The following is a 55,534-nucleotide window of genomic DNA, read 5'->3' as shown; positions in this document are numbered from 1 at the left end:
TGGACGGCCGCTGGTCCAGCGCGGCGGCCAGCATCGAGCGCCAGCCGGTGACCCGGGTCCAGGCCAGGTCGGTGTCGCCCGGGGTGTAGCTCTGCGCGCGCTGGGCGAGCTGGCCGACCGGGGACTCGGCGGTGACGGCGTCGGTGATCCGGCGCTGGGCGATCGAGCCCAGCGGGTCCTGCGCCGGGTGGTGCGGAGCGTTGTCCGGCCACCAGACCACGGTCGGGGCGTCCGGCAGCAGCAGCGGCAGGACCACCGACTGGGCGTGCGCGGCGAGTTCGCCGTGCATCCGCAGGACGACCGTCTCGCCGGAGCCGGCGTCGGAGCCGACCAGGATCTCGGCGTCCAGCCGGGTCTCGGCGCGGGCCCGGGGCGAGCGCCCGGCGCGCTTGATCACCGCGAGGGTGCGCATCGGGTGCTCGCGGGAGGCGTCGTTGGCGGCCTTGAGGGCGTCGTAGGCGCTGCCCTCGTCGGTCACGATCACCAGGGTGAGCACCATGCCGGCGGCGCCCGAGCCGCGGGCCCGGCGCGCCTCCATCAGGGCGGCGTTGATCTTGCTGGACGTCGTGTTGGTGAGGTCGATCTTCATGGCCGGCGCCAGCTCCTGCCGTCTCGTGCGAGCATCTCGTCCGCCTCGACGGGACCCCAGGTCCCCGCCGCGTACTGGGCGGGCTTGCCGTGGGTGTCCCAGTACTTCTCGATCGGGTCGAGGATCTGCCAGGAGAGCTCGACCTCCTGGTGGCGCGGGAACAGGTTGGCGTCGCCGAGCAGCACGTCGAGGATGAGCCGCTCGTACGCCTCCGGGCTGGACTCGGTGAAGGACTCGCCGTAGGCGAAGTCCATCGTGACGTCCCGCACCTCGAAGGAGGTGCCCGGCACCTTGGAGCCGAACCGCACCGTCACGCCCTCGTCCGGCTGGACCCGGATGACCAGGGCGTTCTGCCCCAGCTCCTCGGTCGCGTAGGAGTCGAAGGGCAGGTACGGGGCGCGCTGGAAGACGACCGCGATCTCGGTCACCCGGCGGCCCAGGCGCTTGCCGGTCCGCAGGTAGAACGGGACGCCCGCCCAGCGGCGGTTGTTGATCTCCAGCTTGATGGCCGCGTAGGTGTCGGTCTTGGAGTCGGGGTCGATGCCGTCCTCGTCCAGGTAGCCGACGACCTCCTCGCCGCCCTGCCAGCCGGCCGCGTACTGGCCGCGCACGGTGTGCCGGCCGAGGTCGGCCGGGAGCTTGACGGCGCTGAGCACCTTGAGCTTCTCGGCCACCAGCGCCTTCGGGTGGAAGGAGGCGGGCTCCTCGATGGCGGTGAGCGCCATCAGCTGGAGCAGGTGGTTCTGGATCACGTCACGGGCGGAGCCGATGCCGTCGTAGTAGCCGGCCCGGCCGCCGATGCCGATGTCCTCGGCCATGGTGATCTGCACGTGGTCGACGTACGACCGGTTCCAGATCGGCTCGAACATCTGGTTGGCGAAGCGCAGCGCCAGGATGTTCTGGACCGTCTCCTTGCCCAGGTAGTGGTCGATCCGGAAGACCTCGTCCCGGGGGAAGACCTCGTGGACGACCTTGTTGAGCTCCTGCGCGCTCTCCAGGTCGTGGCCGAAGGGCTTCTCGATGACCGCGCGGCGCCAGGAGCCCTGCGGCGGGTCGGCCAGGCCGTGCTTCTTGAGCTGCTGGACGACCGTGGGGAAGAACTTCGGCGGGACGGACAGGTAGAAGGCGAAGTTGCCGCCGGTGCCCTGGGCCTTGTCCAGCTCCTCGATGGTCTCGCGCAGCTTGTCGAAGGCCTCGTCGTCGTCGAAGGTTCCGTGGACGAACCGCATGCCCTTGGCGAGCTGCTGCCAGACCTCCTCCCGGAACGGGGTGCGGGCGTGGTCCCGGACGGCGTCGTGGACCTCCTTGGCGAAGTCCTCGTCGTCCCACTCGCGGCGGGCGAAGCCGACGAGGGAGAAGCCCGGCGGAAGCAGACCGCGGTTGGCCAGGTCGTAGATGGCCGGCATCAGCTTCTTGCGGGACAGGTCGCCGGTGACCCCGAAGATGACCAGACCGGACGGCCCCGCGATGCGCGGGAGCCGTCGGTCGGAGGGGTCACGAAGCGGGTTGACGGGGGCGGGCGGGAGGTCGTCCGCGTCCGATTCCGGAGTCAACTCGGGGAAATCAGTGCTCACTTGATGGGCTCCGCTTTCGTGCGCTGGCTGTGAGCAGGGGTCACTTCTCGTCGGCGAAGGAGGCGAGCGAGGCGGTGACGGTGTCGAGCAGCTCGTTCCAGGACTGCTCGAACTTCTCGACGCCCTCGTCCTCCAGGAGCTGGACGACGTCGTCGTAGTCCACGCCGGCGGCGGCGATCGCGTCCAGCACGGCCTTGGCGTCGGCGTAGTTGGGGACGATCGTGTTGCCGGTGACCACGCCGTGGTCGCCGGTGGCCTCCAGGGTGGCCTCGGGCATCGTGTTGACGGTGCCGGGGGCGACCAGCTCGGTGACGTACAGGGTGTCCGGCAGGGCCGGGTCCTTGACGCCGGTGGAGGCCCACAGCGGGCGCTGCGGCTTGGCGCCGGCGGCATCCAGGGCGGCCCAGCGGGCGCTGCCGGCGGTCTTGCCGTCGACGCTGCCGAAGACCTCCTCGTACGCCTGGTAGGCGAGGCGGGCGTTGGCCAGCGCGGCCTTGGAGCGCAGGTCCTTCGCCTCGCCGCCGATCTTGTCCAGGCGCTTGTCGATCTCGGTGTCCACGCGGGAGACGAAGAAGGAGGCGACCGACTCGATCTGGGAGAGGTCCAGGCCCTTGGCCTTGGCGGTCTCCAGGCCGGTCAGGTAGGCGTCGATGACGGCCTTGTAGCGCTCCAGCGAGAAGATCAGCGTGACGTTGACGCTGATGCCCTTGCCGATGACCTCGGCGATCGCGGGCAGGCCGGCCTTGGTGGCGGGGATCTTGATGAAGACGTTCGGGCGGTCGACCAGCCACCACAGCTGCTTGGCCTCGGCCACGGTGGTGGCGGTCTCGTGCGCCAGGCGCGGGTCGACCTCGATGGAGACCCGGCCGTCGCGGCCGTTGGAGGCGTCGTAGACCGGGCGCAGCACGTCGGCCGCGTCGCGCACGTCCGAGGTGGTGATCATGCGGATCGCCTCGTCGGTGGTGACCTTGCGGACGGCGAGGTCGCGCAGCTGGCCGTCGTAGGAGTCGTCGCCGGAGCCGGCGATGGCCTTCTGGAAGATGGTCGGGTTGGTGGTCACGCCCACCACGTGCTTGTTCTGCACCAGTTCGGCCAGGTTGCCGGAGTTCAGCCGCTTGCGGCTGAGGTCGTCCAGCCAGATCGCAACGCCTTCGTCGCTGAGGCGCTTCAGTGCGTCAGTCATGGTGCTTCAGTCCCTTGTTCTTGCTTCGTGGGGTGGTCGGGAGGGGCCGCGTGCCCGCGTGCGGGCGGGCACGCGGCCCGGGGGCCGCTAGCGGTTGACGGCCTCGAGGGAGCGCAGGGCGTTGTGGGCCTCGGCCACCACGCGCTCGGTGGTGATGCCGAACTCCTCGAACAGCACCTTGTAGTCGGCGGAGGCGCCGAAGTGCTCCAGCGAGACGATCCGGCCGTGGTCGCCGACCAGCTCGCGCCAGCCCTGGGCGATGCCGGCCTCGACCGAGACACGGGCCTTGACCGACGGCGGCAGCACGCTGTCGCGGTAGGCCTGGTCCTGCTCCTGGAACCACTCGAAGGACGGCAGCGAGACCACCCGGGTGGCGATGCCCTCGGCCTCCAGCGCCTCGCGGGCCTGGACGGCCAGCTGGACCTCGGAGCCGGTGCCGAGCAGGATCACCTGCGGGTCGCCGGTGGAGGCCTCGGCCAGGATGTAGCCGCCCTTCGCGGTGCCCTCGGCGGAGCCGAAGACCTCGCGGTCGAAGGTCGGGACGCCCTGGCGGGTCAGCGCCAGGCCGACCGGGCCGGGGTGGCTGGTGTGGCGCTCGACGATGGTGCGCCAGGCGACGGCGGTCTCGTTGGCGTCGGCCGGGCGGACCATGGCCAGGCCCGGGATGGCGCGCAGCGAGGCCATGTGCTCGACCGGCTGGTGGGTCGGGCCGTCCTCGCCGAGGCCGATCGAGTCGTGCGTCCAGACGTAGGTGACCGGCAGCTTCATCAGCGCGGCCAGGCGGACGGCCGGGCGCATGTAGTCGGCGAAGACCAGGAAGGTGCCGCCGTAGACCCGGGTCTTCCCGTGCAGGGCGATGCCGTTCATGGTCGAGCCCATGGCGTGCTCGCGGATGCCGAAGTGGATCGTCCGGCCGTACGGGCTCGCCGACTTCAGCGGGTTGCCCTCGGGCAGGAAGGAGCTGTCCTCGTCGATGGTGGTGAGGTTGGACTCGGCGAGGTCGGCCGAGCCGCCCCACAGCTCCGGGATCACCGCGCCGATCGCCTTGAGGGTGTCGCCGGAGGCCTTGCGGGTGGCGACGTCCTTGCCGGCCGGGAAGGACGGGACGGCCTTCTTCCAGCCCTCGGGCAGCTCGCCGGCCTCGATGCGGTCGAACTCGGCCGCGCGGTGCGGGTTGGCGGCGCGCCAGGCCTCGAAGCCCTGCTGCCACTGGTCGCGGGCGGCCTTGCCGCGCTTGATGACCTGGCGGGCGTGCCCGATGACCTGGTCGCTGACCTCGAAGGTCTTCTCCGGGTCGAAGCCCAGGACCTTCTTGGTGGCGGCGATCTCGGCGGCGCCGAGCGCGGAGCCGTGGGCCTTGGCGGTGTTCTGGGCGTCCGGGGCCGGCCAGGCGATGATCGTCCGCATCGCGATCATCGACGGGCGGGAGGTCTCGGCCTTGGCCGCGGCCAGCGCCTCGGCCAGGGCGGCCACGTCGATGTCGCCGTTGGACTTCGGGGTGACGCGCTGGACGTGCCAGCCGTACGCCTCGTAGCGCTTGAGGACGTCCTCGGAGAAGGCGGTCTCGGTGTCGCCCTCGATCGAGATGTGGTTGTCGTCGTAGACGGCGACCAGGTTGCCCAGCTTCTGGTGGCCCGCCAGCGACGAGGCCTCGGCGGAGATGCCCTCCTCCAGGTCGCCGTCGGAGACGATCGCCCAGACCGTGTGGTCGAAGGGGGACTCGCCGGCCGGGGCCTCCGGGTCGAACAGGCCGCGCTCGTAGCGGGCGGCCATCGCCATGCCGACCGCGTTGGCGATGCCCTGGCCCAGCGGGCCGGTGGTGGTCTCCACACCCGCGGTGTGGCCGTGCTCGGGGTGGCCGGGGGTACGGCTGCCCGCGACGCGGAAGGCCTTCAGGTCGTCCAGCTCCAGGCCGTAGCCGGCGAGGTAGAGCTGGGTGTAGAGCGTCAGGCTGGTGTGGCCGGGGGAGAGGACGAAGCGGTCGCGTCCGACCCAGGACGGGTCGGTCGGGTCGTGGCGCAGGAACCGCTGGAAGATCAGGTACGCGGCCGGGGCCAGCGACATGGCCGTCCCGGGGTGTCCGTTACCGACCTTCTGGACAGCGTCCATGGCCAGGACGCGCGCCGTGTCAACGGTGCGCTCATCCAGATCGGTCCACTCGAATGCGTTCGTCGGCGCAGTGCTCACCCTGTCTCAGGGCTCCTTCCATTGTGAAGAGTGACCCCGTGAATGGGGACCGGGTCGGCCACGGCGCTGTGGTCCCGACGCTGGGTGGTGCCGGTCACGGAGGGTAGATCCCGCTTCTGTCCGCGAGCCTACCGTCCGGGGTGCGGCTCACCCTCCGTGCTGGGACAACCGGCAATTCCGCATGCAGATTCCCACTGGAGCGGTGCGGATGGATTTGTCCCAGACTCTCCCGGTTCGCGCCGTCGCGCCGCTCCGGTGGTCAGGACGGGCTAGCGGGCCCGGCGGAGGCGCTCGACGGCCCCGCCCGGGCGGTTCACCCGGGGGTGTGCGTTCCGCCTCGCCGGGGGACCCCGGAGCCGGATGGGATATATGGAACGTCTATGGTGTCGTGGTACGCGCAGAGCGGACGATTCGGGACCCTTCGTTCCTGTGGACGCCTGCGAAGATTCATCTTCAGTTGGGGTGTTAGTGACCGCCGTCGAAACCCGTCCCGCCGGGGTCACCGGGGCGACTCCTGCGCACCGGCCGTTCGGGGCCCGTGTCGGCGCGTTCGTCGCATTGACCAAGCCGCGGATCATCGAGCTGCTGCTGATGAGCACCGTGCCGGTGATGTTCCTGGCCCAGCAGGGCGTGCCGAACATGCTGTTGGTGCTGAAGGTCGTCGTCGGCGGCTACCTCTCGGCCGGCGGCGCCAACGCCCTCAACATGTACATCGACCGCGACATCGACGCGGTCATGTCGCGCACCGAGCGGCGTCCGATCGTCACCGGGATGGTGTCGCCGCGCGAGGCGCTGGTGTTCGGCATCGTCCTCGCCGTCGTCTCGACGCTTCTGCTGGGCTTCGGGGTCAACTGGCTGTCGGCCTGGCTGGCGCTCGGCGCGCTGCTGTTCTACGTGTTCGTCTACACGCTGGGGCTCAAGCGGCGCACCTCGCAGAACATCGTCTGGGGCGGCATCGCCGGCTGCATGCCCGTCCTGATCGGCTGGTCCTCGGTGACCAACTCGGTGTCCTGGGCCGCGGTGATGCTGTTCCTGGTCGTGTTCTTCTGGACGCCGCCGCACACCTGGGTGCTGTCGATGAAGGTCCGCGACGACTACGAGCGGGCCGGCGTGCCGATGCTGCCGGTCGTCAAGGGGAACGTGGCCGTCGGCAAGCAGGTCGTCGCCTACTCCTGGGTGATGGTGGCGGTCTCGCTGGCGGTCTGGCCGCTGGGCCACATGAGCTGGCTGTACCCGGTCGCCGCGGTGCTGCTGGGCGGGGCCTGGCTGCGCGAGGCGCACGCGCTGTACGGGCGGGCCAAGGCCGGGATCGTGGGCGCGAAGCTCAAGGAGATGCGGCTGTTCCACTGGTCGATCACCTACCTGTCGCTGCTGATGGTGGTCTGCGCGATCGACCCGTTCGTGAAGTAAGAGGCTGATGGGAAGAGCCCCGGTCCGGGCGGACCGGGGCTCTTCGCGTTCTCAGCGGGCGGGCAGCTCGGAGGGGCCGACGTGGCCGTCCAGCCAGTCCCGCAGCGGCTGGGAGGCGTGCAGGAAGCCGGCGATCCGGGTGTGGGCGGCACGGGTGCCCAGCCACTTCGCGGGCTCCCACTCCTGCCAGGCCACCAGGCCCTTGTGGCGCAGCAGCCCGATCCGGGGGTGGTCCTTGGGGTAGCCGCGCGGGGCCGACTTGAGGGAGTCCCGGCCCACGACCAGCGGGCCCTGCTGCTCCACCCGGGCGATCACCCGCTCCAGCTCCGCGCCGGTGACGTCCTCCGCGACGGCGGCGCGGTAGCGCTCCAGCTGGTCGGGGGCGAGCTGGTAGAGGCCGTTGCCGCAGGCCAGTCCGTCGGCGGAGAGCTGGATGTAGCCGCCGCTCTCCAGATGGGCGCCGATGTGGGTCTTGTACGGGGACTTGTCGGCGCTGAACCGGACGTCGCGGTTGGGCCGGAAGATCTTCCCCGGCCCGAACTCCGGCTCCAGCTCGGCGAGCAGCAGCTCCATCGGGGCCCGGACGACGCCGTCGTAGACGTCCTTGTGGGCCTGCCAGAAGGTCTTGGAGTTGTCGGCTTCCAGGTGCTCGTAGAAGTCGAGCGCCTCGGCCGGCCAGCCGGAGAAGGTCACCCCTCCAGTATGTGGCCCGGTGCACAGGGCGCTCCCGTCGCCAGCGGCGCTACCGGTGGGTAGCATGCGGGACATGAGCAGCGCAGAGACCGCCACCGCCGCGCCGGACGCCCGCACCGAGCGCCGCGCCAAGCGCATCGCCAAGCACCTCACCAGCTTCGCCCGCGAGCACGGGGGCGGCGACGCCGTCGTCGAGTACGTCGGCTCCGTGGCCACCCGCATCGTGGTCGTCGGCGCGGACGGCGCCTGGGGCGACCAGGTGGCCCCCAGCTACGCCGTGGGCAAGCGCGCCGCCGAGCTGGCCGGGCTGACCCTGCACGACGACTTCGAGGGCGAGCTGGGCCTCAAGGTCAAGACCGGCGCGTACGAGTGGAAGCGGATGGCCGGCATCCAGATCTGACCGCATCCCGGTACGACGAACGGCCCGGTCCCCCCACGCGGGGGAGCCGGGCCGTCGGCGTGTGCGCGGTCAGACCGAGGCGGGCTGCGGGGTCTGGGCGGGGAGCTGGTCGGTGACCGCCTCGGTCTCGCGGGTGCGGAGGGCGAGGGGGACGCGCAGGGCGGCGATCCAGGTCAGTGCCGCGAGGAGCATGTGGAGGCCGACCATCAGCTCGGGGGCGTCGGTGAAGTACTGGATGAAGCCCAGGACGCCCTGGAGGAGGAGGACGGCCAGCAGCTCCTTGGTGCGGGACCTGGCCGCCTGGGGGGCCTTCACGGCGGCGAGGACGAAGATCACCGCGATGGCCAGGCCCACGGACACGAACGCGAAGTCGGCGTGGAACTGGGCGAGGCGGTCGTAGTCGATCGGGATGCGCGGGACGATCTTGTTGTCCTTGGGCGTGCCGGGGTGGTGGCCGGCGCCGGTCACCAGGGTGCCGGCCGCGACGAGCAGGCCGATCACGGTGACCAGGACGTAGGACAGCTGGTGGACCGGGCGGGGCACCACGAGCGTCGGCGGGCCGTCGCCCTCCTTGGACCGCTCCCACATCAGCAGCGCGACCCAGACCAGGGCCATCGCGGCGATCATGTGCAGCGCCACGGTGTACGGGTTGAGGCCGGTCAGCACGGTGATGCCGCCGAGCACGGCGTTGCTCATCACCAGCCAGAACTGGGCCCAGCCGAGCCGGGTCATGCTGTGCCGCCAGGGCCGGTGGCAGCGGGCGGCCAGGATGGCCCAGCCGACGGCGGCGCTCAGCACGTAGGTGAGCATCCGGTTGGTGAACTCGACGATGCCGTGGAAGCCCATCTCGGCGGTGGGCGTCAGGCTCTCGTCGGTGCACCGGGGCCAGGTCGTACAGCCGAGGCCGGAGGCGGTGAGGCGGACGGCGCCGCCGGTGACGACGATCACCACGCTCATCACCAGCGCGGCGAACGTGGCACGCCGGACCATCTCGGCGGATGGCTGCCAGCGCTCGGCGAGCAGGGAGAAGGGATTAGGCACGCGGTCAATCGTAGGCGGCCTTACAGGCGATCTTGGGGCGGGGCACGGGCCGCGCGGCGGTGTGGCGCGGGTGGTGCGGCGGGAGGCGGCGGAGCCGGCGGGCGGCGACACGCTGGGGTGCGACACGCGGACAAACCGGGGTGGTTCGGTCAAGGAGGTTATTGGTCTTGACCAATCACCCGTTTGGCCGAAAGAGTGCGGATTGGTCCATACCTTTTTGAGGACCCCTCCCCCCATCTACGCCCGCACGCAAGCGGAGACCTGCACATGCGCATACCCATTTCCGCCGCCGCGCTCGCGGTAGGCGGCTCGCTCGCACTGGCCGGGCTCGTAGCGCCGGCCGCCCAGGCCGTCGGCACCGACCAGGAGTGCCGCAGCCTCGGGGTCGCCAACCTCTACGGCGAGTTCATCGAGGGCGACGACACCCACACCCCCGACGCCGAGGGCGCGGTCGCGGTCGGCGGCAACGCCGACTTCACCGGCGGCTTCTCGGTCGGCCAGGAGCTCACCCAGGCCCAGGTCGACGCGCTGCCGGGCAAGAACGCCCTGGTCGTGGCCGGCAAGCTCACCGGCCACAACACCCAGGTGATGAAGGGCAACGGCGTCTTCGGCTCCAAGGCCGACGGCGCGGTGGCCCAGGCCCACGCCGGCACCGTCAACCAGGGCCCCTCGCCGATCGACTTCAAGGCCGAGTTCGCCAAGCTGCGCGCCGCCGCCACCTCGCTGGCCGCCGTCCCGCAGACGGCCGGCGCCACCGTCCAGGCCGAGGGTGCCAAGCTCACGCTCACCGGCGGCGACGCGAAGTACAACAGCTTCACCGTCGACGCGGCGAAGCTGCAGGGCGCCAAGGACGTCTACCTCAAGGTGCCGGCCGGCTCGGTGACGGTGGTCAACGTGACCGGTGGCTCGTACGACATGGCGGCGGCCGGGACCACCGGCTTCCACCTGTGGGACGAGGGCAAGAAGGCCTTCGTGCTGGACGACAAGCTCCAGAGCGCCGCGGGCGGGGCGATCCGGTCCAGGCTGCTCTGGAACTTCCCGACCGCCACCAAGGTGGTCAAGAACAGCCAGGCCGCCTGGGCCGGCACCGTGCTCGCGCCGAACGCCGCCTTCGACCTCGGCAGCGGCGGCCCGGTCAACGGCTCGGTGATCGCCGCCTCGCTGACCGGCAAGGGCGGTGCCGAGACGCACCACTACCCCTTCACCGGCTGCCTGCCGGGCACCACCGTCCCGACGCCGTCCGGCACCCCGACGGTGCCGCCGACCGTCCCGCCGACCGTGCCGAGCGGCTCGCCGTCGGCCACGCCGAGCGCGTCGACCGCCCCGAGCGGTTCGGCGAGCCCCTCGGGCGGCCCGTCCGCGTCGACGAGCGGCAAGCCCAGTGCGAGCGGCAGCCCGTCGGCCGGCGGCTCGACGGCCGCTCCGACGGCCTCGGGCAGCCCGTCCGCCCAGCCGGACGCCGGGGGCAACCTGGCGCACACCGGTTCCGGTCCGGTGCTGCCGCTGGCGATCGGCGGCGCGGTCGTGCTCGCGGCCGGCGGCGCGATCGTGGTGGCCGCCCGGCGCAAGGCGGCCCGGAAGGCCTGAACCGACTGAGCCCGCGATCCGGACGGGAACGCCGGAAACGCGGGCGCGTCGGAGGCACGGGAGTGTCGGAAAGAACGGAAAGGTCGGAAACGACGGAAAGGCCGGAATGGCCCGGCGTTCGTCGGCTGACCGAATCGGAGCCCTCGGTGATTGAACCTGATCACCGGGGGCTCCGTTCTTCCCTGAAGTGGCGAAGTCCATTCAGGTTTGCCGAATCCGCGTTCTGCGAGGTGACGGCTGTGATGGGCTGGCCCAAGCACATCGGAAGACGGACGGACAGTCGATATCCGGTCGTGCGGCGGGGTGTGGCGGGGTGCGGGAGTGCCGGTAGAGTCCCCCGGACAGTCGTAGCGGGCCACCGCGTACCACTCAACACGCCTGCTGCGCACGACCGTTCGGAGGGGAACAAAGTAATGGCGCGACAGCAGCGGCACTTCGCGATCGGCGCGACGGCACTCGCCGGCACGGCTGCGGCCGGTTTTCTCCTGCCTCTGGCACTGGCCACCAATGCCTCGGCGCACGTGCCGAGTTGGTCGGTGACCTGCGACAAGATCGTGATCGATCTGATCAACTACAGCCCCAAGGCCGACGTGAAGAACACCGTCAGCCTCACCATCGACGGCGAGAAGGTCCTGGACGCCAAGGCCTTCCCCGCGGAGTTCCACGGCTCCTTCCCGGTGAAGGACCACGATGCCCCGATCAAGGCGAACCTGGTGGTCACCACCACGGAGAACCCGAACGAGAAGGGCTGGAACATCAACGAGACCAAGACCATCGAGCCGTGCCACACGCCGACTCCGACCCCGACCCCCACCAAGACCCCGACCCCGACGCCCACCCCGACGCCCACCGCGACCCCGACTCCCACCCCGCCGGTGACGCCCCCGGCCACCCCGACCCCGTCGGTCACCCACACCCCGAGCAAGACCCCGACCCCGTCGCCCTCCGCCAGCGCGCCGGCGCTCGCCCAGACCGGTAGCAGCGACGCGACCCCGATGATCGCGGCGGCCGGCGGCGGCGTGCTGCTGGTCGGCGGCGCGCTCGTGCTGCTCGCCCGCAAGCGCCGTGGCGGCAGCGAGAGCTGACGCCCGGTCAGTCGACAACGGCAACGCCCCCCGGCCGCCAAGTGGCCGGGGGGCGTTGTGCGTTGCCGCCGCCGGTCACTCCCAGCGGAAGAAGCGGGCGGCCGCGGCCAGGCCGAGCACCGACCAGCCGGCCAGGATGCCGAGGTCCGCCCACGGCACCCCGGCGCCGGCCTGGAGCACCGACCGCAGGCCGTCCGAGAGCGCCGAGATCGGCAGCAGCTCCAGCACCGGGCGCACCGCGTCGGGGAACCTGCCCAGCGGCACGACCACCCCGCCGGCGAGCAGCAGCAGGATGAACACCAGGTTGGCGCCGGCCAGGGTGGCCTCGGCCTTCAGGGTGCCGGCCATCAGCAGGCCGAGCCCGGAGAAGGCGGCGGTGCCGAGGACCAGCAGCGCGGCGACCGTCAGGGGGTTGCCCTGCGGGGACCAGCCGAGGGCCAGGGCGATCACCGACAGCAGCGCGACCTGCAGCGCCTCCGTCACCAGGACGCAGCCGGTCTTGGCGGTCAGCAGCGCCCAGCGCGGCAGCGGGCTGGCGCCGAGCCGCTTCAGCACGCCGTAGCGGCGCTCGAAGCCGGTGGCGATGGCCTGGCCGGTGAAGGCGGTGGACATCACGGCCAGCGCGAGCAGGCCGGGGGCCAGGAAGTCGACCCGCTTGCCGGGGCCCTCGACCGCGACGATGTCCACGGCGGAGAACAGCACCAGCAGCACGGTCGGGATGACCACGGTGAGCAGCAGCTGCTCGCCGTTGCGCAGCAGCATCCGGGTCTCGAACGCGGTCTGGGCGAGCAGCATCCGGCCGACGGGCGCGGGGCCCGGCTTGGGGGAGTAGTCCGTCGTGGCGGCGCTCATGGTTCCCTCACTGCGTTCGCTCATGAGCGGAGCTCCCGTCCGGTCAGGTCGAGGAAGACGTCCTCCAGGCTGCGGCGCTGGACGGACAGCCGTTCGGGCAGGATGCCGGAGGCCGCGCACCAGCCGGTGACGGCGGCCACCAGCTGCGGGTCGACGGGCGCCTCGACGCGGTAGCTTCCGGGGGCGGTCTCGGTGGCGGTGGCGCCCTCGGGCAGCTCCTTGAGCAGCGGGCCGAGGTCGAGCCCGGGCGGGCCGTCGAAGTGCAGCGCGCCCTCGGCGCCGCCGCGGCACAGCTCCTCGGTGGTGCCGTCGGCGATCACCTTGCCGCGGTCGACGATGGCGACCCGGTCGGCGAGCTGCTCGGCCTCGTCCATGTGGTGGGTGGTGACGACCACGGTGACGCCGTCCCGGCGCAGGTCGCGCACCAGCTCCCAGGTGGCCCGGCGGGCCTGCGGGTCGAGGCCCGCGGTGGGCTCGTCCAGGAAGACCAGCTCGGGGCGGCCGACCACGGCCATCGCCAGGGCGAGCCGCTGCTGCTGGCCGCCGGACAGCCGGCGGTAGGTGGTGCGGCCGCAGGAGCCGAGGCCGAGGCGTTCGACCAGGGCGTCCACGTCCAGCGGGTGGGCGTGCAGCTTGGCGGTGTGCCGCAGCATCTCGACGGCGCGCGCGCCCGCGTACACGCCGCCGGACTGCAACATGACGCCGATCCGGGGCCGGAGCGCGGCGCCCTGGGTGACCGGGTCGAGGCCGAGGACGCGGACGGTGCCGCCGTCCGGACGGCGGTACCCCTCGCAGGTCTCGATGGTGGTGGTCTTGCCGGCGCCGTTGGGGCCGAGGACGGCGGTGATCGCGCCGGCCGGGATGGTGAGGTCGAGGCCGTCCACCGCGAGCTTGTCGTCGTAGCGTTTGACCAGCCCGGCGATCTGGACCGCGGGTTCGGAGTGCATACCGGCGAGTGTAAGAGGGCCTGACGCGCCGGCCGGACGGCGGCTCGGTGATCGTTTTCCCAGGTCAGGTAAGGCTAACCTGCGTGACAGATGACACCGGTGAGGCCTGGGTCACGGCTTGTCCCGGCGGAAGTAATTACGCAACACTGGTGTTGTGAAAAACATGCGCGAGCACGCCCAGCAGCGGGAGGCCGAGTCGGCCTCCTCCTGTGACGTGCCCGTGACGGCGGCCGAGGTGCTGCTGGAGGGCCACCGGGCCACCCGGGACCGGGTCGCGCGGTCGATCCTGGACCACGGCCCGTCCTCCGCCGCCGACCTGGCGAACCGGCTCGGCCTCACCGCCGCCGCCGTCCGCCGCCACCTCGACGGCCTGGTCGCCACCGGTCTGGTCGAGTCCCGCGAACAGCGGGTCTACGGCAGCCGCGGCCGGGGCCGTCCGGCCAAGGTCTTCGCCCTCACCGACGCCGGCCGGGACGCCTTCTACCAGGCGTACGACCAGCTCGCCGCCGACGCGCTGCGCTGGATCGCGGACTCGGTGGGCGGCGGCAAGGCGGGCGAGGAGGCGGTCGCCGCCTTCGCCCGCGCCCGGTTCGGCAAGCAGGCCGAGAAGTACCTGGAGGCCCTGCGCCTGGCCGCCGCCGGAGAGCGCCCCGAGGCGCTGGCCCAGGCGCTCAGCGCGGACGGGTACGCTGCCACGGTGCGGCGTGTCCCGTCGGCCGCGGCCAAGGCCCCGGCGGGCGCCCAGCTCTGCCAGCACCACTGCCCGGTCGCGCACATCGCCGAGCAGTTCCCGCAGCTCTGCGAGGCGGAGACCGAGGTCTTCTCCCAGCTCCTGGGCACCCATGTGCAACGGCTGGCCACGATCGCCCACGGCGACGGGGTCTGCACCACCTATGTGCCGGCACCCGGTGCCGCATCGTCGTCCGCCCAGCCCCCGGCGGGACGCGGCTCCGATGCGATGCCGACTGCCAGTACATGAAAAATTCCGTGTCCACCGAAGATTCAGCGTCCGCGCGTTAGGAAGCTCGCATGACTGACACCGTTTCGCACCCCGAGCTCGAAGGCCTCGGCAATTACGAGTACGGCTGGGCCGACCCGGACACCGCCGGTGCCGCGGCCAAGCGCGGGCTCAGCGAGGACGTCGTCCGCGACATCTCGGCGAAGAAGAACGAGTCCGAGTGGATGCTGAACCTGCGGCTCAAGGGCCTGAAGCTGTTCGGCAAGAAGCCCATGCCGACCTGGGGCTCCGACCTCACCGGCATCGACTTCGACAACATCAAGTACTTCGTCCGCTCCACCGAGAAGCAGGCCGAGTCCTGGGAGGACCTGCCGGCGGACATCAAGGCGACGTACGACAAGCTCGGCATCCCGGAGGCGGAGAAGCAGCGCCTGGTCGCCGGCGTCGCCGCCCAGTACGAGTCCGAGGTCGTCTACCACCAGATCCGCGAGGACCTGGAGGAGCAGGGCGTCATCTTCCTGGACACCGACACCGCGCTGCGCGAGCACCCGGAGATCTTCAAGGAGTACTTCGGCACGGTGATCCCGGCCGGCGACAACAAGTTCGCCGCGCTGAACACCGCCGTGTGGTCCGGCGGCTCGTTCATCTACGTGCCGAAGGGCGTGCACGTCGACATCCCGCTGCAGGCCTACTTCCGGATCAACACCGAGAACATGGGCCAGTTCGAGCGGACGCTGATCATCGTCGACGAGGACGCCTACGTCCACTACGTCGAGGGCTGCACCGCCCCGATCTACTCCTCCGACTCGCTGCACTCGGCGGTCGTGGAGATCATCGTCAAGAAGGGCGGCCGCTGCCGCTACACGACCATCCAGAACTGGTCGAACAACGTCTACAACCTGGTCACCAAGCGTGCCGTGGCGTACGAGGGCGCGACCATGGAGTGGGTCGACGGCAACATCGGCTCCAAGGTCACCATGAAGTACCCGGCCGTCTACCTGATGGGCGAGCACGCCAAGGGCGAGACCCTCTCGATCGCCTTCGCGGGCGAGGGCCAGCACCAGGACGCCGGCGCCAAGATGGTGCACATGGCGCCGAACACCTCCTCCAACATCGTCTCCAAGTCGGTGGCGCGCGGCGGCGGCCGGACCTCCTACCGCGGTCTGATCGAGATCGGCGAGGGCTCCAAGGGCGCCAAGTCCAACGTGCTGTGCGACGCGCTGCTGGTGGACACCATCTCCCGCTCGGACACCTACCCGTACGTGGACGTCCGCGAGGACGACGTGTCCATGGGCCACGAGGCGACCGTCTCCAAGGTCAGCGAGGACCAGCTCTTCTACCTGATGAGCCGCGGCATGACCGAGTTCGAGGCGATGGCGATGATCGTCCGTGGCTTCGTCGAGCCGATCGCGCGCGAGCTGCCGATGGAGTACGCGCTGGAGCTCAACCGGCTGATCGAGCTGCAGATGGAGGGCGCGGTCGGCTGACCTCCGGCCGCCGCCGTCCACTCATTTCCGAGGAAGAGAGCACTACGAACAGCCATGGCTGAGCAGAACACCACCGGCTCCACCACCGCCGGTTCGATCGAGGTCGGCACGGCCGGCGCGGGCGCGCAGCTCGCCGGCCCCGGCACCGGCCGCACCACGGTCCAGCAGCCGATCGACGCGCGCGTCGCGGTCAAGCCGTCCTTCGACGTGAACGACTTCCCGGTGCCCACCGGCCGCGAGGAGGACTGGCGGTTCACCCCGCTGCACCGCCTCGGCGGGCTGCACGACGGCACCGCCGCCGCCGCCGAGCGCGGCGAGGACAAGGTCGAGTTCACGCTGCCGGACGGCGTCACCGCCGAGACCGTCGGCCGGGACGACGCCCGCCTGGGCAAGGCCGGCAAGCCGGTCGACCGGGTCGCCGCGCAGGCGTTCAGCGCCTTCGACCAGGCCCTGGTCGTCACCGTCCCCAAGGAGTCGGTGCTGGCCGAGCCGGTCCGGATCGACGTGCGCGGCGAGGGCGGGGTCCGCTTCGCCCACGTGGTGATCGACGTCAAGCCGTTCGCCGAGGCCGTCGTGGTGCTCAACCACGCGGGCACCGGGACCCGGGCCGCCAACGTCGAGCTGCTGGTCGGCGAGGGCGCCAAGCTCACCTTCGTCTCCGTCCAGGACTGGGACCGCGACGCCGTCCACGTCGCCCAGCACAACGCGCTGGTCGGCCGGGACGCCTCCTACAAGTCCGTGGTCGTCACCTTCGGCGGCGACCTGGTCCGGCTGCACCCGCGGGTCAACTACGCCGGCCCCGGCGGCGAGGCCGAGCTGTTCGGCCTCTACTTCGCCGACGCCGGCCAGCACCTGGAGCACCGCCTGGTCGTCGACCACGACACGCCGCACTGCCGGTCGAACGTGGCGTACAAGGGCGCGCTCCAGGGCCAGGACGCCCACGCGGTCTGGGTCGGCGACGTGCTGATCCGCGCCGCCGCGCTCGGCACCGACACCTACGAGCTCAACCGGAACCTGGTGCTCACCGACGGCGCCCGGGTCGACTCGATCCCGAACCTGGAGATCGAGACCGGCGAGATCGTCGGCGCCGGCCACGCCTCGGCGACCGGCCGCTTCGACGACGAGCAGCTGTTCTACCTGCAGGCCCGCGGCATCCCGGCCGACGAGGCCCGCCGCCTGGTGGTGCGCGGTTTCTTCGCCGAGCTGCTCCAGCAGATCGGCGTGGCCGAGGTCCAGGACCAGCTCATGGAGAAGATCGACGCCGAGCTGGAAGCGGCGGTCTGAGCCCGATGACCTTCCTCCGTGCCTGCGCGCTGAACGACCTCCAGGAGGACGTTCCCAAGCGCGTGGACCTCAACGGCGTGCCGGTCTCCGTCGTCCGCACCGACGAGGGGGTGTTCGCGATCAACGACACCTGCTCGCACGCGAACGTCTCGCTCTCCGAGGGCGAGGTCGAGGACTGCATGATCGAGTGCTGGCTGCACGGCTCCAGCTTCGACCTGCGCACCGGCAAGCCGTCCGGCCTGCCCGCCACCAAGCCGGTCGCTGTCTACCCCGTAAAGATCGAAGGGGACGATGTGCTCGTCTCCGTCAACCAGGAGTCCTGAGTACACATGGCAACCCTTGAAATCCGCGACCTGCACGTCTCCGTGGACGCCGAGAACGGCCCGCGCGAGATCCTGAAGGGCGTGGACCTGACCGTGAAGCAGGGCGAGACCCACGCCATCATGGGTCCGAACGGCTCGGGCAAGTCCACCCTCGCCTACTCGCTGGCCGGCCACCCGAAGTACACCGTCACCGGCGGCTCGGTGCTGCTCGACGGCGAGGACGTCCTGGAGATGTCCGTCGACGAGCGCGCCAAGGCCGGCGTCTTCCTGGCCATGCAGTACCCCGTCGAGGTCCCGGGCGTCTCGGTCTCCAACTTCCTGCGCACCGCCGCCACCGCCGTCCGCGGCGAGGCCCCCAAGCTGCGGCTGTGGGTGAAGGAGGTCAAGGAGGCGATGGCCGCCCTCCAGATGGACCCGGCCTTCGCCGAGCGCAACGTCAACGAGGGCTTCTCCGGCGGCGAGAAGAAGCGCCACGAGATCCTCCAGCTGGAGCTGCTCAAGCCGAAGATCGCGATCCTCGACGAGACCGACTCCGGCCTGGACGTCGACGCGCTGCGGATCGTCTCCGAGGGCATCAACCGGGTCCGCTCGACCGGCGAGGTCGGCACCCTGCTGGTGACCCACTACACCCGCATCCTGCGGTACATCAAGCCCGACTACGTCCACGTCTTCGCGGGCGGCCGCATCGTCGAGTCCGGCGGCGCCGAGCTCGCCGACAAGCTGGAGAACGAGGGCTACGAGGCGTATGTGAAGGGGGGCGCGTCCGAGTGACGCATCCGTTCGCGGGACTGCTCGACACCGACGCGATCCGCAAGGACTTCCCGGTCCTCCAGCGGGTGCTGCACGACGACAAGCCGCTGGTCTACCTGGACAACGCGGCGACCTCGCAGAAGCCGCGCCAGGTGCTGGAGGCGCTGAACGCCTACTACGAGCGGCACAACGCCAACGTCCACCGCGGCGTGCACGTGCTCGCCGAGGAGGCCACGGCGCTGTACGAGGGCGCCCGGGACAAGGTCGCGGCGTTCGTCAACGCGCCGAGCCGCAACGAGGTGATCTTCACCAAGAACGCCTCGGAGTCGCTCAACCTCGTCGCCAACATGCTGGCCTGGGCCGACGAGCCGTACCGGGTGGACGCCGACTCCGAGATCGTCATCACGGAGATGGAGCACCACTCCAACATCGTCCCGTGGCAGCTGCTGTCGCAGCGCAGCGGTGCGAAGCTCAAGTGGTTCGGGCTGACCGACGAGGGCCGGCTCGACCTGTCGAACATCGACGAGCTGATCACCGAGAAGACCAAGGTGGTCTCCTTCACCCTGGTCTCCAACCTGCTCGGCACCGTCAACCCGGTCGAGACGATCGTCCGCAAGGCCCAGTCGGTCGGCGCGCTGGTCGTCATCGACGCCTCGCAGGCCGCGCCGCACATGGTGCTGGACGTGCAGGCGCTGGAAGCCGACTTCGTCGCCTTCACCGGGCACAAGATGCTGGCCCCGACCGGCATCGGCGTGCTCTGGGGCCGCCAGGAGCTGCTGGAGGACCTCCCGCCGTTCCTCGGCGGCGGCGAGATGATCGAGACCGTCACCATGGGCTCGTCCACCTACGCCCCGGCGCCCCACAAGTTCGAGGCCGGCACCCCGCCGATCGCCCAGGCGGTCGGACTCGGCGCGGCCATCGACTACCTCCAGGGCATCGGCATGGAGAAGATCGCGGCGCACGAGCACGCGATCACCGAGTACGCCGTCGAGCGGCTGCTGGAGGTCCCCGACCTGCGGATCATCGGCCCGCGCACGGCCGTGGACCGCGGCGCCGCGATCTCCTTCACCCTCGGCGACATCCACCCGCACGACGTGGGCCAGGTGCTGGACGAGCAGGGCATCGCCGTGCGCGTCGGCCACCACTGCGCGCGGCCGGTGTGCCTGCGGTACGGAATTCCGGCGACCACGCGGGCGTCGTTCTATCTGTACTCGACGCCGGGCGAGGTCGACGCGCTGATCGACGGCCTGCACCACGTCCGGAACTTCTTCGGCTGAGGGACGGGGCAGGACGACCATGAAGCTCGACTCGATGTACCAGGACATCATCCTGGACCACTACCGCAACCCGAAGGGCAAGGGGCTGCGGGACGGCGACGCCGAGGTGCACCACGTCAACCCGACGTGTGGCGACGAGATCACCCTGCGGGTGAAGCTCGACGGTGCCAAGGTCACCGACGTCTCGTACGAGTCCCAGGGCTGTTCGATCAGCCAGGCCAGCGCCTCGGTGCTGAACGAGCTGGTGGTCGGCAAGACCGTCGGCGAGGCGCAGGCCGTCCAGGAGGCCTTCCTGGAGCTGATGCAGAGCAAGGGCCAGGGCGAGGGCGACGAGGAGGTGCTGGAGGACGCGGTCGCGTTCGCCGGCGTCTCCAAGTACCCGGCCCGGGTCAAGTGCGCGCTGCTCAGCTGGATGGCCTGGAAGGACGCCACCGCCCAGGCGCTCGCCAAGAACCCCGCCGTGAACGACTGACCCGCAGAGGAGGACAAGACCATGAGTGACGAAACCCCCTCCACTGCGGAGGAGCAGACCGGCACCGTCATCGTCGGCACCACCGCCGGCACCGTCTCGGTCGAGGACCTGACCGAGGCCCTGATGGACGTCGTCGACCCCGAACTGGGCATCGACGTCGTCAACCTGGGCCTGATCTACGGCATCCACATCGACGAGTCCGACGTGGCCACCATCGACATGACGCTCACCTCGGCGGCCTGCCCGCTGACCGACGTCATCGAGGACCAGGCCAAGACGGCCACCGACGGCCTGGTGCAGGACCTGCGCATCAACTGGGTCTGGATGCCGCCGTGGGGCCCCGACAAGATCACCCCCGACGGCCGCGACCAGCTCCGCGCCCTCGGCTTCAACGTCTGAGGACGGGCTAGTTCGTCAACCTGCTGCCGTACAAACCTCCCCTTCGAGGGAAAGGTTTGTACGGCAGTGGTATATCTGCGACCGGGCGGCCAGGCTGGAGCCGCGACCGTGGAGGGAGCGACGTAATGGCTGTGGAAGCAACCGGGCACTGGACGTTGCCCGACTCGCCGTACGCCATGTGGGTCCGGGGCGAGCTTGAGCAGTATCTGCGGATTCCGGACGATGGCACGCGGGTCGAGGTCATTGGAGGGGATTTCGTCGTGTCACCGGCGCCGGCAGTTACGCATGCGGTGTTCCTCTCGCACATCGAGCGACGGTTCACGCTGGCCTTGGGTTCGGATCCGGCCTTCCCGTGGAGGGCACTGCAGACGGTCAACCTGGACCTGGTGGAGATCGGTGACGGCTACATCCCGGATCTCGTCATCGTGGGAACCGAGGTCGAGGAGCGGGCTCTGAACGGAGACGTCTCCCGCCTCCACCCAGACCACATCGGCATGGCGGTCGAGGTGACCTCCCCGTCCAATGCCCGCTATGACCGCCGCCCGATGTTCGGGCGGCAGATCAGGTCCACCAAGTGGAACGGGTATGCCCGGGGCGGGGTGCCGTACTACCTGCTGGTGGACCGCGACCCGCGGCAGTCCGGTGTCACCCTGTTCGGGGAGCCGAACCGGGGCGAGGGGACGTACGAGGTGCTGGGCGAGTGGAAGTTCGGTGAGACCGTCCGGCTGCCGAAGCCCTTTGACGTCGAGATCGATACCGGCAAGTGGAAGCCCTGGGAGTAGGGGCGGAAGCGCCGCTGCCCGGGACTTCTTCGGAAGTCCCGGGCAGCGGCGTTCTGTGTGCGGGCCGTCAGGCCGTGGGCTTGGGTTTGCGGGCGACGGCGATGGCGAGGGCGGTGCAGGCGAGGGCGGCGAGGGCGGCGAAGCCGCTGACGGAGGGGAGGAGGCCGTAGGTCTGGACGAGGGCGCCGAGGGCGATGATGGGGGCGGAGCTGCCGAGGTAGACGATGACCCAGAGGGCGCTCAGTTCGGAGCCGCGGCGTTCCGGGTTCATCGCGGTGACGGCGCTGGTGAACAGGGAGCGGAAGGCGACGCCCTGGGAGACGCCGCCGAGGACGCTGCCGATGAAGAGCAGTGCCGGGGTGCCGGTGTACTGGGCGGCGACGACCAGGCCGAGGCCGGTGGCCAGGCCGGTCATGCCGAGGGCGGTCACCACGCGGTCGGAGGTCGGCGGGACGAGCAGCTGGGTGGCGGCGGAGGAGCCGAGCAGGAGGGCGGCCACGATCGCGCCGACCAGCTTGGAGTCGGTGTGCAGCAGCTTGGCGGCGAAGGCCGGGGCCAGGCTGAGGTAGACGCCGAACACCGCGTAGGAGATGAAGCCGGCGGTGGCGGCGAGCAGGAACTCGCGGCGCCCGGTGCGCGGCAGCCGCAGGCGCTGGGGGCGCAGGTGGGCCGGGGTGGTGATGCGGGGCGGGGAGGCCGGCGGGCGGCTGCGGCCGGGCATCCGGGGGTGGAGGAGGGCCAGCGGCACGCAGAGCGCGAGCAGGGCGATGGCGTGCAGCAGGAAGGGGGTCAGCAGCGGGTCGGAGCCGCCGGCCAGCAGGGCGCCGACCACCGGGCCGAGGGCGACGCCGCCCGCGGAACAGGCCAGGGTGATCTTGGCGGCCAGGGTCGGGTGGTCGGGCAGCAGGTCGCCGAGGGCGGCTCCGGCGGCTCCGGTGGACAGGCCGACGGCGATGCCCTGGACGGCCCGGCCGGCGGCGAGCTGCCAGAAGCTGTCGGAGGTGGCGAACACGACGTCGCCGACGGCGGACAGCGCGACGGCGGGCAGGATCAGGGCGCGGCGGCCGAGGTGGTCGGACCAGTGGCCGACCACGGCCAGGACCGGGACCAGTGCCAGCACGTAGATCGCGAACAGGACGGTGGTGTCGAGCGCGGTGAGGTGCAGCCGCTGCTGGAGGAGCGAGTAGATCGGTGTGGCCAGGTTGGCGCCGATCAGCATCAGCAGCAGGGCGGCGGCCACCAGGCCGACGCGGACGCCGCGCAGCGCGTTCCAGCGGCTGATCGCGGCGAGCCGGAGCTGGGCGCGCGGCGCGAGCTCCGGGGGAAGCAGGGCCTCCGACAGTCGGCGTCCGTCGAGCTGCGCGGTGCGCAGGCCGGAGCCGGCGGGGGAGAGGTCCGCCATGGCAGGGGTCTCCTGTGGCCGGGCACCACCGGGGTCGGCGGGGTGTGCCGGCGCGCCCGTCCGGAGGCGCTGTGGTGGTGGCCGAGGGTACGGGCTCCCTGGTGGGGCGAGGTGAGCTGAAGAGGGCCCCTCCGGCCCGGGGTCGGGCGGAGGGCGGTTGGGCTTCGTTGCCCCGGTGGCACGCGCGGGGTGTGCGCGGTACCAGACCGAAGGATAAGGGGTGGGCGTACGCCCATGGCGCGCGCCCCTGGGTGCGCCCCGTACGGCCGGGCGTCGGGGGTGCCCGGCCTATACGCTGAGGTGATGGATCGGTACGCGGCGCTGTTGGGCTGACCGCTGGGCTGAGGGAGAGCGCACAACGATGGCCGGACGACGTCGCAAGAACACCGGGGCTTCGACGGGTGAGGGCGCGGCCGAGGCGGTGCTGCCCGCCGACCTGGAGCTCCAGGACCTCTACGGGGCGTTCGCCGCGCACGGGCTGGACGACGAGGACCTGGACGACGCGGCCGTCCTGGTCCCGCCGGTGAAGCTGCCCGCCGAGCGCGAGCTGGCCGAGCAGGCGAAGGCCGTACCGATGTTCGGGTACGCGCTGGCGCTGGCCCGCTGGTCCGCCCCGCACCGGGAGGTGGACGAGTTCGGCGACCTGGTCGAGGCGGACCGGGCGCCCGCGGCCCGGCTGCTGGGCCTGGCCCCGGCCGAGGGCGAGGTGCCCGAGGAGGCCGAGATCGAGGCGCTGCGGGCCTGGTCGCTGGCCTGCGACCTGGACCTGGTGGAGCTCGGTACGACCGCGGAGGGCGAGCACGTCGCCGTCCCCGGCCCGGACCTGGAGCCCGCCGAGCAGGGCGACCCGGAGACCGTCCTGGAGCTGTGGCTGACCGCCGCCGGGATCGTCCGGGAGCTGGCCGTCGAGGCGGACTCCGGCCCGGAGGAGGGCGCCGGGGAGTCCGGGGCCGGGGAGGGCGAGGAGGACGAGGACGCGCTCTCCGAGGTCGAGGAGGCCCGTGACGAGGCCGCCGAGCTGCTGGACGAGGCCCTGCAGGTGCTCTACGAGACCACCGCCTTCGCCGAGCCCGGCAACGAGACCGTGCCGCTGGGCGTGCTGGCCGCGCTGCTGGTCGTCCCGGAGGGCGAGGAGCCCAGCGAGGAACTGCTCGGCGACATCACGGACGTGATGGTCGCGCTGGACCCGATGCTGGGCGACCTCGCCGAGCTCGGCCTGCTGGACTACCGCCCGATCGACCCCGAGCTGTTCGACGAGGAGGACGGCGAGGAGCCCGCCGTGGTCGGCGAGGAGCCGCTGGACGAGGAGGAGTCGGCCCGCTTCGGGCTGGTCCGGCTCACCCCGCTCGGCCAGTACGGCATCCGGCAGTGGCTGCTGGAGGACGGCTACGACGCGCCGCTGGTCGGCGACCTGGCCAAGGGGGACGCGGCCGAGCTGCTGCGCGGCGTGTGCGAGTCGGCCAACGTGCTGCCGGAGGAGGAGCTGCGGGCGTGGACCGCCGACCGGGAGCCGGTGGCGGCGGCGCGCGAGCTGCTCGCGGCGGCGCGCGGCTCCGACGGCTACGGCCCGCTGCGCCGGATGCTCGGCGTCTCGGCGCTCAACCTGCTCGGGCCGGGCGCGGAGCCGGCCGCCCGGGAGGTCATGGACGACCCGGAGCTGGGCGGTGCGGTGCGGGCCTGGCTGACCGCGCAGGGGGCGACGGACGTCCCGGTGCCGGACCGGGCGATGGCGCTGTGGACGGTGGTCGACACCTTCGCCGCCCAGCTGCTGGACAACGGCGGGGACGCCGAGCTGCTGGGCGAGCTGATCGCCGACCTGCCGGTGAACGGCGATCCGGCGGGGTGGTTCGGCGAGCTGTGGCGGGTCGACCACCCGTACACGGCGGACGTCCTGGAGGCGATCGGGGAGCTGCACCCGGACCGGGCGCTGGCCAAGGAGGCGCGCAAGGCGGCGTTCAAGGCGCGCTCCAGGAGCTGAGCCCTCCGGGCGCACCGTACGGCGGTCTAGGGAAGGTCCAGTGAGCCGTCCTCGGTGAAGGGGAAGAACGGGTTGTGGGCCAGCTCCCAGAGGTGGCCGTCCGGGTCCTCGAAGTAGCCGGAGTAGCCGCCCCAGTCGGTCGGGACCGGCGGCTTGACCACCACGGCGCCGGCCTCGACCGCCGTCCGCAGCGCGGCGTCCACCAGCGCGGGGGACTCCAGGTTCACCGCGAGGGTGACGCCGCGGAAGGAGGGCTCGCCGGTGGCGGGCACGCCCGCGTCGGCGGCCAGCTCGTCGGTGGGGAAGAGGCCGAGCACCGAGTCGGCGGTGCGGAACCAGACGATCTCCGGGCTGGAGGCGGTGGAGCGCTTCCAGCCGAGCGCCTCGTAGAAGCGGGCGCTCTCGTCGAGGTCGGTCACCCCGAGGGTGACGATGCTGATCCGGGCGGGGAAGGCGCCCTGCCCGGTGCGGTCCTGTGCTGCGTCGTTCTGTGCTGTCATGCCGCCAGGTTAGGGAGGGCGGCTGACAACCGGGTGCCCTGACACGGCCACCACCCCCGTCCGGGGGCCGAGCTGATGACCCGGCAGCTGCGGCCACGTAAGGTGGCGTCAGCGGTGCGGGTGCGAGGTCTCGGGGGTGCGGCACAGGATGATGCGGGAGAGCGGCGGCAGGCACCAGAAGCGGGACGCCGGGTCCTCGGGGTCCGCCCCGGCCCCGGACCGGCCGGTCCGGGAGGACCGTTTCACCGGTCGGCCCGCGGACCGGCCACTGGACCGGTCGGCCGAGCAGGGTGCCGGACGGCCCGCGGGCAGGCCCGTCGACCGGTTCGCCGACCAGGAGGAGTTCTCCCGCCGGACCCTGGCGGCGGCCGACTTCCCGGTGTACGGCGTGGCCGCGGGGCAGGCTCCCGCGGGAGGGGTCCCCGCGGGCGGGACGATGACGGCCGACGGGGCGTTGGCCGGTGAGGCGCTGGCCGCCTTCGAGACCTCCGGCGGCGAGCTGCGCTGGGTCGAGGTCCAGTGCGGCGACTGGCGCTCGGCGGCCGGCCCGTACGTGACCGTGCGCACCTACCGGCCGGGAGCCGAACCGGGCGAGCGGCTGCCCGAGCTGGAGGACCTGGTCGAGGACGAACGGGACCGCGTCTACGAGCAGTTGGGCGTCGACGAGGGCGACGGGCCGGGCCGGGTACGGGCGTTGCGCGCGTGGATCACGGTGGACGGCGAGCCCTGCGCGGTGGAGGTGCACGAGGACCGGCCGGTGCCGGAGCCCGGCGCACCGGCGGCGGACGGTCCGGAGCCGGTGTGGGCCGGACGGCTGCGGGTCGGCGGGCTGACCGTGACGGTGTGCGCGCGCGGGGTGGCCCCCGGCGCGGTGGAACTCGGCGCTATCGGCGACTTCGAGAACTGCCTGCGCGGCCGCACCGAGCTGCTGCGCGACCTGGCCGCCCGGCGCGCCCGCCGGGTGCCGGTCGAGGAGCGTGAACTGCCGCCCGCCGTCGGGATGGAGGCGCACCGGGCGCTGATCGCGCAGAGCGTCGCCGAGTCCGCCGCGATCGAGGCGCAGGTGCGGGTGGGGCGCACGCCGAGGCTGCCGCGCGGGCTGCGCGGGGAGGTCGGCGCGGTGCGCTGGGAGGCGGCGGTGCGCCAGCAGATGCGGCTGGCCACCGAGACCCGGGAGGAGGCCGCGGCGGCGGTGACCTCGATGGTGAACCACCTCAACCGGCTGTCCCAGCAGACGCACTGGCTGGTCGGCACGGCTGAGGGGGAGGCGGCCGTCGAGGAGGTCGTCCGGTACACGGTGTTCGCGAGCGAGGTGGCGAGCCTGCCGGCACAGCGGGCCTGGGCGCAGCTGTGGCGGGAGCGGCCGGGCGGCGGCGGGGCGGGGGTCTGGGAGGAGCAGCGGCTGGCCGAGCAGCTGTGGCTGTCGGCCTGGGAGCAGTGGCGGGCGGCGCGGCGCTGACGGGTCGGGCGGGCCGGCGGGGGCCTCAGTAAAGCACAGGTCATGTGAAGGTCATCGGTCGGCAAATGGCCGCCTGGGCGTGAGGTGGGCGTCATGCCGGGTTCACCCGCCCGGCGGAGCCTGCTGGGCGTCGGCATCCCGCACCGGCGCCCCCGCTCATCCTCAGGAGTTGCTGCCATGTCGCTGTCCCGTCGGGACTTCGTCAACCGTTCCACCCTCGTCGGGGCCGGCGTGCTGATCGCCGGCGGCGCCGAGGCGCTGGCCAGCGCCCCGGGCGCGATCGCCGCCCCGGTCGGCGGCGAGGCCCCGGTCGCCGCGGCCGCCGGGACCAACTCGGCCGGCGGCACCGCCGTCGGCTACGGCCAGCTGGTCCAGGACCCGGCCGGCCTGCTCTCCCTGCCGAAGGGCTTCTCGTACAAGGTCCTCAACCGGGCCGGCGTCACCAAGCTGCGCACCGGCGAGTTCACCCCGAGCAACCACGACGGCACCTCCGCCTTCGAGGACGAGCGCGGCGGCAACCTGATGGTCGTCAACCACGAGCTGGCCGGCGCCCGCGCCAACTGGCCGCACCCGGTGCCGCTGACCGAGGGCCACGTCTACGACCCGGGCGCGGCCGGCGGCTGCACCATCGTGCACGCCAAGCGGGACGGCTCGGTCGAGCAGTGGGTCGGTATCGCCGGCACCGCCACCAACTGCGCGGGCGGCGTGACCCCGTGGGGCACCTGGCTGTCCGGCGAGGAGACCGAGGACAAGGCCGGCAAGAACGGCTTCACCAAGGACCACGGCTACATCTTCGAGGTCGACCCCTTCGACGACGACTACAACCGGGACCCGCAGCCGGTGAAGGCCTTCGGCCGCTACGCGCACGAGGCCGTGGTCGTGGACCCGAAGCGCGGCCAGGTCTACCTGACCGAGGACGCCTCGAACCCGAACGGCCTGCTGTTCCGCTGGACCCCGCCGGCCGGCTTCAAGCACGGCCGCTACCAGCTGCGCAAGCTCGCCGCCGACGCCGGTGTGCTGGAGGCCTTCAAGGTCTTCGACGCCCAGGGCAAGTTCGTCGACGACCTCTCCCGCGCCACCAAGGTCGGCACCACCTACGGCGTGGACTGGGTCAAGGTCCAGGACCGCGACGCCAGGACCGTCTCGGTGCGCAAGCAGTTCAAGGACGGCGAGGTCAGCCGCGCCCGCAAGCTGGAGGGCATGTGGTGGGGTGACGGCGGCTTCTACTTCGTCTCCAGCTTCGCCCGTTCGGAGAGCCCGCTCCAGCACGACGGCCAGGTCTGGTTCTACAACCCGGCCCGCCGCACCATCACCCTGAAGGTGCTGCTGGGCGTCAACACCGACGTCTGGGGCGACCACGACAACTTCGACGGCCCGGACAACATCACCGTCTCGCCGTACGGCGGCATCGTGATCTGCGAGGACGGCGAGGGCGTCTCGCACCTGTTCGGCGCCACCGAGGACGGGCTGGTCTACCCGATCGCCCGCAACGAGCTGAACATCGGCACCGCCGAGAAGCCCGAGTTCAGCGAGTTCACCGGGGTGACCTTCTCGGACGACGGCAAGACCCTGTTCGCCAACATCCAGACCCCGGGCATCCAGCTGGCGATCAGCGGCCCGTGGCGCCGGCTGAACGAGCACAAGCGCGGCCAGGGCTACGGCGAGTGACGAACCGTCAGGAATGACCGAGCGGCTGCCCGCGGACTACTCGTCCGCGGGCAGCCGCAGTTGCAGCATCGCCAGCAGCCGCTGCTGCGGCTGGGCGAGGTCGATGCCGGTCAACTGCTCGGCGCGGCGCACCCGGTAGCGCAGGGTGTTGGGGTGGATGTGCAGGGCGTCCGCGGCCACCCGGACCTCGCCGAGCGCGTCCAGCCAGGCCAGCACCGACTCGGCGAGCCGGGTGCCGTGCCGCCGGTCGTACGCGGTGAGCGCGGTCAGCCGCGGGTCGCGCAGGCCGGTGCGCTCCTGGAGCAGCGCGAGCATCTCGCTGACCAGCACCTCCGCCTGGACGTCGATCAGCGCCGCGACGTCGAGGTCCACGCCGCCGCGGCCCATCGCGTCCAGGATGCGGTCCGCCTGCGCGCGGGAGTCGGGGACCTGGGCCAGGCCGTCGACGGTCGAGCCGATCGCGGCGCGCAGCGGGACGCCCAGGTGCTCCCGGGCGGCCGCCACCACCTCGAAGGCCCAGTCGCGCACGGTGGTCATCGGCAGGCCGGGCGGCAGCTCGGGCAGCAGCACGTACACCCGGGACTCGATCGGGGCGAGCAGCGCGGTGCGGTGCCGGGCGGCGGTGTGCACCGAGATCAGGCCGGTGACGTCGGAGCGGTGCAGCACGTCGGTGGTGTGCGCGCTGTAGGCCAGCACGGTGGCCGGGCGGCGCAGGTCCAGGCCGAGGTGGGTGGCGAGCGACTGGGGGCCGGTGGAGCCCTCCAGCAGGCCGGTCAGCAGCGTCTGGGTGAGCCGGACGTCGGCGGACAGCTCCCGGCGGCGGCGCACCAGCTGGGCGGCCGCGACCCGGGCGGCGCCGACCAGGGACTGCTCGGCCAGCGGGGCCAGCGGCTGGGCGCCCTCCTGCACCCAGATGGTGCCGAGCGGCTGCGCCCCGGCCCGGATGCCGACCGCGAGGCGGCGGCGCAGGCCCAGCTCGGGGTGCGGCTCGACCGCGATCGGGGTGTCCGAGCTGCGCAGGTGCTGGAAGATGCCCCACTCGCGGAGCTTGGACAGGTACGGCTCCGGGCCCTGCCAGCCGAGGATGGACAGCCGGCGCAGGTCGTCGACCTCGTCGGAGTCGGAGGAGCGGGAGTAGGCCAGCACCCGGCTGGAGGTGTCCTCGATCGAGACGATGCCGTTGGTGAGGACGGCGACGGTCTGGGCGAGGGAGAAGAGGTCGCCCGCGTTGGGCTCGGGGGCGCCGGGGGCGTCCGGGGCGTCCGGGCCGGCGATGATCGCCCGGGCCAGCGAGTCGAGGTGCTCCCAGCGGGTCTCGCGGCGCACCGAGAGCAGGGCGACGCCCGCGTCGGTGGCGGCCTCGCGCAGCGCGTCGGCCTGGCCGGGGCCGTCCAGCTTCACCGCGACGGCGGCGGCCCCGGCCCGGCCGGCCGCGCGCAGGGCGGGCAGGGCGGCGCGGCCGCGGGCGCCGATCGCGAGCACCAGCTCGCCGGGGGCGGCGGTCGGCGGGTCCTCCGGGTCGAGGATCGCGACGTCGCGCACCGGGACGTCCAGGCCCAGCGGGGCGGCCTGCAGCTCGACCAGCGGTTCGCCGAGGGACATCAGGAGTTGACGGAGCGGCAGGCCGGGGGTGGTCACGCCGGTCCTCCTTCATCCGCTCGGACAACGTTTCGCGGTCGATTTTAGCCGGACGGACAGAGATTCGGCGTGGCCGCCGGACCGCGGCCCGGCGCGCGGGCGCGCCGGGGCCTGCCGACGGGCACCGGCGTGCGAGCCGCCTTCGCGGGCCGGGGGCGTGAGCCCGGAGGCGCGAGGTGGCGCGGGGTGGTGTGAACAGTGGGGCGATCGGGGACGGTTCGTGACCGCGGCGTGACCGACTTCGTCGGGCCGGACAACGCCGTACGGGGGAATTTAGCCGCGCGGCCAATCAAGTCGCCCGGTGGCCAGGAATAGCGTTCGTGCTGTGGTCGGCGTGCAACCCGCGCCGGCAATCCCCCCGCACTGAACGAAGGAGAGCGTGCGCTCTATGGACGCTGTGACCCAGGTCCCCGCGCCGGTGAACGAGCCGGTCCACAGCTACGCCCCCGGGAGCCCGGAACGGGCCCGTCTGGAGGCCAAGCTGAAGGAGCTGGGCGGCCAGGAGCCGGTCCAGCTGACCATGACGATCAACGGTGAGCGCCGGATGGGCGGCGGCACCGAGATCCACGTCGTCCAGCCGCACAACCACGCGGCTCGGCTCGGCACCCTGCGCAACGCCACCCGGGCCGACGCGCAGGAGGCCATCGACACTGCCCTGGCCGCAGCCGAGGCCTGGCAGGCGCTCTCCTTCGACTCCCGCGCCGCGATCTTCCTCAAGGCCGCCGACCTGCTGGCCGGCCCCTGGCGCGAGACCCTGGCCGCCGCCACCATGCTCGGCCAGTCCAAGACCGCGCAGCAGGCCGAGATCGACACTCCCTGCGAGCTGGTCGACTTCCTGCGCTTCAACGTGCACTTCGCCCGCCAGATCATGGCCGAGCAGCCGATCTCCTCGGACGGCGTGTGGAACCGCAGCGACCACCGCCCGCTCGAGGGCTTCGTCTACGCGATCACCCCGTTCAACTTCACCGCGATCGCCGGCAACCTGCCGACCGCGCCCGCGCTGATGGGCAACGTGGTGCTGTGGAAGCCGTCCCCGACCCAGCAGTTCTCCGCGCACCTGCTGATGCAGCTGCTGGAGGAGGCCGGCCTGCCCAAGGGCGTCATCAACATGGTGACCGGCGACGGCCTGGCCGTCTCCGAGGTCGCGCTCAAGCACCCGGCGCTGGCCGGCATCCACTTCACCGGCTCCACCGCCACCTTCCAGCACCTGTGGCGCGAGGTCGGCACCAACATCTCCGGCTACCGCACCTACCCGCGGATCGTCGGCGAGACCGGCGGCAAGGACTTCCTGGTCGCCCACCCGTCCGCCGACCCGAAGGTCCTGAAGACCGCGATGACCCGCGGCGCCTTCGAGTTCCAGGGCCAGAAGTGCTCGGCGCTGTCGCGGGCCTACGTCCCCGCCTCGCTCTGGGCCGGCCTCAAGGACGAGTTCGCCGCCGAGGTCGACGGCCTCACCATGGGCGACGTCAGCGACCTGTCCAACTTCATGTCGGCCGTCATCGACGAGCGCTCCTTCGCCAAGAACAAGGCCGCGATCGACCGTGCCCAGGCCGACCCGCAGGTCGAGGTCCTCGCCGGCGGCACCTACGACGACTCGGTCGGCTACTTCGTCCGCCCGACCGTCCTGGTCTGCCAGGACCCGGCCGCCGAGTACTTCAAGGACGAGTACTTCGGCCCGATCCTGGCCGTGTACGTCTACGAGGACGAGAAGTACGAGGAGATGCTGACCCAGATGGAGTCGGTGTCCCCGTACGGCCTGACCGGCTCGATCATCTCCCAGGACCGCGCCGCGGCCCAGGACGCGATGCACAAGCTGCGCTTCGCCGCCGGCAACTTCTACATCAACGACAAGCCGACCGGCGCCGTCGTCGGCCAGCAGCCCTTCGGCGGCGGCCGGGCCTCGGGCACCAATGACAAGGCCGGCGCCAAGCAGAACCTGGCGCGCTGGACCTCGACCCGCTCGGTCAAGGAGACCTTCGTCCCGCCGACGGACTACCGCTACCCGCACATGGGCTGACCAGCCCCCTGACCAGCCGGCTCGTCCCGTAGCCACCGGTCACCCGCGACGCCCGGTCCCGCAGCCGGGCGCCGCCTCCCGGGGCGGCGGTGCCCCATCCCCGCACCGCCGCCCCGGCCCTTTCTGCCATCCTTAAGAAGCACCAGCTCCAGGAGTCACGATGCTCCGTTCCGCCCTTCTCGCGGCCTCCCGGTCCCCGCAGGTCCGCACCGTGGTCGAGAAGTTCCCGCCGACCCACGCGATAGTCGAGCGCTTCGTCGCCGGTGACGTCCTCGACGACGCCGTCACCGCCACCGACGACCTGATCGCCACCGGTCGCAAGGTCACCCTCGACCACCTCGGCGAGGACACCCAGGACGCCGCCCAGGCCGCCGGCACCGCCGAGGCCTACGAGCACCTGCTCAAGGCCCTCAAGGACACCGGCCTCGCGGCCGGCGCCGAGGTGTCGGTCAAGCTGTCGGCCGTCGGCCAGTTCCTCCCGGTGGACGGCGAGAAGATCGCGCTGGAGAACGCCCGCCGCATCTGCGAGGCCGCCGCCGAGGCCGGCACCACGGTGACCCTCGACATGGAGGACCACACCACCACCGACTCCACCCTCGCCATCGCGCGGGAGCTGCGGGCGGACTTCCCGTGGCTGGGCGTCGTGCTCCAGGCCTACCTGCGCCGCACCGAGGCCGACTGCCGCGACTTCTCCGGCGCCGGCTCGCGCGTGCGCCTGTGCAAGGGCGCCTACAAGGAGCCCGAGTCGGTCGCCTTCCAGGGCAAGCACGAGGTCGACCTCGCGTACGTCCGGGCCCTGAAGGTCCTGATGGCGGGCGAGGGCTACCCGATGATCGCCTCGCACGACCCCAACATGATCAAGATCGCCGGCCAGCTGGCCCAGTGGAACGGCCGCAAGCGGGACTCCTTCGAGTACCAGATGCTGTTCGGCATCCGCCCCGAGGAGCAGCTGCGCCTCGCCGCCGAGGGCAACACCATGCGGGTCTACCTCCCGTACGGCCAGGAGTGGTACGGCTACTTCATGCGCCGCCTCGCCGAGCGCCCCGCCAACCTGACCTTCTTCCTGCGCGCCATGGCCACCCGCGGCTGACCCGGCGCCCCAGGCCACGGCCCGCACCCCTGACGGGGGGTGCGGGCCGTCGCGCGTTGTCGACGTCAGAGGAACGGCTTCGTGTCGAGGTCGAAGTCGAACGGGGCAGGGAGCGCGAGCGGTTCGCCGAAGGCGGCGAGGTGCACCTCGGTGTACTCGTCGCGGTGCGGCTTGGCGAACAGACTGACCTGGGACTTCTCGCGGTCGATGAGGAGGTAGAGCGGGATGCCGGCCCGGGCGTAGCAGTGGCGCTTGGCGATGCGGTCCTGGTCGGGCTTGGCGGAGGTCACTTCCGCGACCATGGCGACGCCGTCCGGTTCCATCCAGGACGGTGCGCCCCGGAAGAGGCGGAGTTCCTCGGGGGCGAACGTGACGTCCGGGATGACGTGGTCCGCAGGGTGGTGCCCGCTGGCGACGAGGCGAAGTCCCTTGTTCTCCGACATCTGCATTTCGGTAGCCGACTTGCGCCACACCTGGCCGGTCAACTCGCTGATGAGATGGCAGTGGTAGCCGTCGACGGGGAGTCGGATGAGGATCTCGCCATTGACGAGTTCGGCCCTCAGGCCTTCGGGGGCGTCCAGGGCGAGAAACAGCTCGAGGAGGATCTCGTTATCCGTTGTGTTCATGAACGACCTCTCGACCGGATGCGTCGGAAGGCTATGCGCGGTGGGCACAAGCGGGGGCAGGGACTGCGTCATCGTCACTCGATGGTGTGAGTTCGGGGCGGGGCCTAGGATCTTCCTGCTGGTGAACTGGCTTTTCGAGTGGAGGAGTTGGGGATGCTGAAGGCTTTCGCGGAGCTGTCCACGCCGTTGGTGGCGGATGCCTGTGTGCGGCTCGGGGTGGGGGTGCGGGTGGCGCCGGCGGGGGTGGGGGCGGTGGTGGCCGGGGCCCGGGTGGCGGGGCGGGTGCTGCCGGTGCGGCACTACGGGAGCGTGGACGTGTTCCTGGAGGCGTACGGGGCGGCCCGGGACGGCGACGTGCTGGTGGTCGACAACGGCGGGCGGACCGACGAGGCCTGCATCGGGGACCTCGCGGTGCTGGAGGCGCGGGCCGCCGGGGTGGCCGGGATCGTGGTGTGGGGGCTGCACCGGGACACCCCCGAGCTGCGGGAGATCGGGCTGCCGGTGTTCAGCTACGGGGCGCTGCCGCTCGGCCCGGTGCGGTTGGACGACCGGGAGCCGGCGGCGCTGCTGACGGCCAAGTTCGGGCCGCACCCGGTGAGCGCGGAGGACGTGGTGTTCGCCGACCCGGACGGGGTGCTGTTCGTGCCCGGTGACCGGGTCGTGGAGGTGCTGGAGACGGCCGGCGGGATCGCCCGGACCGAGCGCGCGCAGGCTGCCCGGATCGCCTCCGGGGACACGCTGCGCCGGCAGACCTCCTTCGAGGAGTACCTGGAGCGGCGCGCCGCCGACCCGGCGTACAGCTTCCGGCGGCACCTGCGGCGGATCGGCGGGGCGATCGAGGAGTAGGAGTAAAGGCGTTACAGCTTCCGGTACATGACGTGCAGGCCGACGTAGCCGTCCACGGGGTGGTCGAAGGACTCGGGGACGGTGCCGACGACCTCGAAGCCGAGCGACTCGTAGAGCCGCACGGCGTGGTGGTTGGTGGCGACCACGGCGTTGAACTGCATGGCGCGGAAGCCGGAGCGGCGGGCCCAGTCGAGGGTGTACTCGACCAGGGCCCGCCCGATCCCCCGGCCGTGGTGGGCCGGGTCGACCAGGTAGCTGGCGCTGGCCACGTGCGAGCCGTTGCCGGGGCGGTTGCGGCTCATGGTGGCGGTGCCGAGGATCCGCCCGTCCCCGTCCACCGCGACCACCGTGCGGTTCGGGGCGGCGAGCATCCACCACTCCCGGCCCAGCTCGGAGGACATGTCCAGGGGGTAGGGGAAGGTCTCGCCGGCGGCGACGACGGTGTGGAAGAACGGCCAGATGTCCGGCCAGTCCTCGGGGACGGCTTCGCGGATGCGGACGGGAGCGGGCACGGGCGCGGGCGTGGGCAGGGGCATCGGACCAGGATGATGCTCGAGGGGTGGGCGGGCCAGCGGTTTTCGGTCGGAGCGGCCGGTCAGCCGCCGAGGACGGCCTTCTCGACCAGGGCGGCGGTGTGCGCCTGGCCGGTGGCGTTGGGGTGCACCACGGCGTACTCGAGGGGGAGGACGCTGGTCAGCACGCCGTCCAGCCAGTGGTCGGCGTCGCAGACGCTGTGGCCGGCGCTGGCGGGGTAGAGGTCCACGAAGGTGTCGCCGTGGGCGGCGGTGCTCCGGGCGACGAGCGCGTTGAGCGGTTCCACGATCGCGGTGCGGGCCCAGACGAGGTCGCCGCCGGTGAAGGTGCCGAACTGCAGGAGGTTGCCGAACTGGCAGAGCCCGGCGTTCTCGGGGACGAGGTGCGGGTAGCCGACGGTGAGGATCCTGGCGGACGGGGCCTTGGCGTGCAGCGCGGTCAGCATCCGGTCGTAGCCGTTGCGCAGCCGGGCGAAGCGGTCGGGCAGGCCCGCGTCGAACTTGTCCTTGCAGGGCGTGCCCCGGCCGAGCTGGACGGCGCCGAGTTCGATGCAGCTCTTGAGGATCTCGGCGAAGCCGAGGTCGTTGCCGCCGATCCCGACGGTGACCAGCTCGGTGGCCGGGTCGACGGCGTCGATCTGCGGTGGGACGGGCGGGTAGGGGCCGTTCGGGTCGGTGCCGAGCGGCGGGAGCGGGCGGCCGAGCGGGGCCTGCGCGGTCACGTCGACGCCGTCGGTGGTGGCGCCGCTGCAGCTGACGTTCCGCAGGTCGGCCAGGGAGCCGAGGTCGCGGCGGATGATCTCGGGGTAGGAGTCGACGGTCCGGGCGCAGCCGTCGCGGGGCGCGGTCTCGTCGCCGGTGGCCTCGATGACCCCGGCGGTGTAGGAGTCGCCGAGGGCCGTCCAGCTCAGTGCGCCGGCGCGGGTGCCCGGCCGGGCGGCGGCCTGGGAGGTGGTCGGGCTGATCAGCCCGGCGGCGAGCACGGTGGCGATGCCGGCGACGGCGAGGCGGGACAGGAAGCGTGGCACGGCTCTCCTCCTGGGGATAGGGGGAGAGTGCGGTTTCACCCTCCTGAGAGTCAATCGAGTCGCTCTGTGGACGACTTGATGCCTCGGGAGGGTGAAACCACGGGCAGGACGGTGACGCCGGGTGTCAGAGCGTCGCGGCGGCGGGCTCGATCATCGCCCGCGCGGTCTTGCCGTCGACGTACTCGCCGAGCGCCGTCATCTCCCACTCGCCGCCCGGGCGGCGGACCAGCTTGCACATCATCACACCGGTGTGGGGCTCGGAGTTGGTGAGGTCGAAGCGGACCAGCTCCTCCTCCGTCCGGGCGTCCAGCAGGCGGCAGTAGGCGTCGCGCACCTCGGTGAACCTCTGGCCGGAGAAGGAGTTCACGACGAAGACCAGCGCGTGGACCTCGGCCGGCAGGCCCTCCAGGTGGACGGTGATCGCCTCGTCGTCGCCGCCCTCGCCGCCGACCAGGTTGTCGCCGGAGTGGGAGATCGCGCCGTTGAAGATGCTCAGCTTCATGAACCAGGCCGTCTCCAGCCGCTTGTGGCGGGCGTCGAAGGCGAGGCAGGAGGCGTCCAGGTCGATGTCGCGGCCGCGGGCGGCGGACTTCCAGCCGAGGGCCATCCGGACGGAGGAGAGGAAGGGGCGGCCGTTCTTGACCAGGGAGACCGAGCTGCCCTTGACCAGGTTGACCCGGCCCTTGTCCAGGGTGACCTTGCCGGGGGCGGCCGGGGCCGGGGGCGCGGCGGGCGCCGGGGGAGCCGCGGGCGCCGGGGGAGCCGCGGGCGGGGCAGGGATGGCGGTCTGGCCGGTGGCGAGGGCGATCCGCGGGTCGATCGGGGAGGCCGCCGGTGCGGGCGGCACGGGCGGGGCGGCCGGCGGAGCGGTCGGGAGCTGGATGGTCCGGTCCATCGGGGCCGGCGGTACGGGCGGTGCGGCCGCCGCCACCGGGGCGGCGGGCGCGGGGGCCGGGGAGTCGTCGACGGTGACGCCGAAGTCGGTGGCGATGCCCGCGAGGCCGTCGGCGTAGCCCTGGCCGACCGCGCGCACCTTCCAGGCGCCGCCCCGCTGGTAGACCTCGACCACGATGAGCGCGGTCTCCAGGCCCAGCCGGGGCGGGGTGAAGGTGACCAGCACCTCGCCGGTGTCGGCGTCGCGGACGGTGGCGGTGGGCTCCGTCCCGGCGAAGGTGGAGACCTGGTCGGCGGGGCTCGCGGTGACCACGATCTTGGTGATCCCGGCCGGGACGGCCCGGGTGTCGACGGTGATCGCGTCGGGGGTGCCGGCGGAGGCCGGGCGGTGGCTGACGCCGGGGCCGTTCGGGGCGTTGAAGAAGACGAAGTCGTCGTCGGAGCGGACCTTTCCGGCATCGGTCAGCAGCAGGCCGGAGACGTCCAGCGCCTTGGGCGCGGTGACCTCGACGGTCACTCGCGCGGCGGTCAGCGGTGCGTTGCCGCCTTGGGTCAGGACGGTGGGCACGGACTCCTCCTCGGGTGCGGAACGGCGGCCCGGCCGGGGCCGTTGGGGGCGCCGGGCCGGGTGCTGCCCACAGTAACGAACGAGGGTGCGGGGATGCGCCCGTCCGGCGGGGCCGGCTGTCGGATCGTCGGACGATCGTCCGCTGCGGGCCGTCGGCGGCTCAGCGGGCCGCGGCGGTCGGGGTCGCGGTCGGGGTGGACGCCGGTGCGGCGAGCGGCGTGGCGGCCGGGGTGCCGGGCGCGTACGGCTCGGCGGACGGCGGCGGCGGGCCGAAGGAGCCGAGCGCCGCGACCGCGCGGGGGCGGTCGAGGGCGAAGGCGGAGACGCTCCAGCTCTCCGTCGGGGCCGACTTGCGCACCACGGCGGACGGGTCGGCCGCCGGACGGGCGCCGCGGACGCCGAAGGTGTAGCGGCCGGGCCGGACGTCGGTGCCGGGCGGGGTGGTGAAGCGGTAGACGAGGGTGCCGCGCTCCTGCTGGACGGTCACCACGGCGCCCGGCAGGTCGGTCCAGGCGGAGCCGGGGCCGGCGGCCGACTCGCCCGGGACGAGCCGGAACTCGGCCTGGAACGCGGTGACCGGCTCGGTGGCCGCGAGGGTGAGCTGGTGGCGCAGGCCGTCGCGGCCCAGCGGGGAGACCCGGGCGGCGCCGGTCAGCGCGTGGTCGGTGTCCGCGCTGTCGTCGGTGCCATCGGTGCCGTCGGTGCCGTCGGTGCCGTCGGTGTCCGGGGTGTCGCCGGTGTCCGCCGCGCCGTCGGTGTCCGGGACGGGCAGGGCGGGCGGCGGCGCCGGGCGGCCGGGGGTGGGCGGGCCGAAGCCGGGCTGCTTGGCGCCCGGGGCCGGGACGGAGACGGAAGGGGAGGGCGAGGGGCCGGCCGGGGCCGTGGCGCCGAGCAGCCCGGCTTCGGTGCCCGCGAGCTGGGTGCCTGAGGCGGGTGCGTCCTGCCCGGCCGAGGCCTGGCCGCCGGTCTGGGGTGCGCCCGGGACCGTCGCGCGGGGCGCGGGCGGGGAGGCGGCGACCGGGGGGTCCACCGAGCGGTGCGTGGACGGGTGCGTCGAGGGCCGGTTCGCGGCGGGGGAGGACGACGGGCCGTCGGTCGGGGTCTGCGCCGAGACCGCCTCGGCCTCCTCGGTGGCGCCCGGCGTGGGCGGCGGGGTGCTGCCGACCCGGGCGACGCCGGCCCGGCGGCCGATCCCCTGCTGTTCGTTGAGCAGCAGGGTGGTCGCGATGCTGATGCCGACCACGGTGGACATCGCCATCGCGGCGCCGGAGAAGCGCAGGGTGGGCAGCCGGAACAGGCCGCCGAACGGGCGCGGCCGCCCGTGCCGGCCCTGCCGTGCGGGCTCGTGCTGCACGTCCCGCGCGGTGTCCTCGCGCACAGCCACCGGACCCCTCCCTCCCCGAAGCCGCCGTCGCGTCGCCGTATTCTCCCACGCGCCGCCGCCGGGCCCGGCTCCGGCCGCGGAGGGCCGGTTCCACGCGGGCCCGCGTGGGGAGAGGGGAGAGCGTACCAGCGGGCGGCCGTGGCCCGGTCGCACCCCCTCCACTTCGCGGACATCCGTGCGCCACACGGAAGTTGACGCTCCGTCTGATAAGCGCCGACAGGGGAAGGAAGGCTCGGCCGGGGGTTATTGCAACCCCCTTGCAACCCTTGCCCGCCGTACCGGGCGTGACGCAGGCTGAGGGCATCCCACGCCGTCCCGGAGAGACCGTCATGCCGTCCGACCCGCTGTCCGCAGCCTCCAGTGCACCCCTCGCCGCCACCCCCACGGGCGGCGATGGGGAGGTCTCCACCGCCGCTCCGGCGGCGGTGGAGGAGGTGCTGATCCTGCGGATCTCGCTGGGCGAGGAGGTGGTCGGCGAGGTGCGCACCCGGTTCCGGTTCACCGCCGCGCGCCCGTACGAGGTGCTGCTGACCTTCCACCTGGGGCGGCCGGACGAGGCGGACTGGGTGTTCTCGCGCGAACTGCTGCGCGACGGCCTGCGCGCGCTGAGCGGCCAGGGCGACGTCAAACTGTGGCCGGCGTACTGCCCGTGCCACGGCTCGACGCTGCACCTGGCGCTCGAATCCCCGCACGGCAGCGCGCTGCTGGAGGCCTCCAAGCCCCGGGTGCAGGCCTGGCTGGACCGCACCTACGCGCTGGTCTCCGAGCACCAGGAGCGCCACTGCGGCCCCACCGACGCCGAGCTGGCCGCGCTGCTCGCCGAGGGCTGAGGCTCCGCCCCCGGAAGCCGGGACAGACCGTCAGCGGCGCTCCGGCGGCCCGGCGGCGCACGGCGGCGCGAGGGGCGGCGCGCCGGGCAACCGGGCCGTCCCCGCCGCCAGCGCGGCCCGCAGCCGCCGGACGGCCGGGGCCGAGGAGGCGGGCAGCAGGTCGTACGGGTCGTCCGGCCCGTCCACGCTGACCAGCACCGACTCGGCGATCCGGTACGGCCGGTGGGCCAGCAGCCCGCCCAGGTAGCGGCGCAGCCGGGACAGCTCGGCGCGGACCGTCACCGTCCGGCCCGCGTCGCCGAACAGCGCCTCGGCGAGCTGGGCGGCGGTGCTGCCCTCGCGTCCGGTGGCGAGCAGGAGCAGCAGTTCGGCGTGGCGCGGGCTGAGCGGGTGCGACCAGCTGTCGGCCGCGCCCCGGACGGACAGCTCGGGGCGGTCCGGGCGGCGCAGGTCGAGCCGCAGGTGGGCGCCCTCGGCCTGTTCGGCGGTCACCGTGCCGGAGCCGTCCTCCTCGGGCGGCCGGACCGGGCGCACCAGCCAGCCGTCGGCGAGCGGCTCCAGCGCGCACTCGCCGAGGCCGGGCACCCAGTGCACGGTGGCCGGGGTCCAGCCCTCGCTGGGCACCCGCAGCCGGCTGGGCGGCGGCAGCCCGGCGGCGGCGGCGGTCCAGCCGGCCGCGTCGACCACCAGCGCCGGGCCGCCGACCCGGGCGAGCAGCGGGGCGGCCAGGGCGCGCAGCTGGTGCAGCGCCTCCAGCCGGTGGGCGCGCAGCTCGGCCTCGGCGAGCCGGGCGGCGGTGGCGGTGAGCTGGATCAGGAACGGGCGGACGCTGTGCGCCGGGCCGCTCAGGTTGATGGCGCCGACCAGCCGTCCGGTCCCGGGGTCGCGCACCGGCGCGGCCACGCAGGTCCAGGCGTGGTGGCTGCGCAGGTAGTGCTCGGCGGAGTGGACGTGCATCGGGCGCCGGGCGCGCAGCGCGACCGCGATGCCGTTGGTGCCGACGCTCTCCTCGATCCAGCGGGCGCCGGTGATGAAGCCGATCCGGTCGGCGCTGCGGCGCAGGCCGCGCTCGCCCTCCTGCCAGAGCACGTGGCCCTCGGCGTCGGCGACGGCCAGCAGCAGCGGGGCCGCTCCGCCCACCTCCAGCAGGGTCTCGCGCAGCACCGGCAGGACGGCGTCGAGTCCGCTGGTGCGGCGGCGCTGTTCGATTTCGCCGGGGCCCAGCAGGACGGCGGCGGCGCCGGTGTCGGGGTCGAGGCCGAGGCGGCGCAGCCGGGCCCAGGAGTCGCCGATCTCGGGGCGGGGTTCGAGCAGGCCGGGGCCGCCGGTCTCCTCGGTGAGGGCGGGAACGGCCAGTTCCCGGGCGGCGGCGTCGGCGAGGGTGCGGTCGTGGACCTTGGCCAGCTCCGACGCGGTCGGCGGGGTGCGGCGCTCGGGTCGTCGGGACTGCCGTCCGGTCTGCCGCACTCGCTTCGCTCCTCGCCGCCGTTCGAGGACGCGTCGGGGCCGACGCGCTGACGAAAGCGTACGGGGGCGGTGGGCCGCTGGGGACGGGGTCGGGCAAGTCGGCATACCGGGCGGTACGGAACGCGGGCCCGCGTTCCGTACCGCCGTACCGCCTGACGGCCGGACGGGGTCAGCGCTGCGTGCCGGAGCCCTGCTGGGCCGCCTCCACGGTGTGGTGCAGGTCGGCGCCGGCCTCCAGGGCGGCGCCGGTGCTCAGCGCCAGGCAGGCGGCCAGGGCCACGGCGGCGGCCCGCAGCCAGGTGCCGGGGGCGGTGGCCGGGCGGGGCTGGAGCAGTGCGGCGACCCGGCGCGGGACCGGGCCGGAGTGGGCGGCGGCGACCAGCCGGGGGCGGGCCGGCCAGGGGGAGCGGCTCGCGGCCAGGGCGGCCCGGCCGACCGCGCGGGCGGTGACGGCGCGGTCGCCGACCCGGGCGGCGGCCACCTCGTCGGCCCAGCGCTCCAGGTGGTAGCCGAGGGGCGCGCGCAGCGGGCGGAGTGCCGGGTGGACGTCGGCGGCGTGCTCGGCGAGGGCGAGGAAGAGGTGGTGGCGGGCGGTCAGGTGGGCCCGTTCGTGGGCGAGCAGGGCGGAGCGCTCGGGGCCGCTGAGGGCGCGCAGCATGCCGGAGGTGACCACGATCCGGCCGGGCTCGCCCGGTCGGCCGGGGCGGCCCAGGCGGCCGGGCAGGGCGAAGGCGTCGGCGCACTCGTCGTCGAGGACGGTGAGCGGGTGGTCGGCGGGCCGCAGCAGGGCGGCGGGCCGGAGGAGCGCCGCCGGCCATGCCGGGGGGCGTGACCAGCGCACGGAGGCGCGCGGGGGGCGCGTGTCCGGATGCTGGGCGGGGGAAGGTCCACGGTCCGGACGGGGGCCGTCGGAGGGCTCCGCGCGGTGCGCGTCGGCCGGGAGCGCGGCCCGGGCGGCGCGCAGCTCCCGCAGCCGTCGGCGGGCGGTGCGCACCGCCAGGGCGCCGAGCGCGAGGAGGGCCAGGGCGGCCAGCGCGGCCGGGAACGGCGCGTCGGGCGCGGCCGCGGTGAGCCAGGGCAGCGAGAGGTGGCCGAGGGCGGCGACCGGCGGGAGCTGGAGCAGTCCGGCGGCGGCCAGCAGGCCGAGCGAGCAGAGGGTGCCGCCGGCCAGGACGGCGGCGCTGCCGGCCAGCATCCAGGCGGCGGCCCGCGGCGGCAGCGCATCGGCGAGGCGGCGGGCCAGCGGGGCGGCCAGGAAGGGCAGCAGCAGGGGGACCCAGACGGCGAGCATCATCGGCCCGCCGTTCCCGGTGTCTGAGCCCCGGGGTTGCCGTCGCCGAGGAGGTCGCGCAGCAGCTGCTCGTCCTCGGCGGAGAGGTCGGAGACGAAGCGGGCCAGCACGGTGGAGCGGTCGGTCTCGCGGCCGAGCTCGGTGTGCATCCGGCGGGCGGCGAGCCCGGCGGTGTCCTGGACGGTCGGGGTGTAGGCGTAGGCGCGGCCGGCCCGGGTGCGCTCGACCGTCCCCTTGTCGAACAGCCGGGCCAGGATCGTCGCGATGGTGGTGCGGGCGAGGTCCCCGCCGAGCGCGGCCTGGACGTCCTGCGGCGTCATCGGCTGCCGGGCGGACCAGAGGGCGGCCAGCACCTCGGCCTCCAGCTCCCCGGCGGGCCGGCGGGCGGACGGTACGTCGGGCATGGCGGCGCTTCCTCCAAGTATCGTCTACAGTCGTGTAGACCGTCTACGCAACTGTAGACGGTCCGGGCGGGTTCGGTGCGAACCGCCCTCCAACGTACGGGAGGTCCGTCGGCCTTGCTCCAGTTCCTCGCCGATCCGGCCGTTCACCTCGCGGTGAACCCGCTGGACGCGTCCTCACTGCTCGCCGCCTTCGGCGCGCTCGGCATCGCCGTCGTGCTGTTCGCCGAGACCGGGCTGCTGGTGGGCTTCTTCCTGCCCGGCGACTCGCTGCTGTTCACCGCGGGGCTGCTCTGCGTGCCCGGCGCCACCAAGGGCCCGCAGCTGCACCTGTGGCAGGTGCTGCCCGCCGCCCTGGTCGGCGCGCTCGTCGGCGCCCAGGTCGGCTACCTGATCGGCCGGCGCGGCGGCCGGGCGCTGCTCGGCCGGACCAGGCGCAAGAGCCTGCTGGAGGGCGTGGCGCGGGCCGAGGAGCTGCTCGCCAAGTACGGCCACGGCAAGGCGATCGTGCTCGCCCGGTTCATTCCGGTGGTCCGAACGGTGCTGAATCCGCTCTGCGGCGTGCTCGACGTGCCGGTCCGCTCGTTCACCCTGTGGCAGGTGGCCGGAGGCGTGGTCTGGACGGTCGGCGTGGTGTTCGCCGGGTACGGGCTGGGCTCGTCCATCCCCGGTATCGACCAGTACCTGCTGCCGATCATCGGTCTGGTAGTAGTTGTCTCCGTGCTCCCTATTGTTCTCGAACTGTTCCGCGCCCGTAAGGCGCGACGTCACGGAGGTGACATGTGACGCCCTCCAGGGCGCTCGCCGTGTACGACGGCAGCGGAATCGACGGCGGCCTGTACACCCGGGTCAACGGCTGGGCGCAGTCGGCGCCGCACTGGCTGGACGAGCTGATCAAGGTCTGGTCGGCGCTCGGCCTCGGGCTGTTCGCGGTCTTCATGCTCTACGCCTGGTGGCGGGCGCGCGGCGCGGACTCGGCCGTGATGGCCAGGGTGCTCGCCTCGCCGCTGATCGTGGTCGTCGCGTACGGCGTCAACTCGGTGTTCAAGGGCGCGGTCGAGGAACTCCGGCCGTGCGCTCAGATCCCCGGCAGCGTCTCGCTGGAGACCTGCCCGGGCGCCGGGGACTGGTCCTTCCCGAGCAACCACTCGGTGATCGCCTTCGCCGCCGCGACCGCGCTCTGGTTCGTCAACCGGCGGCTCGGCCTGGTGGCCGGCCTGTTCGCGGTGCTGATGGCCGCCTCCCGGGTCTGGGTCGGCGTGCACTACCCGCACGACGTGGCGGTGGGCGCGCTGGTCGGGCTGCTGGCCGCGGCGGTGCTGGCGCCGCTCGCCGGGCGCTGCGGGCCGCTGGTGGACCGGATGCGGGCGGGCGCGCTGCGGCCGCTGCTCGGACCGGGGCAGCCGCCGGTCGTGGCCCGCGGGTACGCGTCGTACGAGTCCCGGCAGCGCTGAGCCGGACTTCCGCCCCTGCCCCTTGTCCGGTCTCGGACGGCGGGTGGAGCATGTGAGCCGGGCGTGGAGCCTCCTTCGGGGGGCGCCCGCCCGGCTCAGTCGTGCTCGGGCGCGCGGGCGCCGGGCGTGCCAGCGGAGGGAGTGCCGAATGCCGTACCGACTCGACATCACGCAGGGGGACTGGCCGGGCGACCTGCTGCACAAGGGCGTCGAGGGGCTGCTGGCCGAGGCCATGGTGCTCACCCTCGCCACCGCGGGCCACGAGCACGGCCCGCACGCCAACCTGGCCTTCTTCGCGTACGACGACGACCTCGTCCTCTACTTCGTCAGCGAGCGCTCCACCCGGCACAGCCACCACCTGGCCGAGGAGGCCCGGGCCGCCGCCACCGTCTTCCTGCCGCCGCCGGTCTTCGGCGAGCAGCTGCGCGGCCTCCAGCTGACCGGCAGCGCGAGCGAGGCCTGGGGGCGGCAGGCCGAGGCGGCGCTGGCCGCCTACCAGGGGCGCTACCCGGTCTTCGCGCGGGACGAGGAGGTCCGACGGCAGTTCCTGACCGGGGGCGGGGCGGCGGCGCTGTACCGGTTCCAGGTGGAGGAGCTGACGGCGGTGGACGAGCCGAACTTCGGGCGGCGCAACTACCTGCGGGCCCGGGTGGTGCGGTCGTAGCCGCCGCGGCGGCCTCGGGGTGGCCGACGGGTTGTCTGTACAACTTCCCAGGTGGTTCATCTGCGGGACGGCGTCCCGACGCCCCTCGGACACCCGGGCGCACCAGCCTGGACGCATGAGAGTCATCGTCGTAGGAGCAGGCGTCCTGGGCAGCATGCACGCCTGGCAGGCCGTCGAACGCGGCCACGAGGTCGTCCACCTGGAGCGCGAGACCGAGGCGCGCGGCGCCTCGGTGCGCAACTTCGGCCTGGTCTGGGTCAGCGGCCGCGCGCAGGGCGAGGAACTGGACACCGCGCTGCGCGCCCGCGAACTGTGGGAGTCCATCGGCGCCCGCGTCCCGGACCTCGGCTTCCGGGCCAACGGATCGCTCACCGCGATCCGCACCGAGGCCGAACTCGCCGTCGCTGAACAGGCCCTGGCCCTGCCGGACGCCGCCGCCCGCGGCTACCGGCTGCTCGACCCGGACGAGACCCGCGCCGCCAACCCGGCCCTGCGCGGCAAGCTGCTCGGCGCCCTGTGGTGCGGGCGCGACGCCGCCGTCGAACCCCGCACCGCCCAGCCCGCGCTGCGCGCCGCCCTGGAGGCCACCGGCCGGTACACCTTCCTGCCCGGGCGCGAGGTGCGCGAGGTGGTCGGCGAGAACGCCGTCCGCGACGACCACGGCGACGTCCACACCGGCGACCTGGTGGTCCTCTGCACCGGCGCCTGGCTCGGCGGCCTGGTCCGCGAACTCGCCCCCGCCCTGCCGGTCCGCCGGGTGCGGCTCCAGATGATGCAGACCGACCCGCTCGGCGAGACCCTCACCACCTCCGTCGCCGACGGCGACAGCTTCCGCTACTACCCCGCCTTCGCCGGCACCGCCCTGGACCGGCTGCGCGAGACCCAGCCGCAGCCGCCCGTCGCCGCCGAGCACCGGATGCAGCTGCTGATGGTCCAGCGCCGCGACGGCGGCCTGACCATCGGCGACACCCACGAGTACGACCAGCCGTTCGGCTTCGACGTCGTCGAGGACCCGTACGACCACCTGGTCGGCGTCGTCGAGGACCTGCTCGGCCGCCCGATGCCGCGGATCCGCCGCCGCTGGGCCGGGGTGTACGCGCAGTGCGTCGACACCACCCGGGTCGTCCACCGCGAGCGCGTGCGCGACGGCGTCTGGCTGGTCACCGGCCCCGGCGGCCGCGGCATGACCTGCTCGCCCGCCATCGCCGAGACCACCGCCGACCTCGCCAACCTGTAAGGAACGCCGCTGTGAGCAACACCGCTGTGACCGATACCGCTGTGACCGCAGACATCCGCCTGGTCGTGCTCGACATGGCCGGCACCACCGTGGCCGACGACGGCCTCGTCGAGCAGGCCTTCACCGCTGCCGCCGCGGCGCTCGGCGTCGAGGCCGGCAGCCCGGAGTTCGACCCGATGCTGGCCCACGTCCGGGCCACCATGGGCGAGTCCAAGATCTCCGTCTTCCGGCACCTGTTCGGCGCGGAGGAGAAGGCCCAGCAGGCCAACACCGCCTTCGAGGCCGCCTACCACGACCTGGTCGACGCCGGGCACTGCGCCGCCCTGCCCGGCGCCGCCGAGGCCATCGCCGAACTGCGCGGCCAGGGCCGCAAGGTGGTCCTCACCACCGGCTTCTCCCGGGCCACCCAGGACCGCATCCTGGACGCCCTCGGCTGGCGGTCCGTCGCCGACCTGACCCTCTGCCCCGCCGAGGCCGGCCGCGGCCGCCCGTACCCCGACCTCGCGCTCACCGCCCTGCTGCGCACCGGCACCGACTCGGTCCGCCAGATCGCCGTCGCCGGCGACACCGGCTACGACATGCTGACCGGCACCCGGGCCGGCGCCCCGGTCGTCGCGGGCGTCCTCACCGGCGCCCACGACGAGGCCCGGCTGCGGGCCGACGGCGCCACCCACGTCCTCGGCTCGATCGCCGAACTGCCCGCGCTGCTGGGCTGATGCGGCGTTCCGCCCCGGGCGGCGGCCCGGGGCGGAACGGTGGGCTCAGGCGACCGGCCGGCTCAGGCGGACGACTCCTTCGGCCGGCGCACCGACCAGAGCAGGGTGCCGTCGATCAGGACGTTGCAGCCGAGGAACGCCAGCAGGTAGGCGGAGGAGTCGGCCTCGCCGGGGAGCTTGGGGGCGACCCGCCCGGCCGGGTCCATCCGGACGGTGATCACCTGGCCGCGCTTGAACCGGGGGGAGCTCTCCGTGAGCGGGCCGCCCGGCACGTCGTCGTTCAGCTCCGTGGAGGCCAGGCTGTACGCCCGCCCGGTGCCGTGGAGGGCGTCGGTGACCTTCTCGTCGACGACCACGGCCTGCACGGTCCGCCCCGAACCCAGGATCAGGTTCGCCCAGGCCTCGGTACCGGCCAGGTAGGCGACGAAGCCGACGACGGAGATGCCCAGGCCCCAGGCGACCATGTTCTTCTGGAACCGGGGGTTGCTGTCGGCGTCGCGGCGCACGGCGAACGCGTACAGCACGATCAGCGGGTAGGCGAGCCCCACCACCGCGGCGAGGAACGAGTTGACGTAGACGTCCAGCGCGATGACGCCGACGAGCACCGCCGTGGTGACGGCGATGAGGGCCAGGGCCCCGCCGAGTCGGCGGGGCCCGCTCCGGGTGGTGCCCTGGTCGGGCTGGGTGATCGTCACCCGAAGGCCTTCCGGATGTTGTCCTGCCGCTCGGGCGGCAGGGCGTTCGACGTCTCGTTCAGCGGGGGGTAGAAGGAGATCCCGCTGATGGCGGCGCCCACCAGGACCGACCAGCCGTCCCAGTAGTCCAGGTGCTGGGTGGAGAAGACGACGGCGAGCACGTGGGGGCTCCACGGGTGCGCGAACAGGGCCTCCAGCTGGCGGACGGTGGTGATGCCCGATCCCGGCAGGCCGTAGGCCGTCCCGGAGACGGGCACGGCCAGGTCGCGGACGGTCACGGCGGCCCGGCCGAGCGGGAAGTCGAGGACCTCGATGTCGGCGTCCGGCCAGGCGGTCGCGAGCTCCCGGGCGACGCGCTGGGGGTAGCCGCCCGGGGCGCCCTGCTCCTGCTCGCGCAGGTAAAGGCTGAACACGCCCTGGACGATCTCGCCCTCCTCGGTCTGCACCAGGCAGTTGGAGACGTGCACCGCACCCTCGCGCAGCTGTGCCTGGAGGGCGAGCTCGGCGGAGACGGCGATGCCGAGCTTCTGCTCCGGACCGGCGTCGGTGAGCCCGTCGAGCCCGTCCACGATCCGGCTCATCCGGTCGCCCGGGTCCTCGGCCAGGTCGATGTCCGTGAACCCCTCGGGCAGGGAGAGCCAGACGGACGGCATGGTCGTATCAGTCATGTCCCACTCCCCAGACACCGGTGACGATCGCGCTGCCGCCGCCGAGCAGGGCGGGCAGGATCCGGCCCTTGCCGCTGCCGCCGATGGCGCCGCCGGCTCCGTTGAGCGCGGTGCCGCCGCCGGTGGTGTAGTTGATCGCGGCGCCCAGCCCCGGGCTCGGGCTGTCGGTGAAGAGGCCGGCCGCGGTGGGGGCCGTCAGCGCGACCCCGCTGGCCGCCTGCACGCCGTCGGAGACGTTCATCGCGGCGGCCTTGGAGAGCCCGAGCTTCATGGCGGGCTTCTCGATCGCGGTGGTGAAGATCGGGCTGGCCGGGTCCATCGCCCGGGCGGCGACGCGGATCTCCTTGGCGCCGGCGCTCACGGCCTTGGCCCCGCCCTCGGCGGCGCGGGCGCCCCGGAACGCGGTGACCCCGCCCTTGAGGAGGGCGCCTCCGGGCAGGGCCCCGAGGAGGTCGCCGGCCAGGGTGAGGTCGTTGCCGAGGTTGTCCCAACTGGTCGGCATCAGGCCCTTGATGCCGTACTGCTTGGCGTGCAGGCCCGCCGCGCCGACGCTCAGCAGGATGGCGGGCAGGGCGAACGCGGGGCAGAAGATGGCCGCGACGCCGCAGATGCCGGAGGCCACCGTCAGCAGGTCCCCGCCGTGCTTGCTGAACCAGTCGCCGATCTTGCTGAGCATGCCCGGCTCCGGCGGGGCCTTGCTGTCGGCGGCCTTGCGGACGGCCTCGGCCGTCTTCTGGGCGTCCGACTTGTGGGTCCCGGCGAGCTCGTGGGCCTGCTTCTGGAGGCCGGCCAGCTCGTTGGAGGCGCTGGTGAGCAGACCGGCGGCGGAGTCCAGGTGGTTCTTCGCCGTGTTGTAGCGCTGCTCCGCGGCGGCGAGGCTGGCGTCGTCGGGGTAGGAGCGGCCGGCCAGTTGGAGGTCGGGGGCGGCGGCCGCGGCGCTGTGGGCCTTGTCCGCCTCCTCCTTCTTCTTCTTGGCGGCGACCGCGGAGGCGGCCAACTCGGCGGCCTTGGGCTGGTGTTCGGTCAGCGCCTTGTACCAGACGTCGAGCGCCGTGTAGGCCGAGGTGATCGAGTCGGCGGCGTCCTGGAGGTAGCCGGGGAGCTTGCCGAACTGCTCGGAGAACTTCTTGGCGGCCTCACCCGTCCACTGGCCCTCGTTGTTGGAGATCTGGGAGAGCGTGGTGTGCACACCGCTCAGGTGCTGGCCGACCCGGCGCAGGCTGGTGCTGAGCGCGGTGACGGCGGCGGAGTCGCCGGGCGTGGGGTTGAAGCCGAGGCCGGACCAGTCGGGCGCCGGCGTGGGGGCGCTCACGACTGCCCCGCCGGGGCGAGGACCTTGACGATGCTCTGCTCGGTGCCGTCGTAGTTCTTCTGCACCTGCTCAAGGCCCTCGTCCAGGGCCTTGACGCACTCGCGGACCTTCTTCAGGCCGAACTGCCACTTGTCCTTGAAGTGCCCGCAGGCCTCGTCCAGGAAGTCGAAGCCGGTGCCGGTGTGGCCGGCCGCCTCGAAGGCCTTGAGGCCCTGGTCGAGTTCGTCGGCACAGCCTTTGAGGTCTTGGGCCAGTTTTGCGAGGAATTCGGTACTGACTTTGAAGTCGGACACTTTCGCCCCCCGATGCGTCGATTGTCGGACCGGGCGAGCATAGCTCCAGCCGACCGGGGAGAGATCGTCACGGTCGGAACCGGAGGCGGTCGTTACGGGACCTTTACGGGCCGTCGACGCCTTCTTGACGTCGGCGGCCCAGCTTCGAGGTGTATACGTACGGTCGGTCTCAGCGGCGCCAGAAGCCGCGCTTCTTCGGGGTGACGAGCCGCACCACGGCCGTGACGAACAGCTCGGCGACGGGGGAGGGCCCCGGGCCGTGGTTGAGGTGGCTCTCGGCGGTCCACTCGCCGAGGACGGTGCCGGGGCTGCCGTCGAAGGGGCTGAACGCGTGCTCCAGGGTCACGTAGCGGACGGTCCTGGCGCCGCCCGGCTGGACGGCGGCGACGAAGTGGGCCTCGGTGGCGCCGACCGGGGCGGGCAGGGTGACCAGCAGCATGTGGTGGCCGTCGACCGACAGGTGCCGGCAGTCGAGGCCGTGGTCGGGCAGGCGGTCCTCGGGCGGCAGGGTGCTGCCGAGGTCGTCCCAGATCTGGGTGACGACGGGCAGCAGGCTGCCGCCGTCCGGGGTCGGGGTGGCCACGCGCGGGCCGAACTCCAGCACCTGGCGGGCCAGCTCGCGGTGGACGAAGCGGTAGTGGTGTGGGCGGGGGTCCGTCATGGGGGACACCGTAGCGAAGCGTCCGGGGCGGGTCGTCGGCACATCCGACTTCCCGCCCCGGCAGGGGAGTTGACCAGCGAATTTAGAGTTGACGGACCGTCAGAAAGGGCGGCGGAAACGGCGTCAGGAGTGCCCGCCCCTGAGGTTGAGCACGACCACCCCGACGATCACCAGCGCGATCCCCAGCCACTGGAGCCGCCCGAGCGACTCGCCGAAGGCGACCACCCCGATCCCGGCGACCGCCGCGGTGCCGGCCCCGGACCAGACCGCGTAGGCGACCGAGACCGGTATGTGCTTGAGCGCGCGGCCGAGCAGCAGGAAGGAGAGCGCGTAGCCGACACCGACGCCGAGGCTCGGCCAGAGCCGGGTGAACCCCTCGGTGAGCTTGAGGCAGCTGGTGGCGCAGACCTCGCTGATGATGGCCAGGGCGAGCAGGAGATAGGGCATGTCAGGGTCGAACCGCGTCGGCGCCGGCGAGCTTCCCGAGCAGGGCGAGGTCGGCCTGCTCCAGGCTGGCGAGCAGGGTGATCCGCTCGCCCCGCGGCATCGGCACCGGGGTGGACGGCACGGCGAGCACGGCGCAGCCGGCCGCGGTGGCGGAGGCGACCCCGGTCGGGGTGTCCTCGACGGCGAGGCAGTCGGTCGGGTCCAGGCCGAGCCGTTCGGCGGCGGCGAGGTACGGGTCGGGCGCGGGCTTGGTGCGCGGGGTGTCCTCGGCGGCCAGGGTGACGGCGAACCAGTCCCGGCCGATGGCGGACAGCACCAGGTCCACCACCCGGCGCGGGGAGGCGGAGACCAGCGCGGTCGGCACCCCCGCGTCGCGCAGCGCGGCCAGCAGGGCGAGTGCGCCGGGGCGCGGCACCGTCTCGGCGGCGACCTTGGCGGCGAAGGACTCGCCGAGCCGGGCGGCGAGTTCGGCCTCACTGAGGGCGGTGCCGCTGACCGCGTGCAGGTGGGCGGCGGTGTGCTCGACGGCCTGGCCGAGCACCTCGGGGGCGTCCTGGTCGGTGAGCGGGTGGCGCAGTTCCTCGGCGATTTCGGCGGCGGTCTGCCACCACAGCTGCTCGGTGTCGACCAGGGTGCCGTCCATGTCGAACAGGACGGCGGCGGGCAGCGCGTTGGACGCGGGCATGGCGGTGTCAGGCATGGCGGTACCTTCGGTGGTTCTCCGGCGCTTCGTCGGCGCTTCTTCGGTGCTCCGCCGGTACGTCGTCGGGCGGAGCGGGGAGGTACGAGGCTCTCAGGCGGCGCGGCGGTCCACCAGCACCGGGCGCTCCGGCAGGGTGAGCGCGGCCCGGGCGCCGGCCGGCAGCGCGGCGGCGGCCTCGGTGGGCAGGTCGGCCTTGACCTCGGTGCCGTCGTCCAGGCGGACGGTGAGCCGGGTGACGGCGCCCAGGAAGGAGGCGGTGACCACCAGCGCGGGGCCGTCCTCGGCCGGGGTCAGGGCGACGTTCTCCGGGCGGACCAGCACCTGGAGCTCGCCGTCGGCCGGGACCGCGCCGTCCACCGCGTGCCGGCGGCCGAGCACCTCGACGCCGTCCGAGGTGCGGGTGCACGGGATGCGGCTCATGGTGCCGACGAACTCGGCGACGAAGGCGGTGGCCGGCCGGCCGTACAGCTCGGACGGGGCGGCGCACTGCTCCAGCCGTCCGGCCCGCAGCACCGCGACCCGGTCGGCCATCGACAGCGCCTCCTCCTGGTCGTGGGTGACGAACAGGGTGGTGATGCCCAGCTCCTGCTGGAGGCGGCGGATCTCCTCGCGCAGCTGGAGGCGGACCTTGGCGTCCAGCGCGGACAGGGGCTCGTCCAGCAGCAGGACGCGCGGCTGGAGGGCGAGCGCGCGGGCGAGCGCGATGCGCTGCTGCTGGCCGCCGGACATCTGGTGCGGGTAGTGGTCGGCGCGGTGCGGCAGGCCGACCAGCTCCAGCAGCTCCAGGGCCCGCTTGCGGCGCTCGGCCTTGCCGGTGCCGCGCATCCGCAGCCCGAAGGCGACGTTGTCCAGCGCGGTCAGGTGCGGGAAGAGGCTGTAGGACTGGAACACCATGCCCGCGTCGCGCTTGTGCGCGGGGATCGCGGTGATGTCCTGGCCGTCGACCAGCACCTCGCCGGAGTCGTGCTGCTCGAAGCCGGCCAGGATGCGCAGCGCGGTGGTCTTGCCGCAGCCGGACGGGCCGAGCAGGGCGAGCAGCTCGCCCGGGCGGACGGTCAGGTCCAGGCCGTCGAGGGCGGTGGTGGCGCCGAACGCGCGGCGCAGGGAACGGAATTCGACGGTGGCGCTGCCGGAGGCGAGCGGGGCGTCGGCGGCGATGGCGGTGGCCGTGGTCATGACTGGTGACTCCGGGGGGTTTCAGGAGGTGGCGGTCTTGGCGCGGCGCTCGCGCCCGGCGGTGGCCAGCAGGAGCAGCAGCAGCCAGGTGAGCAGCAGGCTCAGGATGGAGACCGCGACCGACATGTGGGCCTGGCTGTTGCCGACCGAGTAGATCCAGACGGGGAAGGGCTGGAAGCCGAGGATCGAGGCGGTGGTGAACTCGCCGAGCACCAGGGCCAGGGTGAGGAAGGAGGCGTTCAGCAGCGCCCCGCGCAGGTTGGGCAGGACGACGGTGAACACCGCGCGCGGCCAGCTCGCGCCGCAGTTGCGGGCGGCCTCGACCAGGGTGCGCACGTCCATCGAGCGCAGGCCGGCGTCCAGGGCGCGGTAGGCGAGCGGCAGGGCCATCAGCACGTAGGCGATGACCAGCACCAGCGGGAAGTCCGGGTCCTGGATGAACACGAAGGTCTGGAAGAACGGGGTGTCCATCAGGTAGTCCGGGCCCCAGCGGAGCACGCCGATCAGGCCGGCGGTCAGCGCGACCGGCGGGACGACCAGCGGCAGGGTGCAGAGCACGTCGAGCACCGGGCGCAGCTTCGGCGAGCCGAGCCGCACGGAGATCAGCGCCGGGACGAGCAGGAGCAGCAGCACCACGACGGTCACGACGGCGAGGCCGAGGGTCAGCCAGAGGCTGTCCAGGAAGCCGGGGGCGGAGAGCAGCCCGGTGTAGGCCGCGAAGGAGATGCCCTGGGGGTCGTCGATCGAGAACCAGAAGGAGGCCGCGAGCGGGACGACGAAGTAGACGCCGGCGAGCAGCAGCACGGCTCCGCGCCACCAGCGGACGGTGCGTCGGCCGGGGCGGGCGGGGGTGGTCAGCTGAGCCATCGGGCGCTCCGGCGCTGGAGGGGGAGGTACACGGCCATCACCAGGACGGCCACGAAGATCATGTTGAGGCTGAGGGCGAGGGCGAGGTTGCCCTGGCCGACCAGCACGTTGCCGGAGAGCGCGTCCGCGATCGAGCGGCTGACCAGCGGGACGGTCGCGCCGACCATGGCGGCGGCCGTCGCGTAGGCGGCGAAGGCGCTGCCGAAGAGCAGCACGAAGCCGCCGAGCAGGGAGGGCAGCAGGATCGGCAGGGCGACGTGGAGCCAGTACTGGACGGTGGTGGCCCGGTTGTTCTGGGCCGCCTCGCGCCACTGGGTCCGCAGGCCGTCCAGGGCCGGGGTGATGGTGAGCACCATCAGCGGGACGAGGAAGTACAGGTAGACGACGGTTAGGCCGGTGAACGAGTACAGCGACCAGCCGTGGTCGGTGAGGTGCAGCAGCTTGGTGATCTCGCCGGCGTTGCCGAGGGTGGCGACGAACGCGAAGGCGAGCGGCAGGCCGCCGAAGTTGGCGAGCACGCCGGAGGCGGTGAGCACCGCCTGGCGCAGCCAGCCGCGCCGGGAGGTGACGACGGCCTGGGCGAGCGGCAGGCCGAGGACGGTGGCGAGCAGCGCGGTCAGCGCGGAGAGCTTGAGGCTGCTCAGCATGGCCGTCTGGTAGCCGCCCTGGACGGAGGCCGTCAGGTTGTCGAAGGTGAACTGCCCGGCACCGGACTCCGCGTCGCTGGAGGTGGTGAACGCGCCGATCACGATGGCGACGGCGGGAAGGCCGAAGCCGATCAGGAAGAACAGCAGCAGCGGCACGGCCGCCAGCCAGGACGCGCCGCCGAGGCGGGCGAGCGGCCGGCGCCGCGGGCCGGGCGCGGTGGTGGTGGGGGAGGTGGTCGTGGCGGTGGCGGACGCCCCCGCGCCGCCACCGGGGGAGGTGGCGGCGGGGGTGGTCGGCACCGGGGTGGGAGCCGTGGTCATGAGTGCCTTTTCTCAGCCCGAAGTGCGGTACGTGGCCTGGGTGTCAGCCCGCGATCGCCTTGGTCCAGTTCTCGGTGACGACCTTCTTGGCCGCGTTGATCTGGTCGACGGTCGGGAAGGTGGTGAACGGCTTCTCGACGGCGGGCAGCTTGGCGGCGCCGGCGGCGTCCAGGGTGCCGTCCTTCTTCAGGGCCTCGAAGGTGGACGGGGTGGCGTAGCCGCCGAGGAAGAGGTTCTGGCCCTCGGTGCTGAACAGGTACTCCTGCCACAGGCGGGCGGCCGCCGGGTGCGGGGCCCACTTGTTGACGGCCTGGTTGTAGAACTGGGCGTAGGAGCCGTCGGTCGGGATGGAGACCTTCCAGTCGACGCCCTTGTCCTTGAACTCGTCGGTGTAGCCGGCGTTCAGGTAGGACCAGTCGATCGAGATCGGGGTCTCGCCCTTCTCGACGGTGGCCGGGGTCGACTCGACCGGGTTGAAGTTGCCGGACTGCTTCAGCTTGCCGAAGAAGTCGATGCCGGGCTGGATGTTGTCCAGCGAACCGCCGTTGGCGAGCGCGGCCGCGTAGACGCCGCCGAAGGCGGAGCCGGACTTGGTCGGGTTGCCGTTGAGGGCGACCTGGCCCTTGTACTCCGGCTTGAGCAGGTCGGCGAAGGTCTTCGGGCAGTTGGCGATCTTCTTGGCGTCGCAGCCGATGGAGACGTAGCCGCCGTAGTCGTTGACGGCGGCGCCGTTCGCGTCCTTCATGGTGTCCGGCACCTTGTCGAAGGTGGCG

The 55,534-nt window shown here is 72.9% G+C and carries 55 protein-coding genes (2 of these 55 only partly in view); 25 read left to right on the top strand and 30 right to left on the bottom strand.

Annotated features, from left to right (window positions below; genetic code table 11):
- The 4 genes from opcA to tkt all read right to left on the bottom strand — a co-directional run.
- Positions 1-589, bottom strand: the 5' portion of a protein-coding gene (gene opcA, locus ACFY4B_RS21625; RefSeq protein WP_049649617.1) for a glucose-6-phosphate dehydrogenase assembly protein OpcA. 524 nt of this gene lie to the left of the window's left edge; only the first 589 of its 1,113 coding nucleotides appear in the window; it begins with the start codon at positions 587-589; its stop codon lies beyond the left edge, outside the window.
- Positions 586-2,142 (bottom strand): glucose-6-phosphate dehydrogenase, encoded by a 1,557-nt coding sequence (zwf, locus tag ACFY4B_RS21620; RefSeq protein ID WP_049649618.1) that lies wholly within the window; start codon positions 2,140-2,142, stop codon positions 586-588. Before zwf ends, opcA begins: the two co-directional genes overlap by 4 nt.
- Positions 2,143-2,203: 61 nt before the next feature.
- Positions 2,204-3,346: a transaldolase gene (gene tal, locus ACFY4B_RS21615; protein ID WP_387969920.1), complete on the bottom strand. Its 1,143-nt coding sequence runs from the start codon at positions 3,344-3,346 to the stop codon at positions 2,204-2,206.
- An 87-nt stretch (positions 3,347-3,433) separates the two neighbouring features.
- Positions 3,434-5,533, bottom strand: a complete 2,100-nt coding sequence (tkt, locus tag ACFY4B_RS21610) for a transketolase (protein ID WP_074001673.1) — start codon at positions 5,531-5,533, stop codon at positions 3,434-3,436.
- Between the two features lie 462 nt (positions 5,534-5,995).
- Here tkt and ACFY4B_RS21605 point away from each other — a divergent pair, with 462 nt between their 5' ends.
- Entirely contained in the window at positions 5,996-6,943 is a 948-nt protein-coding gene (locus ACFY4B_RS21605; protein WP_074001672.1) for a heme o synthase, read from the top strand.
- A 51-nt stretch (positions 6,944-6,994) separates the two neighbouring features.
- Here ACFY4B_RS21605 and ACFY4B_RS21600 read toward each other — a convergent pair whose 3' ends face one another.
- The gene (locus ACFY4B_RS21600) at positions 6,995-7,636 is read right to left on the bottom strand and encodes a DUF2461 domain-containing protein (RefSeq protein WP_049649621.1); all 642 of its coding nucleotides are present in this window, start codon (positions 7,634-7,636) and stop codon (positions 6,995-6,997) included.
- 73 nt (positions 7,637-7,709) lie between these two features.
- Here ACFY4B_RS21600 and ACFY4B_RS21595 point away from each other — a divergent pair, with 73 nt between their 5' ends.
- On the top strand, positions 7,710-8,036 hold the full coding sequence (locus tag ACFY4B_RS21595) for a hypothetical protein (RefSeq protein ID WP_053111946.1): 327 nt from the start codon (positions 7,710-7,712) through the stop codon (positions 8,034-8,036).
- A 69-nt stretch (positions 8,037-8,105) separates the two neighbouring features.
- On the opposite strand, the gene ACFY4B_RS21590 is transcribed toward ACFY4B_RS21595, so the two are convergent.
- Positions 8,106-9,086: a heme A synthase gene (locus tag ACFY4B_RS21590; RefSeq protein ID WP_387969977.1), complete on the bottom strand. Its 981-nt coding sequence runs from the start codon at positions 9,084-9,086 to the stop codon at positions 8,106-8,108.
- A 258-nt stretch (positions 9,087-9,344) separates the two neighbouring features.
- On the opposite strand from ACFY4B_RS21590, the gene ACFY4B_RS21585 reads away from it, so the two are divergent.
- Complete coding sequence (locus tag ACFY4B_RS21585) at positions 9,345-10,664, top strand: choice-of-anchor A family protein (protein ID WP_387969917.1); 1,320 nt, start codon at positions 9,345-9,347, stop codon at positions 10,662-10,664.
- A 413-nt stretch (positions 10,665-11,077) separates the two neighbouring features.
- Entirely contained in the window at positions 11,078-11,749 is a 672-nt protein-coding gene (locus tag ACFY4B_RS21580; RefSeq protein ID WP_387969914.1) for an LAETG motif-containing sortase-dependent surface protein, read from the top strand.
- 75 nt (positions 11,750-11,824) lie between these two features.
- On the opposite strand, the gene ACFY4B_RS21575 is transcribed toward ACFY4B_RS21580, so the two are convergent.
- A complete protein-coding gene (locus ACFY4B_RS21575; protein WP_387969974.1) occupies positions 11,825-12,601 on the bottom strand; it encodes an ABC transporter permease in 777 nt (258 codons plus the stop codon).
- Positions 12,602-12,621: 20 nt separating this feature from the next.
- Positions 12,622-13,548: an ABC transporter ATP-binding protein gene (locus ACFY4B_RS21570; RefSeq protein WP_387969911.1), complete on the bottom strand. Its 927-nt coding sequence runs from the start codon at positions 13,546-13,548 to the stop codon at positions 12,622-12,624.
- A 154-nt stretch (positions 13,549-13,702) separates the two neighbouring features.
- Between ACFY4B_RS21570 and ACFY4B_RS21565 the strand changes: the two genes are divergently transcribed.
- The 9 genes from ACFY4B_RS21565 (at position 13,703) to ACFY4B_RS21525 (ending at position 21,280) form a co-directional block, all read left to right on the top strand.
- Positions 13,703-14,527, top strand: coding sequence for a metalloregulator ArsR/SmtB family transcription factor (locus ACFY4B_RS21565; RefSeq protein WP_259316761.1), 825 nt, complete (start codon positions 13,703-13,705; stop codon positions 14,525-14,527).
- Positions 14,528-14,577: 50 nt separating this feature from the next.
- A complete protein-coding gene (gene sufB / locus ACFY4B_RS21560) occupies positions 14,578-15,993 on the top strand; it encodes a Fe-S cluster assembly protein SufB (RefSeq protein ID WP_049650590.1) in 1,416 nt (471 codons plus the stop codon).
- Between the two features lie 54 nt (positions 15,994-16,047).
- Positions 16,048-17,277, top strand: a complete 1,230-nt coding sequence (sufD, locus tag ACFY4B_RS21555; protein ID WP_387969908.1) for a Fe-S cluster assembly protein SufD — start codon at positions 16,048-16,050, stop codon at positions 17,275-17,277.
- Between the two features lie 5 nt (positions 17,278-17,282).
- Positions 17,283-17,600 (top strand): bifunctional 3-phenylpropionate/cinnamic acid dioxygenase ferredoxin subunit, encoded by a 318-nt coding sequence (locus ACFY4B_RS21550; RefSeq protein ID WP_049650588.1) that lies wholly within the window; start codon positions 17,283-17,285, stop codon positions 17,598-17,600.
- Positions 17,601-17,606: 6 nt separating this feature from the next.
- Positions 17,607-18,371 (top strand): Fe-S cluster assembly ATPase SufC, encoded by a 765-nt coding sequence (sufC, locus tag ACFY4B_RS21545; RefSeq protein ID WP_049650587.1) that lies wholly within the window; start codon positions 17,607-17,609, stop codon positions 18,369-18,371.
- The gene (locus ACFY4B_RS21540) at positions 18,368-19,627 is read left to right on the top strand and encodes a cysteine desulfurase (RefSeq protein ID WP_049650586.1); all 1,260 of its coding nucleotides are present in this window, start codon (positions 18,368-18,370) and stop codon (positions 19,625-19,627) included. Before sufC ends, ACFY4B_RS21540 begins: the two co-directional genes overlap by 4 nt.
- Before the next feature lie 19 nt (positions 19,628-19,646).
- Positions 19,647-20,099: a Fe-S cluster assembly sulfur transfer protein SufU gene (gene sufU, locus ACFY4B_RS21535; protein WP_049650585.1), complete on the top strand. Its 453-nt coding sequence runs from the start codon at positions 19,647-19,649 to the stop codon at positions 20,097-20,099.
- Positions 20,100-20,120: 21 nt separating this feature from the next.
- Entirely contained in the window at positions 20,121-20,498 is a 378-nt protein-coding gene (locus ACFY4B_RS21530) for a metal-sulfur cluster assembly factor (protein WP_079271946.1), read from the top strand.
- Positions 20,499-20,623: 125 nt separating this feature from the next.
- Positions 20,624-21,280 carry a Uma2 family endonuclease gene (locus ACFY4B_RS21525; protein ID WP_387969904.1) on the top strand — a complete coding sequence of 219 codons (657 nt, stop codon included), beginning with the start codon at positions 20,624-20,626 and terminating at the stop codon, positions 21,278-21,280.
- Between the two features lie 67 nt (positions 21,281-21,347).
- Here ACFY4B_RS21525 and ACFY4B_RS21520 read toward each other — a convergent pair whose 3' ends face one another.
- A complete protein-coding gene (locus ACFY4B_RS21520) occupies positions 21,348-22,682 on the bottom strand; it encodes an MFS transporter (protein WP_049650576.1) in 1,335 nt (444 codons plus the stop codon).
- Positions 22,683-23,043: 361 nt separating this feature from the next.
- Between ACFY4B_RS21520 and ACFY4B_RS21515 the strand changes: the two genes are divergently transcribed.
- Positions 23,044-24,660, top strand: a complete 1,617-nt coding sequence (locus tag ACFY4B_RS21515; protein ID WP_387969901.1) for a hypothetical protein — start codon at positions 23,044-23,046, stop codon at positions 24,658-24,660.
- A gap of 26 nt (positions 24,661-24,686) precedes the next feature.
- Here the strand turns inward: ACFY4B_RS21515 and ACFY4B_RS21510 are convergent, their stop codons facing one another.
- Positions 24,687-25,160 (bottom strand): VOC family protein, encoded by a 474-nt coding sequence (locus ACFY4B_RS21510; protein ID WP_049650575.1) that lies wholly within the window; start codon positions 25,158-25,160, stop codon positions 24,687-24,689.
- A 148-nt stretch (positions 25,161-25,308) separates the two neighbouring features.
- Between ACFY4B_RS21510 and ACFY4B_RS21505 the strand changes: the two genes are divergently transcribed.
- Complete coding sequence (locus ACFY4B_RS21505; RefSeq protein WP_387969898.1) at positions 25,309-26,619, top strand: hypothetical protein; 1,311 nt, start codon at positions 25,309-25,311, stop codon at positions 26,617-26,619.
- A gap of 177 nt (positions 26,620-26,796) precedes the next feature.
- Positions 26,797-28,287: an alkaline phosphatase PhoX gene (locus ACFY4B_RS21500; RefSeq protein ID WP_049654998.1), complete on the top strand. Its 1,491-nt coding sequence runs from the start codon at positions 26,797-26,799 to the stop codon at positions 28,285-28,287.
- Positions 28,288-28,323: 36 nt separating this feature from the next.
- Here the strand turns inward: ACFY4B_RS21500 and ACFY4B_RS21495 are convergent, their stop codons facing one another.
- The gene (locus ACFY4B_RS21495; RefSeq protein WP_241852794.1) at positions 28,324-29,925 is read right to left on the bottom strand and encodes a CdaR family transcriptional regulator; all 1,602 of its coding nucleotides are present in this window, start codon (positions 29,923-29,925) and stop codon (positions 28,324-28,326) included.
- A 388-nt stretch (positions 29,926-30,313) separates the two neighbouring features.
- Between ACFY4B_RS21495 and pruA the strand changes: the two genes are divergently transcribed.
- Together pruA and ACFY4B_RS21485 are read left to right on the top strand one after the other, a co-directional pair.
- Positions 30,314-31,942, top strand: a complete 1,629-nt coding sequence (pruA, locus tag ACFY4B_RS21490) for an L-glutamate gamma-semialdehyde dehydrogenase (RefSeq protein WP_387969895.1) — start codon at positions 30,314-30,316, stop codon at positions 31,940-31,942.
- Between the two features lie 160 nt (positions 31,943-32,102).
- Positions 32,103-33,032 carry a proline dehydrogenase family protein gene (locus ACFY4B_RS21485; protein WP_049654995.1) on the top strand — a complete coding sequence of 310 codons (930 nt, stop codon included), beginning with the start codon at positions 32,103-32,105 and terminating at the stop codon, positions 33,030-33,032.
- 65 nt (positions 33,033-33,097) lie between these two features.
- Here the strand turns inward: ACFY4B_RS21485 and ACFY4B_RS21480 are convergent, their stop codons facing one another.
- On the bottom strand, positions 33,098-33,658 hold the full coding sequence (locus ACFY4B_RS21480) for a Uma2 family endonuclease (RefSeq protein WP_074002113.1): 561 nt from the start codon (positions 33,656-33,658) through the stop codon (positions 33,098-33,100).
- A gap of 153 nt (positions 33,659-33,811) precedes the next feature.
- Between ACFY4B_RS21480 and ACFY4B_RS21475 the strand changes: the two genes are divergently transcribed.
- On the top strand, positions 33,812-34,504 hold the full coding sequence (locus ACFY4B_RS21475; protein ID WP_387969891.1) for an RraA family protein: 693 nt from the start codon (positions 33,812-33,814) through the stop codon (positions 34,502-34,504).
- An 11-nt stretch (positions 34,505-34,515) separates the two neighbouring features.
- Here the strand turns inward: ACFY4B_RS21475 and ACFY4B_RS21470 are convergent, their stop codons facing one another.
- The 4 genes from ACFY4B_RS21470 to ACFY4B_RS21455 all read right to left on the bottom strand — a co-directional run bounded on the left by ACFY4B_RS21470 (position 34,516) and on the right by ACFY4B_RS21455 (position 38,911).
- A complete protein-coding gene (locus tag ACFY4B_RS21470) occupies positions 34,516-35,040 on the bottom strand; it encodes a GNAT family N-acetyltransferase (protein WP_387969888.1) in 525 nt (174 codons plus the stop codon).
- Between the two features lie 59 nt (positions 35,041-35,099).
- Positions 35,100-36,065 carry an SGNH/GDSL hydrolase family protein gene (locus tag ACFY4B_RS21465; protein ID WP_387969885.1) on the bottom strand — a complete coding sequence of 322 codons (966 nt, stop codon included), beginning with the start codon at positions 36,063-36,065 and terminating at the stop codon, positions 35,100-35,102.
- A 124-nt stretch (positions 36,066-36,189) separates the two neighbouring features.
- Positions 36,190-37,527 (bottom strand): TerD family protein, encoded by a 1,338-nt coding sequence (locus ACFY4B_RS21460; RefSeq protein WP_387969883.1) that lies wholly within the window; start codon positions 37,525-37,527, stop codon positions 36,190-36,192.
- Between the two features lie 160 nt (positions 37,528-37,687).
- A complete protein-coding gene (locus ACFY4B_RS21455) occupies positions 37,688-38,911 on the bottom strand; it encodes a hypothetical protein (protein ID WP_387969880.1) in 1,224 nt (407 codons plus the stop codon).
- Positions 38,912-39,240: 329 nt separating this feature from the next.
- Between ACFY4B_RS21455 and ACFY4B_RS21450 the strand changes: the two genes are divergently transcribed.
- The gene (locus tag ACFY4B_RS21450; RefSeq protein ID WP_074001657.1) at positions 39,241-39,741 is read left to right on the top strand and encodes an SsgA family sporulation/cell division regulator; all 501 of its coding nucleotides are present in this window, start codon (positions 39,241-39,243) and stop codon (positions 39,739-39,741) included.
- A 30-nt stretch (positions 39,742-39,771) separates the two neighbouring features.
- Here ACFY4B_RS21450 and ACFY4B_RS21445 read toward each other — a convergent pair whose 3' ends face one another.
- From ACFY4B_RS21445 to ACFY4B_RS21435, 3 genes are all read right to left on the bottom strand, one after another.
- Entirely contained in the window at positions 39,772-41,208 is a 1,437-nt protein-coding gene (locus ACFY4B_RS21445) for a helix-turn-helix domain-containing protein (RefSeq protein WP_220450064.1), read from the bottom strand.
- Positions 41,209-41,377: 169 nt separating this feature from the next.
- Positions 41,378-42,502, bottom strand: a complete 1,125-nt coding sequence (locus ACFY4B_RS21440; protein ID WP_387969877.1) for a M56 family metallopeptidase — start codon at positions 42,500-42,502, stop codon at positions 41,378-41,380.
- Positions 42,499-42,903 carry a BlaI/MecI/CopY family transcriptional regulator gene (locus ACFY4B_RS21435; protein ID WP_049654255.1) on the bottom strand — a complete coding sequence of 135 codons (405 nt, stop codon included), beginning with the start codon at positions 42,901-42,903 and terminating at the stop codon, positions 42,499-42,501. Before ACFY4B_RS21435 ends, ACFY4B_RS21440 begins: the two co-directional genes overlap by 4 nt.
- Before the next feature lie 114 nt (positions 42,904-43,017).
- Here ACFY4B_RS21435 and ACFY4B_RS21430 point away from each other — a divergent pair, with 114 nt between their 5' ends.
- From ACFY4B_RS21430 to ACFY4B_RS21410, 5 genes are all read left to right on the top strand, one after another.
- Entirely contained in the window at positions 43,018-43,686 is a 669-nt protein-coding gene (locus tag ACFY4B_RS21430; protein WP_049654256.1) for a DedA family protein, read from the top strand.
- Positions 43,683-44,354: a phosphatase PAP2 family protein gene (locus tag ACFY4B_RS21425; protein WP_387969875.1), complete on the top strand. Its 672-nt coding sequence runs from the start codon at positions 43,683-43,685 to the stop codon at positions 44,352-44,354. The genes ACFY4B_RS21430 and ACFY4B_RS21425 overlap by 4 nt, the downstream gene beginning before the upstream one ends.
- Positions 44,355-44,502: 148 nt before the next feature.
- Positions 44,503-45,018, top strand: a complete 516-nt coding sequence (locus ACFY4B_RS21420) for a pyridoxamine 5'-phosphate oxidase family protein (protein WP_049654261.1) — start codon at positions 44,503-44,505, stop codon at positions 45,016-45,018.
- A 115-nt stretch (positions 45,019-45,133) separates the two neighbouring features.
- Positions 45,134-46,255, top strand: coding sequence for a TIGR03364 family FAD-dependent oxidoreductase (locus ACFY4B_RS21415; protein WP_049654265.1), 1,122 nt, complete (start codon positions 45,134-45,136; stop codon positions 46,253-46,255).
- 41 nt (positions 46,256-46,296) lie between these two features.
- Complete coding sequence (locus tag ACFY4B_RS21410) at positions 46,297-46,971, top strand: phosphonatase-like hydrolase (protein WP_387969872.1); 675 nt, start codon at positions 46,297-46,299, stop codon at positions 46,969-46,971.
- Between the two features lie 62 nt (positions 46,972-47,033).
- Here ACFY4B_RS21410 and ACFY4B_RS21405 read toward each other — a convergent pair whose 3' ends face one another.
- The 11 genes from ACFY4B_RS21405 to ACFY4B_RS21355 form a co-directional block, all read right to left on the bottom strand.
- Positions 47,034-47,666 (bottom strand): hypothetical protein, encoded by a 633-nt coding sequence (locus ACFY4B_RS21405; RefSeq protein ID WP_387825809.1) that lies wholly within the window; start codon positions 47,664-47,666, stop codon positions 47,034-47,036.
- On the bottom strand, positions 47,663-48,334 hold the full coding sequence (locus ACFY4B_RS21400; RefSeq protein ID WP_375873261.1) for a hypothetical protein: 672 nt from the start codon (positions 48,332-48,334) through the stop codon (positions 47,663-47,665). The genes ACFY4B_RS21405 and ACFY4B_RS21400 overlap by 4 nt, the downstream gene beginning before the upstream one ends.
- Positions 48,327-49,646 carry a putative T7SS-secreted protein gene (locus tag ACFY4B_RS21395; RefSeq protein WP_074001652.1) on the bottom strand — a complete coding sequence of 440 codons (1,320 nt, stop codon included), beginning with the start codon at positions 49,644-49,646 and terminating at the stop codon, positions 48,327-48,329. The genes ACFY4B_RS21400 and ACFY4B_RS21395 overlap by 8 nt, the downstream gene beginning before the upstream one ends.
- Positions 49,643-49,939, bottom strand: a complete 297-nt coding sequence (locus tag ACFY4B_RS21390) for a hypothetical protein (RefSeq protein WP_049654274.1) — start codon at positions 49,937-49,939, stop codon at positions 49,643-49,645. The genes ACFY4B_RS21395 and ACFY4B_RS21390 overlap by 4 nt, the downstream gene beginning before the upstream one ends.
- Positions 49,940-50,108: 169 nt before the next feature.
- On the bottom strand, positions 50,109-50,600 hold the full coding sequence (locus ACFY4B_RS21385; protein ID WP_074001651.1) for a hypothetical protein: 492 nt from the start codon (positions 50,598-50,600) through the stop codon (positions 50,109-50,111).
- A 123-nt stretch (positions 50,601-50,723) separates the two neighbouring features.
- On the bottom strand, positions 50,724-51,047 hold the full coding sequence (locus ACFY4B_RS21380; RefSeq protein ID WP_117490004.1) for a multidrug efflux SMR transporter: 324 nt from the start codon (positions 51,045-51,047) through the stop codon (positions 50,724-50,726).
- A 1-nt stretch (position 51,048) separates the two neighbouring features.
- The gene (locus ACFY4B_RS21375; RefSeq protein ID WP_387969869.1) at positions 51,049-51,747 is read right to left on the bottom strand and encodes an HAD family hydrolase; all 699 of its coding nucleotides are present in this window, start codon (positions 51,745-51,747) and stop codon (positions 51,049-51,051) included.
- Between the two features lie 93 nt (positions 51,748-51,840).
- Complete coding sequence (locus tag ACFY4B_RS21370) at positions 51,841-52,926, bottom strand: ABC transporter ATP-binding protein (protein ID WP_380743482.1); 1,086 nt, start codon at positions 52,924-52,926, stop codon at positions 51,841-51,843.
- Between the two features lie 21 nt (positions 52,927-52,947).
- Entirely contained in the window at positions 52,948-53,793 is an 846-nt protein-coding gene (locus tag ACFY4B_RS21365) for an ABC transporter permease (RefSeq protein ID WP_049654281.1), read from the bottom strand.
- Positions 53,781-54,761, bottom strand: a complete 981-nt coding sequence (locus tag ACFY4B_RS21360) for an ABC transporter permease subunit (protein WP_074001649.1) — start codon at positions 54,759-54,761, stop codon at positions 53,781-53,783. The genes ACFY4B_RS21365 and ACFY4B_RS21360 overlap by 13 nt, the downstream gene beginning before the upstream one ends.
- Positions 54,762-54,804: 43 nt before the next feature.
- Positions 54,805-55,534: the 3' portion of an ABC transporter substrate-binding protein gene (locus ACFY4B_RS21355; protein ID WP_117490008.1), read on the bottom strand. It continues 440 nt past the right edge of the window; the window shows 730 of its 1,170 coding nt (coding positions 441-1,170); its start codon lies off the right edge, out of view; it ends in the stop codon at positions 54,805-54,807.

The organism is Kitasatospora sp. NPDC001261, from assembly GCF_042896795.1.
Classification (GTDB): Bacteria; Actinomycetota; Actinomycetes; order Streptomycetales; family Streptomycetaceae; genus Kitasatospora.
This window is presented reverse-complemented; position numbering and strand designations above follow the sequence as displayed.

Bases quoted from the DNA above. Each gene is read 5' to 3' on its own strand.
- ACFY4B_RS21595 (WP_053111946.1), top strand. From the start codon at position 7,710: ATGAGCAGCGCAGAGACCGCCACCGCCGCGCCGGACGCCCGCACCGAG.
- ACFY4B_RS21475 (WP_387969891.1), top strand. From the start codon at position 33,812: ATGCTGAAGGCTTTCGCGGAGCTGTCCACGCCGTTGGTGGCGGATGCC.
- ACFY4B_RS21480 (WP_074002113.1), bottom strand. From the start codon at position 33,658: ATGAACACAACGGATAACGAGATCCTCCTCGAGCTGTTTCTCGCCCTG.
- ACFY4B_RS21365 (WP_049654281.1), bottom strand. From the start codon at position 53,793: ATGGCTCAGCTGACCACCCCCGCCCGCCCCGGCCGACGCACCGTCCGC.
- sufB (WP_049650590.1), top strand. From the start codon at position 14,578: ATGACTGACACCGTTTCGCACCCCGAGCTCGAAGGCCTCGGCAATTAC.
- sufD (WP_387969908.1), top strand. From the start codon at position 16,048: ATGGCTGAGCAGAACACCACCGGCTCCACCACCGCCGGTTCGATCGAG.
- ACFY4B_RS21570 (WP_387969911.1), bottom strand. From the start codon at position 13,548: ATGCACTCCGAACCCGCGGTCCAGATCGCCGGGCTGGTCAAACGCTAC.
- ACFY4B_RS21420 (WP_049654261.1), top strand. From the start codon at position 44,503: ATGCCGTACCGACTCGACATCACGCAGGGGGACTGGCCGGGCGACCTG.
- ACFY4B_RS21530 (WP_079271946.1), top strand. From the start codon at position 20,121: ATGAGTGACGAAACCCCCTCCACTGCGGAGGAGCAGACCGGCACCGTC.
- tal (WP_387969920.1), bottom strand. From the start codon at position 3,346: ATGACTGACGCACTGAAGCGCCTCAGCGACGAAGGCGTTGCGATCTGG.
- ACFY4B_RS21360 (WP_074001649.1), bottom strand. From the start codon at position 54,761: ATGACCACGGCTCCCACCCCGGTGCCGACCACCCCCGCCGCCACCTCC.
- ACFY4B_RS21550 (WP_049650588.1), top strand. From the start codon at position 17,283: ATGACCTTCCTCCGTGCCTGCGCGCTGAACGACCTCCAGGAGGACGTT.
- ACFY4B_RS21575 (WP_387969974.1), bottom strand. From the start codon at position 12,601: ATGAGCGCCGCCACGACGGACTACTCCCCCAAGCCGGGCCCCGCGCCC.
- ACFY4B_RS21500 (WP_049654998.1), top strand. From the start codon at position 26,797: ATGTCGCTGTCCCGTCGGGACTTCGTCAACCGTTCCACCCTCGTCGGG.
- ACFY4B_RS21375 (WP_387969869.1), bottom strand. From the start codon at position 51,747: ATGCCTGACACCGCCATGCCCGCGTCCAACGCGCTGCCCGCCGCCGTC.
- ACFY4B_RS21440 (WP_387969877.1), bottom strand. From the start codon at position 42,502: ATGATGCTCGCCGTCTGGGTCCCCCTGCTGCTGCCCTTCCTGGCCGCC.
- ACFY4B_RS21580 (WP_387969914.1), top strand. From the start codon at position 11,078: ATGGCGCGACAGCAGCGGCACTTCGCGATCGGCGCGACGGCACTCGCC.
- ACFY4B_RS21385 (WP_074001651.1), bottom strand. From the start codon at position 50,600: ATGACGGACCCCCGCCCACACCACTACCGCTTCGTCCACCGCGAGCTG.
- ACFY4B_RS21520 (WP_049650576.1), bottom strand. From the start codon at position 22,682: ATGGCGGACCTCTCCCCCGCCGGCTCCGGCCTGCGCACCGCGCAGCTC.
- ACFY4B_RS21525 (WP_387969904.1), top strand. From the start codon at position 20,624: ATGGCTGTGGAAGCAACCGGGCACTGGACGTTGCCCGACTCGCCGTAC.
- sufU (WP_049650585.1), top strand. From the start codon at position 19,647: ATGAAGCTCGACTCGATGTACCAGGACATCATCCTGGACCACTACCGC.
- ACFY4B_RS21470 (WP_387969888.1), bottom strand. From the start codon at position 35,040: ATGCCCCTGCCCACGCCCGCGCCCGTGCCCGCTCCCGTCCGCATCCGC.
- ACFY4B_RS21450 (WP_074001657.1), top strand. From the start codon at position 39,241: ATGCCGTCCGACCCGCTGTCCGCAGCCTCCAGTGCACCCCTCGCCGCC.
- ACFY4B_RS21415 (WP_049654265.1), top strand. From the start codon at position 45,134: ATGAGAGTCATCGTCGTAGGAGCAGGCGTCCTGGGCAGCATGCACGCC.
- ACFY4B_RS21370 (WP_380743482.1), bottom strand. From the start codon at position 52,926: ATGACCACGGCCACCGCCATCGCCGCCGACGCCCCGCTCGCCTCCGGC.
- pruA (WP_387969895.1), top strand. From the start codon at position 30,314: ATGGACGCTGTGACCCAGGTCCCCGCGCCGGTGAACGAGCCGGTCCAC.
- ACFY4B_RS21380 (WP_117490004.1), bottom strand. From the start codon at position 51,047: ATGCCCTATCTCCTGCTCGCCCTGGCCATCATCAGCGAGGTCTGCGCC.
- ACFY4B_RS21400 (WP_375873261.1), bottom strand. From the start codon at position 48,334: ATGACTGATACGACCATGCCGTCCGTCTGGCTCTCCCTGCCCGAGGGG.
- ACFY4B_RS21510 (WP_049650575.1), bottom strand. From the start codon at position 25,160: ATGACAGCACAGAACGACGCAGCACAGGACCGCACCGGGCAGGGCGCC.
- ACFY4B_RS21485 (WP_049654995.1), top strand. From the start codon at position 32,103: ATGCTCCGTTCCGCCCTTCTCGCGGCCTCCCGGTCCCCGCAGGTCCGC.
- sufC (WP_049650587.1), top strand. From the start codon at position 17,607: ATGGCAACCCTTGAAATCCGCGACCTGCACGTCTCCGTGGACGCCGAG.
- ACFY4B_RS21435 (WP_049654255.1), bottom strand. From the start codon at position 42,903: ATGCCCGACGTACCGTCCGCCCGCCGGCCCGCCGGGGAGCTGGAGGCC.
- ACFY4B_RS21505 (WP_387969898.1), top strand. From the start codon at position 25,309: ATGATGCGGGAGAGCGGCGGCAGGCACCAGAAGCGGGACGCCGGGTCC.
- ACFY4B_RS21585 (WP_387969917.1), top strand. From the start codon at position 9,345: ATGCGCATACCCATTTCCGCCGCCGCGCTCGCGGTAGGCGGCTCGCTC.
- ACFY4B_RS21515 (WP_387969901.1), top strand. From the start codon at position 23,044: ATGGCCGGACGACGTCGCAAGAACACCGGGGCTTCGACGGGTGAGGGC.